Here is a 55,233-nt window from a genome sequence, read left to right as displayed (position 1 = left end):
GCTCTCCCCACCGAGGTCAAGCTGGAACTGACCGTCGGCGGCCGACGGCTCGAAGTCACCCGGCGCCCCGCGCAGCCCCGCCCCAAGAAGAAGGGCAGCGGCTTCACGACGGAGAAGGCCCAGAGCTGGCTGCGGGAGTACGATCCCGACGACGGCTGGCGGCCGCTGAGCCGCTCGCACCAGGAGATCGGCGAGGAGATCACCCAGCTCATCGGCATGAGCCGGGACCAGTTCTGCCAGGTGGTCCTCCTGCCGCAGGGCGACTTCGCCCGCTTCCTGCGCGCGGATGCCGAGGCGCGCGGCAAACTGCTCGGCAGGCTCTTCGACACCCGCCGTTTCGCCGCCGTGGAGGAGCGCCTCGCCGAGCTGCGCCGTACCGCCGAAGCAGAGGTCAGGGCCGGGGACGAGCGCATCCTCGCGATCGCCCAGCGGATCGCCCAGGCCGCCGGGCCGGCCGCGCGCGAATCGCCGCTGCCGGACATCCAGCCCGGCGAACCGGGGCTCGCCGACGGCGTGCTGGAGTGGGCCGCGGTGGCCCGCAGCAGTGCCCGGGAACGGCTCGACATCGCCGCGTCCGTACTGTCCATGGCCGAAGGCAGGCAGTCGGCCGCCCGACGGGCCCTCGACGGCGAACGCGAACGTGCCGCGCTCCAGCAGCGGTACGAGGAGACGCAGCGCCGTGCCGCCGTACTCGAAGCCGGCCGCCCCGACCACGACCGGCACCGTGAACGGCTCGCGCGGGCCCGCAAGGCGGACCTCGTCGCTCCGGCACTGGAGCTGCGCGACGAGGCCGAGCGCGCATACCGCGCGGCCCGTGAGGCCCGTGACAGCGCCCGTGCGCTGCTGCCCGAAACCCTGGCCGATGCCGGTGCCGGACAACTGGCGGAACGGGAGCGAAGGCTCCGGCAGGAGCTGGGCGGTCTCGACGCGGCGAAGCGCGCGGAGCGGCGCAGTGCGCAGATCGACGCCGAGCGGGCCGGGCTGGAGCGTCAGGCCCGGGCCGACGACGAGCTGATCCACGAAGCGAAAAGCTGGCTGGCCGGGTGGGAAGCCACCCGGCACGAACTGCGGCTGCGCATCGAGGAGGCCCAGGAGGCCGCGACCCGCGCCGAACAGCTCGCCGGCCGACTGGAGCCGGCCTGCGCACGGCTGGAAGCGGCCCGCCGCCGCGACGCGCTCGCCCTCCGGGTGTCGGCCGCCGCCGAGCGGCTGGCCGCGGCCCGTGAACAGGCCTCGGGCGCCCGCGAGTCGTGGCTGGAGCTGCGCGAACGGCGGCTGCGCGACATCGCCGCCGAGCTGGCCGCCGAACTGGTCGAGGGCGAGGACTGCAAGGTGTGCGGCTCCGCCGACCACCCCAGGCCCGCCCGCGCGGGAGACGGGCATGTCGACCGGGCCACCGAGGAGCGCGCTCTCGACGCCTACCGGCGGGCCGAGGAGGCGCGCAACGAGGCGGACCGGGAGCTCGGGGTCGTACGCGAGAAACACCTGGCGGCCCGCGCCGCCGCACAGTCGGTGGTGCCGCAGCAGAGGGACGGCGCCGGTGTGGCTGTACCGGCCGTGTCCGGGCGCGCGGCCGGGGGCCTCGGTGCCGCGTCGGTCGTGCCGGCCTCTGCGGGTGGCGACGCCGGCGCCGGGCCGGCTGTGCCTGCACCGGTCGCCGGGGGTGCCGCGACCGAGCCGTCCGAGCCGGGTGCCGGGCCCGAGGCGATCGCCGCCGATGCGGCCCGCGCCGTGCGGTCCCGTCCCGGTTCCGTCGCCGAGCCCGCGGCCGATCCCACCGTCGCCGAGCTTGCCGCGCTCGCCGAGAGGCTGACGCGCGAGCACGCCGAGGCGCACCGGGCGGCTGCCGGTACGCACGCGGCGCGCGAGGCACTCGCGGCCTCCGAGCGGGAACAGGCCGAGCGCCTGGAGGGCCGGCAGCTGGCCGAGCGCCGGGCCGCGGCCCGTACCTCCCTGCGGGAAGGGCTGGACCGTGAACAAGCTGTGCTGGAAGCCGAGTTGGCGACCGCACGAGGAGAGTCCGCAAGCGTGGCCGGGCGCGCCGAGCTGCTGGAGCGCCGGGTCGGTCTGCTCGCCGCGGCCGCCGAGGCGGTGCGCGAGGAGGAGATGGCCGCACAGCGCCGCAAGGACGCCGACGGCCGACTCGCGGACGCCGCGTTCCGGGCCGGGTTCGATACTCCGCGGGCCGCGGCGGCGACCCTCCTCACCGACGCCGAACAGCGCGGTCTCCAGCGCCTGATCGACACCTGGCAGTCCGAGGCGGCCGCCGTCGCCGACCGTCTCGCCGAGACCGCGACCCGAGCCGCCGCCGACGGCCCGCCGGCCGCGGTGGACGCCGCGCAGGCCGCGTACGACACCGCCGAACGACTGCTGCGGGACGCCTCCGCGGCTCTTGCCGCCGCACGCGAGCGCTGCGCCGAGCTCGGCCGGCTGTCGCGCGGCGTCACGGACGAGGTACGCGGGCTCGGGCCGCTGCGCGAGGAGTACGACCGGGTGGCACGGCTGGCCGGGCTCACCGCGGGCACCTCCGCGGACAACGAACGCAAGATGCGGCTGGAGGCCTATGTGCTCGCCGCCCGGCTCGAACAGGTCGCCGCCGCGGCCACCGCACGGCTGCAGCGCATGTCGTCCGGCCGTTACACGCTGGTCCATTCCGACGCCCGCACCGGAGGCCGCAGAGCAGGTCTCGGCCTGCATGTCGTCGACGCCTGGACCGGCCGCGAACGCGATACGGCGACGCTCTCGGGCGGCGAGACGTTCTTCGCCTCGCTCGCCCTCGCGCTCGGCCTCGCCGATGTCGTCACGGACGAGGCCGGCGGCGTACGGCTGGACACCCTCTTCATCGACGAGGGCTTCGGCAGCCTGGACGACCAGACCCTCGACGAGGTGCTCGACGTGCTGGACTCGCTGCGCGAACGGGACCGCAGCGTCGGCATCGTCAGCCATGTAGCCGACCTGCGCCGCCGTATCCCGGTACAGCTGGAAGTGGTGAAGGAGCGGCACGGATCGGCGGTACGGCACCGCATCGCGGGCGCGGTCGGCGGCTGACGGTGCGCCCGGGGGAGCGGTGAGGAGCGGACGACGCTCGTGGTCACGGAGCCGAGAGTGCCGATCTTCCCCGAGACCGTCTCCAGGTGACTCATCGAGCGGACGGTCACCTTCAGTACGAAGCCGTCGTCACCGGTGACGGGACGGGCCTCGACGGTCTCAGGAGTCGGTCGAGCAGATCGTGGAACGGCTTGTAGGTGCCGCTCGGGTGGCGCAGCCGTACGAGAGCGGGAATAGGCAGCCCCGGCCGATGTCGCCGCCGCGCTCGCGGCCGACGGCGACTCCGGCTTCGTACTCCTCGACTCGCGTTCCGCCGGACCAGGGGGCCGGGGCCGTGTCCCCGGCGCGGTCCACCTGCCGACCGCCCACCTTCCCGAGCAGGCTCGGAGCCTTTTCGATCCGGCCGTCCCCGTGATCACGTACTGCTGGGGACCCGGCTGCAACGGCGGAGCGCGTGCCGGGCTCGCCCTCACCGAACTCGGCCATCAGGTAACGGAGTTGCTCGGCGGTTTCGAGTACTGGGTGTGTGAGGGTTTCGCGTGCGAGACCCGGAAGGGGCGCGACCGGCGCGACGCCGATCCGCTCACCGCACCGGTCGGCTCCGGCGACTGCGGCTGCTGACCGGCCGCGCCCGACGAGTGCCCCGCCCCCGGCCGCTCCCGCCGACGCGTTCCCCGGGGAGTGCCGAAGCAGGCGGGGAAGCGAGAGGAACGGAGCGGAGGCGGGGGACGGGTCAGAGCCTGGACAGTTCATCCACGAGGTCGTCGAGACCGAGCGGCCCCTGCGACAGCGCGGCCATGTGCCAGGCCTTGGCGTCGAACGCGTCGCCGTGCGCCCTGCGGGCGTTCTCCCGGCCGAGCAGCCAGGCGCGTTCGCCCAGCTTGTATCCGATCGCCTGCCCCGGCATCGAGAGATAGCGGGTGAGTTCGCTCTCCACGAAATCGGCCGGGCGGCCGCTGTGGTTGCCGAAGAACTCCTGGGCCAGGTCGGGGGTCCACCGCTCGCCGGGGTGGAACGGGGAGTCCGCCGGAATCTCCATCTCCGCGTGCATGCCGATGTCCACGATCACCCGGCAGGCCCGCATCATCTGCGCGTCCAGATAGCCGAGGCGGCGCTCGGCGTCCGGCAGGAAGCCCAGCTCGTCCATGAGCCGCTCCGCGTACAGCGCCCAGCCCTCGGCATTGGCGCTGACACCGCCGATCGACGCCTGGTAGCGGGAGAGGCTGTCGGCGACATGCGTCCACTGAGCGATCTGCAGATGGTGGCCGGGCACGCCCTCGTGGTACCAGGTGGAGACCAGGTCGTACACCGGGAAGCGGGTCTCGCCCATGGTGGGCAGCCAGGTGCGGCCGGGGCGGGAGAAGTCCTCGGACGGGCCCGTGTAGTACGGGGCGGCGGCGCCGCCGGGCGGGGCGATGTGGGACTCCACCTTCCGTACCCGTTCGGCGAGTTCGAAGTGGGTACCGTCGAGCGCCTCGATCGCCTCGTCCATCAGGCTCTGCAGCCAGGCCCGGACCTCGTCGACCCCTTCGATGTGCTTGCCGTGCACATCGAGATGGGCGAGCGCCTCCCAGGGACCGGCGCCGGGCAGGACCTTCTCGGCCTCGGTCCTCATCTCGGCGAGCAGCCGGTGGTACTCGGACCAGCCGTACGCGTACGCCTCGTCGAGGTCGAGATCTGTGCCGTTGAAGTAGCGTGACCAGCGCGCGTACCGCTCACGGCCGACCGTGTCCGGTGCGCCCTCGACCGCAGGGGCGTACACCTCGCGCATCCAGTCGCGCAGCGCCACGACCGACTCCGTGGCCCGGCGTGCGCCGTCGTCCAGCTCGGTACGCAAAGACGCCGGGCCGCCGGCCACGAAGTCCGGGAAGAAACCCGTCTCGCCGTCGCCGGCCCACTCGTCGAGCTGGCCGATGAAGGTCGCGGTGGCGCGCGGGCCGCCGTACAGCTTGCGCTCCAGGCCGAGCGCGAGTGACTTGCGGTAGCCCTCCAGTGCGGCGGGAACCGCGCGCAGCCGGTCCACGACCGCCGCCCAGTCCTCGTCGGTCTCGGTCGGCGTCACCGTGAACACCTCACGGATGCTGTGCGCCGGTGAGGAGAGGTTGGAGACCGTGCGCAGCCCTTCGTCGGCCTCGTGGACGGCGAGTTCCGCGGTGAGACGCTCGCGCAGAAGGCGGCCGCAACGGCGCTCGGCATCGCTGTCCGCGCCGGGCAGCCGTTCGGAGGCATCGAGCTTCGCCAGGGTGGTGCGGGCGAGTTCGGCGAGGGCTTCCTGCCCTGCCGGAGAGAAGTCGGGAAGGCGGCGCGAGCTCTCCGCGACACCCAGGTAGGTGCCCGAGATCGGGTCGAGCTCGATGAATGCGTCGACGTAGGCGTCGGCGACCTGGCGGGGCAGTGCGCTGCTGGGAATGTCTGACATGCGGACATCCTCGTACGGCGGAGGCCTCCGCGTCACCACCATGGGGTTTCCAGTGCCCCGCCGGACCTTCGGTCTCAGTGGTCCGCCCCGGCCGGTCCGGCGGTCGGCGGCAGCAGGGGGCCGCACTCCCACTGCTGGAATATCAGCCGGGTCTCGACCCGGGCCACTTCACGGCGCGAGGTGAATTCGTCCAGCACCAGGCGTTGCAGATCCGCGGTGCCGGTGACCGCGACATGGACCAGGTAGTCGTCGGGCCCGGTCAGATGGAAGAGCGCGCGGGATTCGGGGAGCGTCCTGATGCGTTCGACGAACGGGCCGATGAGCTCCCTGCGGTGCGGACGGACCTGTACGGAGAGCAGCGCCTCCAGGCCGCGACCGAGCTTTGCCGGGTCCAGACGCAGCTGCTGGCCGAGGATGACGCCGGAGCGGCGCAGCCTGGTCACCCGGTCCAGGCAGGTCGACGGTGCGACACCGACCTCGGCGGCCAGTTCGCGGTAGGTGGTCCGGGCATCGTTCTGCAGCAGTCGCAGAATGTGCAGGTCCACCGGGTCGAGAACGACTGAGTCGGCCATCCGCCGAACGTAGCACGGGAGATGGCCGCAACAACCTGGTGTTTGTTCAGAGTGCTGTCATGGACACCGAAGCCTTGATGGCGACCTCGACGACAACCCGGACCAGGGCACTGGCCACCGAAGCCGTGCACGCGGGCCGCGACGATCTCGCGGCGCTCGGCCTGCACGCGCCGCCGATCGATCTGTCCACCACGTACCCCTCGTACGACTCCAGGGGCGAGGCCGAGCGGATCGACACCTTCGCCGCCACCGGCGCCAAGCTCGACGGGCCTCCCGTCTACGCGCGTCTGGACAATCCGACGACGGCCCGCTTCGAGACCGCCCTCGCCCGGCTCGAAGGGGCGGAGAGCGCGGTGTCGTTCGCCAGCGGAATGGCGGCGCTCACCGCCGTCCTGCTGGTCCGGGCGAGCATGGGGCTGCGCCATGTGGTCGCCGTCCGTCCGCTCTACGGCTGCAGCGATCATCTTCTCGGCGCCGGTCTGCTCGGCACCGAGGTGACGTGGACCGACCCGGCGGGCATCGCGGAGGCGATCCGCCCGGACACGGGCCTGGTGATGGTGGAGACGCCCGCCAACCCGACGCTCGCCGAGGTCGACATCCGCGCGATCGCGCACTCCTGCGGTTCCGTGCCCCTGCTCGTCGACAACACGTTCGCCACACCCGTCCTCCAGCGTCCCCTTGAGCACGGCGCGCGGATCGTGCTGCACAGCGCCACCAAGTACCTCGGCGGGCATGGCGATGTGATGGGCGGAGTCGTCGCCTGCGACGAGGAGTTCGCGGCCGGCCTGCGGCAGGTGCGTTTCGCCACCGGCGGGGTGCTGCACCCGATGGCCGGATACCTGCTGCTGCGCGGGCTCGCCACGCTCCCGGTCCGGGTACGGGCGGCCTCCGCGAGCGCCGCCGAACTCTCCCGCAGACTGACGGCCGATCCGCGTATCGCCCGGGTCCACTACCCGAAGCTGGGCGGGGCGATGGTCTCGTTCGAGGTGTACGGGGATCCGCACCGGGTGATTTCGGCCGTACGCCTCATCACGCCCGCGGTCAGTCTCGGCAGTGTGGACACCCTGATCCAGCATCCGGCCTCCATCAGCCACCGCATTGTGGACGAGGGAGACCGGCAGGCGTCCGGCGTGGGGGACCGGCTGCTGCGGATGTCGGTCGGTCTGGAGGACGTCGAGGACCTGTGGGCCGATCTGTGCCAGGCGCTGAGCTCACAGGAGGCCGGCGACCGCACGGAAGCCGATCCGCACGGCGTCGTTCATCGGCAGGTCAGCGGCCGGCCTGCTCGTACGGCGGCAGTGAACGGACCGGCGTCGCATCCAGCCGGGCGGTGATGACCAGCGTGCCCTCCTCGATCTGGTAGTCCAGCGGCAGGGACAGCGCGCGCATGGCCGCGACCATGCCGGTGTTGGACGCCTGGGTGACGGCGTAGACGTTCTCACAGCCTGCCTCGATGGCGAGCGCCACCAGACGGCCGAGGAGTTCGGAGCCGATCCCGCGGCGCTGCCACTCGTCCTCGACGAGGAGGGCGACCTCCGTCTCGTCGCCGTCCCAGAGGAGGTGGCCGAGGGCGACCACCTGGCCGGAGGCCGTCTGCACCGCCAGAGTGCGGCCGAAGCGGGGACTCAGCAGGTGGTCCAGGTAACGGTCGGCGTCCTGGACCGGGCCGTGGTACCGCAGCCGCAACGTCTGCTCGGAGCAGCGGTCGTGCATGGCGCGGGCCGCTACGAGGTCGCTGCGGTCCGCGCGGCGCACGGTGATCTCGTTGCCCTCGGGGAGCGTGAGTACCTGCTCGCTGCGCGGGACGCGGGGGCCGAGCCGGGCGTCGAGTTCGACCAGGGCGCGGGCACGGGCGAACTCGGTCGGCGTGAACGGAAGGCAGGGCCGCTCGATGGTGAGGGCGCCCCCCGAGGGGTCGCGCAGCCGCATCACCGTCTCCTCCAGCACGCCTTCGACCGGGGTGGTCACACCGGTTGAGCGGCCGGTGATCGAGACGGCGGGCAGCGAGTGGATGGTGCAGCGGCCCAGCAACTGGCGCAGCGCGAGGGGGAGTTCGGCCGCGTCCAGGGCCGTGCGCGTGGCCAGGCCCAGGACGCGGGTCGGGGTGTCCACCAGGTCGTGCGCGTCGGCCCGTTCGATCCAGGTCGAGCCACCTCCCGCTGCGGAGACCGCCCGGCTCAGCTGCTGAGCCTGGAGCGGGGCGGGTGCACGCAACAGGAACTCGTCGACCGTGCCCTGCGCCAGCGGGTGCGTCTGCAGGGTCAGGATGTCGACCCGGTGCCGGGCGAGCGCACCGCACAGCGCGGCCAGACTGCCCGGGATGTCCCGGACGGTGGTACGCATCCGCCACAAGACCGTGTCCTCGGGGGACAGGGCCGGGCCCGCGGCGGTGGGCGCGGTCATGAGCGGGGGTGCGGCGGTGCGGCCGCTGCGGGTGTTGTCGAACGGGGCCGTGCTGTCGGTGCTGCCGGTATCGGAGACCGGGTCGGAGCCGGTCGGCGGCGGGGCGTGGCTGTGCCGCCGCGCCCACCAGGTGTGGAACGCGGCTGTCACGGCCAGCGCCACGGCCGAGGCGATCAGGAGATACGGTCCGTTCGGCTGGTGCCCGATCAGGTTGGCGATCGCGTCGGCCACCGCGACGGCGGTGAACAGCGCGGCCAGTTCGATCACGTCACGACGCCAGTGGTGGGAGCGGCGGGCAGTCTTGGCGGATGTCGCATCAGTCATGTCCTCACTGTGACCGAGTGGTGTTGCCTGATCGCGAACGCCCTGTGACTGATGGGTTAAGTATGGATCTAGCCCCCTATCGCCGGTTTTGGCGGATTATTGCCTTGATCGATTGCGGTGCGCAGGAGTACAGCAATCTCCTTCCGGTCCGGAGCCCAGGCGGCAGCAGGACGGCTCAGGGCCGGGCCGGGCCGGAAGCGCGGGCGCACGCTCCGGCCGGTTGCCACCCGGCCGGGCGGTGCCTGCCTTGCCCTGCCCGCCCGGCCCTGCCCGGCCCTGCCCGGTGGCAACCGTCGGTCCGGGAAGAGCCGCCGCGGGTCGCATCGCGATGCCCTCGGCCGTCACCGAGGCCCCGGAACCTGCTCCCAGGCCGTCTTCAGGCGCACCGCTTGACGGACCAGCTGCGAGGAGCCGCCCCGCGCGGCCGTTTCGGCGAGCCCGGGTATCGGCTCGGCACCCATCGGGCCACAGCGCTCCACGCACTCGGCGGCCACGGAGAGCAGGTCACTCAGCCCGCGAGGCCCCTTCTCGCGCGCCAGCAGCCCGGGCAGAACCCCCATCAGTACGTAGAGCACCGTCCGGTACGCGCCGGTGGCGGCAGCCGTACGGGCGGATTCCGCGAGCCGACTGGGCTTCACCAGGCTGTGTTCGAGAAGGACCGCCAACTCCTCGCCCAGCAACGCCGCGTCCAACCGATGCTGGGCCGCGAGTGCCAGCAGCGCGTCCACCGCCGACAGCCGGTCCTCCGGATACCGGGCTCCCATCGCATACGCCACGGCCAAGTGGGTGGCTTCGGCGGCCGGCCCGCCGAGTTCGACGAGCGCGGTCAGCGGCTCGGCCGTGCCCCGGACCTCATCGACCGCGCAGCTCGCGAGGTTCGACAGCAGCCATGCCGCCAGCGTCTCGCCGTCCTGGGGCAGCGTGGCGAGCCAGGGCCATGGGCTCTCGCCCCAGTGGTAGCAGGGTCGGCGCGGGACGTGCGGACGGCCCAGCCAGTGGAAGGAACGAGGAAACTCCTGCTCGACGAGGGGGCGTTCCCCGGTGGCCATCAGGACCCGCCGTGACCATGCGGTCGGTTGCGGCGCCCAGCCACCGGACGAGGACCGCTCCTCGTCCAGATCGAACCGGTATACGGGCGCGAGCGGCTCGTCGGTCCGCAGCCAGGCGGCCAGCCGGTCACCCTCCGGGGTGCCGAGCAGGTCGGCCGCCGCGGCTGCCTCGTGCTGACCGTCGCGGCGTACGCGCAGCAGGGCCTGGGCGAAGTCGGCTTCTCCGGGCCGGATCCCGAGCCGTTGGTACGTACGCAGCCGATCGACGAGCACGGCAGGGTCGAGCGAGCCGGTGTGCCAGGTCGGGATGGCCAACAGGAACGGCAGGCCGCCACTCAGCACGGCGTCGGCGGCCTCCCACAACCGGGCCCTCATCACCCCGGCGAGCGCGGCATGGACGCAGGTCCCGGTGCCGGTCCGGGCGGCGCGCCCCTCCCGCACGGCCTGGACCGGAATCCGCCCGAGCAGGACGGCCACGACGAGCTCGATGCCCGCGTCCGAGGCGAGCCGCCGCTCGACCCGGGACAGTTGGCCGTCGTCGAGCCACCACTGGCCCGCCAGTGCCTCACGCAGCGCTTCGGCCAACGCCGACCGGTCGGTGCGAGCATGGCGGACCAGCCCGTCCAACGCCCGCTCGAAGGCGTTGATCTCCTGCGGTGCGGACCTCGCCAGGACCACCACCTCCTCGACGAGCTCCGACAGCGTCTGAGGTGCCGGGTCCAGGCGCCGCGGCTCCTGGGCGGGCGGCAGCAGTTCCCCGTACGGCTCCACCGCCGACTGCTCGTCCAGGAGGTCGCCGAACACCTCGGCCGCCGCCGTACGGTGCACCGGACTCAACAGCGCCGCGGGCAGGGCAAGTTCCTCCCGCACCGGATCAACGGCGGCGGGCAGGTACCGGGCCACCAGCTTGAGCGCCCGCTCCTGAATGCCGATGTCCTCGTGCCCGAAGGCCTCCGCGACGGCGGGCAGCAGCTCGCCGGCCGTCGACGGCTCGCGGCGCAGAGCCCTGCCGATCAGCACGAGTTGCGCCCGGACCAGCTTCTTCTCCGTGCGGAACAGCACCGACCCCGAGACATCCGCCAGGGCCCGTGCGGTCAGCTCGCCGCGCTCGTCCAGCCGGCCGAGCACCTCCTGGGCGTGGCCGGCGACGGTGGAGATTCCGTCCGCGGCCATTCCCACCCAGTCGGCGACCCGATCGGCCTCCTCCTGCGCGGTCGGCGCGAGCCGGCGCAACACGGCCAGGAAGAACCGGAGGTCGGCGGGCTTCCCACCGCGCAGCAGCCGGGTCACACAACTGTCGAGGAGCACCGGCCGCTCCACCAGGCCCTCCGCCGCGAGGACGGCCAGCGCACTCGGCCAGTGATCGGGATCGTCCGGTTCACCGCACCAGGCCACGGACGACGGCAGCTCCGTCAGCTCGAAGAGCCGCGGCACCAGAACCCCCAGGTGCCGGTCGGTACGGAGGATGTCGATCAACGGTGCCGGATTCTTCCGCTGCCACTGGGACGTCTCCGCCCAGCCCCGCACGAAGCCCTCCGTGGTGGGTACGGGGCACTGAGCGATCTCCACCAGCCCGGAGACGACCTCGTAGGTGATCTCCGCCGTGGCGGGCCGGGCCGCCAGCCGGTGCGCGACGTCACCGAGCCAGGCGGGGGGACGGTCCGCCAGCGCTTCGAGGAGCAGCGGGTACGGAGACCGTGTCCAGCCCAGCAGATCCCGGCCGCCGATCCAGGTGGCACAGCCCGCGGCACCCGTGTGACAGCCCGCCCCGGCGATCAGCAGGGCCTTGCGGATCCTGTCCTGCTTGTGCCAGTGCCAGTCCCGTGCCTCCTTGCGGAGTGCCTTCAGATCCACCAGCGCCGACCGGCGCTGGGACTGATCCAGCCGGGCGAGCAGGGCGGGCACGTCCCGCTCGCGCCCCGCCCGTACGGCGGTGAGCAGCTCCGTCATCGCACACCCCCGGCGACCGGCGCGCCACGACGGACCATCCGGACGGCCAGAGCGTGTTTGCACGGGCCCCGGCGCCCGCGGTAGTCGACCCACCATTGGCAGGTGCAGCTCAGCGTTCCGTTCTTCTCCCGCACCTGGTAGCGACGCTCTCCCGAGGCTACGGTCACGGTGTCCCCGTCGAGTGCGACGGCACCCGAGCCGGCCAGCCGGCGTGCCGCGACCAGACGCGGATTGTGCCGCTCGGCCCGGTCGGCGTCGTACGGCAGCTCGCGGTGGAAGTAGGAGGCGTCCGCGAGGTCGTAGCCGACCCGGCCCGCCGTCCCCAGCCGGGTGAGGGCCGCTCGTACCCGCTCCACCGGCAGCCCCGACTGCTCGGCGAGACCGGCGGGTTCGATCCGCGGCTCCCACGCCAGCAGCACGGACACCAACTCGGCGTCGGCCGCGGCATCGTCGGTGGCCAGGGCTTCGAGCACCCCGCCCTCGCCGGAGAACCCGCGCGAGGCATCGGGCGACAGTGCCAGTGTGAGCCGCATGCCCGGCAGTACCACCTCCCAGGCGCTTGCGGTCGCCGCACCGTCGGCCACCGGCCCGTACACCCGCAGGGACGTCGCATGACGCAGCACCCGCTGCAGTGCCACAAGCCGCTCGGGCCCCGGCAGACACACCGCACCCGCCACCGGCCGTGTCGTCGGCCGCAGTGTCTTTCCGGTGGGGACCACCCACCGCGCGCCCCGCGAGGCGTTCCCCGACGAGCGGGGCAGCGAACGCAGGAACCGTACGGCCTCCGGGGCCGGCAGCTCGGCCCGCAGGTCGAATCCGGCGGACACCACCTGCGCCTCGGCGAAACCGCGGAGCCACCGGTCGGGCAAGGGCACCTTCTTCTCCACGACCGGGCCGTCCAGCGTGGTGACGGCCATCTCGTCCGGACCCACCCGCAGGTGCAGAGGATCGTCCCCCGCTATCCGCGAAAGTGCCTCCCGCAGCGGATTGTTGACATCCACATTTGTCGTGCCGTGACCCGTCTCCGTGCCGTCCAGGCCGTCCCGCAACACATCGAGACGCGCGTACACACCGCAGCATCCGGAGAACGACTCGAAACGCAACCGGTCTCCGTTGCCCGTCACCACCGGGTCGAGCGACGCGGGCAGGGTGCGCTGGTAGTAGCGCGCGGATGCCACGTCCGCCACGGCCAGCAGGCCGCGGGCGGCGATCCTCGGCGATGTGAGGAAACCGGAGAAGAACCGCGGATGGGGCTCGGTACCCCGGGGCGTGAGGCCGCCGGAAGTCTCCAGGCCGAGGAGCTGACCGGCCTGGGAGGCCTCCAGGGCGGACGGGCGTGAGTAGGCCAATGCCTGAACGGATCGGGTCATGCAAGAACCGTAGGACCCAGCACTGACAATCGGCCCCGGACCACCGCCCGGGGCCTCGGCACGGCCGGCCGGTTCACTGTCCTACGCACCCCGGCTGCAACACCTTGCTGAACAGCACCGAGCCGCCCTGCGCCCGCAGCCGCACGGTCAACTCGCCGCTGTGGCCGTCGATCTCGACCTCGCCGAAGAACTGCGGAGTCTCCATCGGCGACACGTTCGCGCGGTCGGGCGCCCGCACGAAGACCCGGTCGGGACCGAACGTCGCGTCAAGTGCGTTGGCCGGGAACTGACCGGCGGCCAGCGGTCCCGAGACGAACTCCCAGAACGGTGCGAAATCCTTGAACGCGGCACGTTCGGGCTCGTAGTGCTGTGCCGATGTGTAGTGCACATCGGCAGTCAGCCAGACGGTGCCGGTGATTCGCCGGTGCTTGATGTACCGGAGCAGCTCCGCGATCTGGAGCTCCCGGCCGAGCGGTGCTCCGGGATCGCCCTGTGCGACCGCCTCGAAGTCCGTCGCACCGTCCGTGACCACCAGTCCGAGCGGCATGTCCGCGGCAATCACCTTCCACACCGCGCGGGACCGCGACAGCTCGTGCTTGAGCCAGCCGAGCTGCTCGGCGCCCAGGATGCCGGTGGTGTCGTCGGGCTGCCGGCCCGGGGAGTTGGCGTTGCGGAAGGACCGCATGTCCAGGACGAACACATCGAGCAGCGGACCGTGCCGCACCACGCGGTGCATCCGGCCCTCGCCGGAGGAGGCATGCAGGGTGGACACCGGGAAGTACTCGCGGAACGCCCGCGTCGAACGGGCCGCCAGCACATCGATGTTCTTCTCGGTGTAGCGGGGGTCGTCGAGGATCTGCCCGGGATACCAGTTGTTGCGTACCTCGTGGTCGTCCCACTGAACGATCGAAGGCACCTGGGCGTTGAACCGCCGGACGTTCTCGTCGAGGAGGTTGTAGCGGAAGTTCCCGCGGTACTCGGCAAGGGTCTCGGCGACCTTCGACTTCTCCTTGGTGGTGATGTTGCGCCAGACACGTCCGTCGGGCAGGTTCACGCTCGGCTCGATCACCCCGTCCGCGTAGATGTTGTCGCCGCTGCAGAGAAAGAAGTCCGGGTCCAGACGGCGCATCTCCTCGTACACCGCGTAACCGCCGATGTCCGGGTTGATGCCCCAGCCCTGGCCCGCGATGTCGCCGGACCACAGGAAACGCACCCCGTCCCGGCGCCGTGCCGGCGCGGTCCGGAAGGTGCCGTACACCGGCTCGCCGGTGCGACGGGGGTCCGCGGGGTCGGCGAGTGCGACCCGGTAGTGCACCTGCTCACCCGGCGGCAGACCGTAGAGCGGTGTGGTCCCGGTGAAGTCCGTTCCGGGACCGACCAGCGGTCCGTGCCATGTGCGGGCCCGCCGGAAGGACTCCGTCGCCGATGTCTCCACGACCATCCGGGCCGGACGGTCCGAACGGACCCAGACCAGCGCCGACGACGCGGTGACATCGCCCACCTGCACGCCCCACGCGGCGCGCGGCCGGCCGGACAGGGCGAAGGCGGGGGCCGCGGCGCCCACCACGGGGAGCGTGAGTGCGGCCGATGCGGCGAGGGAGCCGCGCAGCACACCACGGCGATCGAGGGACGGAATACGCGGACGGTACGACATCGGGACGCCTCCGGGGCAGTGGGGCAGCGGACGAACGGCCGGCCGGCCGCTCCCCACCCTTGTGGCCGTCGACGGCGCGCACACCAACCTCAGGTGAACACCCGGCCCCGGCCCTCACCGATGTCCGGTGTCCGGCCCCTTCGCGTCCCGTTGAGCCGCCGCCAGCAACCGCACACCCTCCGCGATGTCCGAGGGAGACAGGTGCGCGTAGCCGAGCACCAGGCTCACCGTCCGGTCGGCGGAGGGCGCGGTTCCGAAGTCGCTCAGTGGCCGCAGAGCCATTCCGGCCTCGGCCGCGCGCGCCATGAACACCGGCTCGGGACCGTACCTTTCGGGCAGCCGGGCGATGATGTGCAGACCGGCGGCGATCCCGCTCACCTCGGTGCCGGGGAAGTGCTCCGCCAACGCCGCGGTCAGCGTGTCACGGCGCTCGCGATAGGCGCGCTGGCAGCGGCGCAGCTGCCGGTCGTAGCCGCCACGGACGATGAAATCGGCGAGGACCGCCTGATCGACGGCCGGATTGCCCAGATCCATCGTGCGTTTGCGAGCGATGATCTCGTCGGTCAGGGTCGCCGGTGCGAGCAGCCAGCCCAGCCGTAGTCCCGGGGCCAGCGACTTGCTCACCGAACCGGTGTATGCGACATGTTCGGGATCGAGGCCCTGCAGCGAGCCGACGGGCGCGCGGTCGTAGCGGAAGTCGCCGTCGTAGTCGTCCTCCACGATCAGCCCGTTTGTGGCGCGCGCCCAGTCCAGGAGCCTGCTGCGGCGGGCGGCGGTGTAGGCGATTCCGGTGGGGAACTGGTGCGCCGGAGTGGTCACGACGGCACGGACACCCGAGTGTCCGAGCAGCCCCACATCCAGACCCTGGCCGTCGAGCGGCAGCCCGACGGTGGCGATTCCGGCCGATGCGAACAGCGCGGCGTGCTCGGGGCTGCCGGGATCCTCGACGCCGACCGTCCGCATCCCCCGTCCGTGCAGAACGAACCCGAGCAGGGTCGTCGCCTGTGCCACGCCGGAGCACACCACCAGGCGCTCCGGATCGGCGACCACGCCCCGGCGTCTGGTCAGCAGGGCGGCCAGGGCTTCCCGAAGTTCCGGCAGCCCCCGTGGGTCGGGATAGCCGAGTGCGCTGTGCGGCAGCCGGCCGAGCACCGAACGGTACGTGGCGGTCCACGCGCTGCGGGGAAACAACGACAGATCGGGTGTACCGGGACGGAAGTCCACCCGTGCGCCCGGCGCGCGAGGAGCGAGATCGCGCGCCCCGGGGGCGGCGGCCCGAACCGCCCCGCTCACCCATGTGCCCGCACTCCGCCCGCTGCGCAGATACCCCTCGGCGGTGAGCTGTTCGTACGCCTCGGTGACCAGCCCCCGGGACACCCGCAGATCGGCGGCGAGCGCACGGCTGGACGGCAGCCTCGTGGCCGGAGCGAGACGGCCGGAGCGTACGGCCTCCCGCAGCGCCGACTGGAGGGCGCGACCGCGCCGACGCGCCGGAGCGGCGGCAGCCGGAAGCAGCAACTCCCAGGCAGCGGAATCGAATTCTCCGTTCTCCGCGCGGCCCGATGGCGGATTGGTCCCCGAAGACGTCATGAAAGTGGACCTTAAACCGGACCGCACGGCTGCCTAGCGTCGGCTCCATGAACGTCACTTCTCTGCGCGGGGCGCTCCTCGCGGCCTTCGCCTGCGTCCTCGTGGGCGCCTCCTTCACCGCCAACAGCGTCCTCGGCCACTATCCGTACGCGGGCGGGCAGGCGCTGCGCTACAGCCTGGCGGCGTTGTTGCTCCTGCCGCTCCTGGTCCGCGACGGACAGCCCCGCCCCACCACCAGGCTGCGCGCCCTCACCCGGCGCGAGTGGGGACGGCTCGCGCTGCTGGCCGCCGTCGGCATGGTCGGCTTCAATCTGGCCGTCCTCGGCGCGGAACGCTCCGCGGAACCCGCTGTTCCGGGAGTGTTCGTCGGCTGTGCCCCCATCCTCGTCGCCGTTCTCGTGCCACTGCTGGACGGCCGTCGCCCGGCGCCCGCGGTCCTGTGCGCGGCCGGTCTCGTCGCTGCCGGGGCCTTCACCGTCCAGGGGTGGGGCCGTACCGACCTGGCGGGCATCCTCTGCTCGGCCGGCGCGCTGGCGGGCGAGGTCGGCTTCGCCGTTCTCGCCGTACCGGTACTGCGCCCGCTGGGACCGAAGCTGTTGTCCGCCACGGTCTGCGGCATCGCCGCCGCGGAGTCCGTGCTGCTCGGTGTGCTGCTCGACGGCGGGGACGTACTGCGGACGCCGACACCCGGCGAGGCCATCGCACTGCTCTGGCAGGCGGCCGTGGTCACCGTCGTCGGTTTCGTCTGCTGGTACATGGGCATGCAGCGCATCGGCGCCGAACGCGCCACACTCTTCTCCGGCTTGATTCCGGTCTCCGCCGCACTCACCGCGCCGCTCGTCGGCACGGGTTCGTACGGAATCCCGCAGGCCGGCGGCAGCCTGCTGGTCGGACTGGGCGTGGCGCTCGGTTCCGGCGTCCTGCTCCGGCGAGGAGCGGAGCCGGGCGCCGGTTCAGCGGCTGGTGTCGAGAATGACGCGCGCCACGAGGGCGGGATCGTCGTTCATCGGAACATGACCGCAACCGGGCAGCCGCACCAACCGGGCCCCGGGAATGGCGTACTTGGCCCTGATTCCCTGACGGCGCAGCAACAGCCGGTCGCGGCTGCCCCAGGCGACGGTCACCGGCATCCCCGGCACATCGTCGGTGAACGCGACACTCCGCCCGACGGCAAGCGTCGGGTGGAAACCGGTCGCCTCGCGCAGGGCGACGGTCTCCGCGACGACGGCATCGGGTGAACGGCGGCCGGGCCGGGCGTAGATGGTGCTGGTCAGGGCCGCACGCCCGGCCGCGCTGCGCGCAAGCTGTTCGATCACCGGCATCGGCAACGACAGCGCACCCCGTCGCATCGCACGCAGTGTCCCGAACGCATAGCGACGCTCGCCCTCCGTCCAGAAACCGGCGGGCGACAGCGCCGTCACCGATCGCACGAGCTTCTCCCGGCCCAGCTCCAGCGCCAGCAGCCCGCCAAGGGAATTGCCCCCCACGTGCGGACGGTCCAGGCCGAGCTTCTCGCAGAACGCACCGAGCACCGGGACCACGCTCGCCAGGTCGTACGGAACCCCCTCGGGCAGGGCCGGGGAGCTACCGAAACCGGGAAGGTCCACGGCGACCACGTCCCGTTCCAGGGCCAGGACGGACAGCACCGGATCCCAGGCCTGGCGGTGGTGGCCGATGCCGTGGAGCAGGAGCAGCGGTTCGCCGCGGCCGGTCCGTTCATACGCCATGGACACGGTCCGGAGGCCTCGCGGTGAGTTGACGCTGAACGAGACCGTGGTTGCCATGGCGATACTCCCGGGGCGATCCGGCATGAACGGACCATGCCTGAAGGTGACTTAGACGTCTCGTCAATAACAATTACCGCTCGGTAGCTTGCAGTTCAAGAGGGCCGGGCGATTCGCGCTGGACAGGGTGCGGCGGGTCGGCTGGGATGAGGGGGTGGCAGCCGACACCGCGACCGACGTCTTCGAGGAGCACCGCCCCGTGCTCACCGGCGTGGCCTATCGCATGCTGGGCAGGATCGCCGACGCCGAGGACGTCGTGCAGGAGGCATGGCTGCGCTGGTCGTCGGCATCGCGTGAGGACGTGAGGGAGGCGCGCGCCTTTCTCGTGAGGATCACCACCCGTCTCGCCATCGACCGACTGCGGCAGGCGCAGTCGAGGCGCGAGGCGTACGTCGGGCCGTGGCTGCCGGAGCCCCTGGTCACCGACTTCGGGCCGACCGCGCCCGACACCGCCGATCAGGCCGTTCTCGTCGAATCGGTGTCGGTCGCCGTGCTTGTCGTCCTCGAATCGCTGTCCCCTCTGGAACGGGCCGTCTTCGTCCTGCGCGAGGCCTTCGGTTTCCCGTATGCGGAGATCGCCACCTCCCTGGACCGGTCCGAGGCTGCGGTGCGCCAGCTCGCGGGGCGCGCGCGGCGCCATGTCGAGGAGCGCAAACCGCGTTACGACGTCGATCCGGCCCACCGCCGTGATCTCACGGAACGGTTCCTCGCCGCGGCGGCGGGCGGCGACATCGACGAACTGCTGGCCCTCCTCGCACCCGATGTGCGGCTCATCGGTGACAGCGGTGGAAAGTCCAAGGCGCCGCTGAGGGTCATCGAAAGCGCCGGCAAGGTCGGCCGTTTCCTCTTGGCCGTCACCCACGATCGGGCCCCGGACCTCGACATCCGCTTCCTGGAGCTCAACGGCGGGCCGGGCCTGCTGGTGCTCTCGGACGGCCGGCCCGACTCCGTCTTTCAGTTGGACGTCAAAGACGGGCTCATTCAATGCGTATATATCGTGCGCAACCCGGACAAGCTCACCAGTTTATCCACAGGCTGACCGCGCCGCGGGCGTCTCGGCACGCTCTCCCGCGGCGCAGGCGCTTCCGGCCATCCCGGAACCCCCGCTCGAAGCCCCGCGGTCCGACCGGCGGTTTCCGGGCACCGCCGCGGGGCTTGTGCTGCGGGCGGCTCACGGCACCACGAACGTCCTGTGAACGCTCTGCGGCAGAGCCCCGTTTCGCTGTGTGACCAAGGAGGATTGGTCTTGACCAAGGGGGTGTCCCGTCCTATGGTCTCAACGTTAAGACAGGAACCTTTAATAAATAACGTCGCGGAAAAGCCGCTGGGCGATTGCGGAGGACAGGGTGGGGACCACGCAGCTGGAAACGGTGCAGGAGCCGAAGTACTGGCACCTCAAGACCGTGCTCAGTGAGGCACTCGACTCGGACTTTGCGGTGGGCGAGATCCTGCCCAACGAGCGCGAACTCGCCGCCCGGTTCGGAGTTGCCCGGGCGACGCTCCGGCAGGCTCTGGAACAGCTCGAACTCGAAGGCAGGCTGCAGCGCCGCCGTGGCGTCGGGACCACCGTCGCCCCGCCGCGCGTCGGGGTCGCCGTCTCCTCGGCACAGCGCGACTGGGCCGGCGGCGGTGCGGGCGAGGCATGGCAGCCCGTGGACTGCACGACAGCGGTCGCACCGGCGTCAGTGGCGGCCATGCTCGACGTGGAGAGCGACGAACCGGTGCACATCGTCCGCCGGATCCGGGTCACCCACGGACAGGCGGTCGCGGCAGAACTCCTGTACGTCCCGTCGTCGTCCGTGCCCGAACTCTCCGCGATCGACGCCCCGTCCGGCCCTGCCCGGGCCCGCGGTGTCCTGCGCGAACTGCACCGCCTCGGCCTCGACGGTCAGGACCGTTCGGTGGAGCTCGGCTCGGCGCGTGTGGACGACGCCAAGGAACTGGACCGGCTTCCCGGCGCTCCCGTTCTCGTCGTCACCACCCGCTACCTCGTGGCGGGAGGCACCGCTGCGCTCTCCGTCGCCACGTATCGGGCCGACACCTGCCGGCTCACCTTCGGTGACTCGGGTGACCTGGAGATAAGCCATCACGGCCAGGAGCGTCAGGCCTCCTGAGCACGACCGGTCCCATCCGCCCGAGACGTTCGCATACGGCCCGCCGCACTCAGCGGCGGGCCGTCACCGTTGCCTCCACGGCGAAGAGCTGCTCCTCGACATGGTCGAGGGCGAGCCGCAGGGCGCCCGTGGCCACCGCCGCCTCGCCGAGCAGCGACAGCGTGACCCGCGGCGGTCGAAGACAGTAGCGGGCCAGCTCACGGCGGAGCGGGTCCAGCACACCGTCCAGCCCCGCGGCCCAACCGCCGATCACCACCAGCTCCGGGTCCAGGGCCAGCACCAGCGCCGCGACATCGTGCACCAGACGCTGAATGAACCGCTCGACGGCAGCCTGGGCGCGGACATCGCCGTGCCGTGCCTCTGCGAACACGGCGGCGACCGCAGGCTCGTCCAACGGGTCCAACGGCGTGCCCGTCGTCGACAGAAGCTTCTCCGGTGTCGCCTCGCGACCGAGGAGATGGAGCGCGCCGATCTCTCCCGCCGCACCGCCGAAACCGCGGTGCAGCCTTCCGCCGATCAGCGAGCCGGCGCCTGGGCTCAGCCCGGCCAGCACGAACACGATGTCGTCCGTCTCGGTGGCCGCGCCCTTCCAGTGCTCCGCGACCGCCGCGGCATTGGCGTCGTTCTCCACGAGGACGGGGCAGCGGAAGGAGCGTCTCAGCCGCTCGCCCAGCGCCAGACCCGTCCAGTCCGGCAGTGCGGTGCCCAGCCGAACGGTCCCATCGGCCTCCACGATGCCCGGGCTGCCGACCCCGACCGCACGCAGACTGCTCCGGGCCACCCCGGTCCGCCGCAGAACATCGGCGACCACGGCCCTGACCTTGTCGAGCCGGTCGTCCGCGCAGGCCGCCTCCGACACCTCGCGTGAGCCCGCCCCGATGATCCGCCCGTCGAGTCCCGACAGCAGAGCGGAGATCCGATGCGGGCCGATCTCGATGCCGAGCAGATGCCCGGCCTCGGCGCGGAACCGGAACCGGCGCGCAGGCCGCCCTTGCCGTCGGGCCCCGGCGCCGTCGGGCACCGACTCGACGACCAGCCCGGCCTCGAAGAGCCCTTCCACGACGCCCTCGACGGTGGGCCGGGACAGACCCGTGATCCGGGTCAGGTCCGTGAGGGTGGGGGAGTCGGCGCCTCGGAGGGCGTGCAGGACCACTGCGGAATTGATCCGTCGCAGCAGCGACGGATCCCCACCGGTCAGCCGGCCCACGGTGTGTCCTTCCAGCTCGTGCGCATGTCAGGCGGATCGTACTCGCTGCTCGGGTGCGGGGCGACCGTGGGCCGGAACGGATATCCGGAGGCGGCGGTCCTCAGCTCGGAGCGACGAACCCGGACTCGTACGCCGCGATCACCGCTTGGGTGCGATCCCTCGCACCCAACTTGGCCAGTACGGCGCTGACATGGGTCTTCACCGTCTCGACACCGACCACGAGCTTGGCGGCGATCTCCGCGTTCGACAGACCACGGGCCATCAGGCGGAGCACCGCAGCCTCACGCTCGGTCAGCGATGCCCGGTCCATGGCCGCCCGCGCCTTGCTCGTGCCGTACTCGGCGGCGAGTTGCCGGACCGCCGCCGGGAACAGCAACGACTCGCCCTCTGCGATCAGGCGCACCGCATGCACGATCTCGGAGGGCCGGGCACGCTTGAGGAGGAAACCGTCCGCTCCGGCGCGCAGCGCCTCGTACACGTACTCGTCGTTCTCGAATGTGGTGACCACCAGGATCTTCGGTGGCTCCGGCACGGTCCGCAGCACCACCCGCGTCGCCTCGATGCCATCCATCAGAGGCATCCTGACGTCCATGGCCACCACGTCGGGACGCAGCTGATGCAGCAGCGGGATGACTGCGGCGCCGTCACCGGCCTCGCCCACCACCTCGATGTCGGGCTGGGCCTCAAGGACCGCACGCAGCCCCGCGCGGACGAGGGGTTCGTCATCGACCAGAAGAACGGTAACCGGCATCAGGTCAGCCTAGGCCGTTCAACGGAAGACTTGCGTGCACCCTCCATTCGCCGTCGCGCGGACCGGTCTTGGCCTTTCCGCCCAGCAGCGCGGCCCGCTCGCGGATGCCTCGCAGCCCGCTCCCACCGCCCGGCGTACCCATGGAATCAGAGAGTGGATTGGTCACCTCCATCTCCAGCCGGCCGTTCGTGATGCTGATCCGCACCCGGACGGGAACCGCGCCGGAGTGACGGAGCACATTGGTGAGGGACTCCTGAAGGATGCGGTACCCCTCGCGGGAGACCGCACCCGGAACCTGCTCCAGCGGACCGGAAAGGTCCGCATCGATCTTCGCCCCCGAACCACGAGCGGAGTCCAGAAGCCGGTCCGCTTCTGCGAGCGTCGGCTGCTGTCCCACCGGAGTCCCCGACTCGCGCAGAACCCGCAGAACCCGCTCCAGATCGTCGAGCGCCTCCCTGCCGGTCTCCTCGATCGCGGCAAGCGCTCGCTCCGTGAACTCCGGGTCCCGAGCAGCCCGTGCCGCCCCCGCCTGCACGACCGCGACCGTCAACGCGTGCCCGATGGAGTCATGCAGCTCCCGTGCGATGCGGTTGCGCTCCAGCAACTGCTCGGTGCGCTCCTCCAGAGCGGTCAGCCGTTGCACCGGCGAGGGGCCGAGGAGCCGGCGCGCGATGGCGGTGACCAGCTCGCCGCTTGCCACGACCATGGCCAGCAGCACCAGGACGGGCAGAGGTGCGAGCAGGGCGTACCACCAGTGCGGCGCCACTCCGTGGACCAGCCATTCGCCGCTCGGGCCTGCGCCCGCTGAGCTGAGGACGAGGTCGACCGCGGTCGCCAGCAGCCATACCGTTGCGAACCCCATGGCGGCGGCGAGCAGTAGCCGTATCTCCAGCCACAGTACTGTGCGCCAGCGATCTGCCCAGGTGGCCGCAGTGGTTGCGGAGATCGCGGCCTCGGGTCTGCCCCGCTCCGCAGGCGTGAGCAGGAGTTGTGCCTGGACGCCCTCGGCCAGCCGCATGCCGGGCAACAACCCCACGGGCACGGCGAAGACCATGGGAGCCCACGGCGCGTCCGTGGAGATGAAGAACCACACGCTGCAGACCGCCCCCGGGATGAGGAGATGCAACCACCGGGAGTAGGTGGCAGAGGTGGCCAGCGGGCGGAGAAGACGGAACATGCTGCCATCGTGTCAGCCCGCACGAGCCCGGCGGCTCCCCCGAGCGAGGGAGATGATCCCCACCCCCGGGGGAGGTCAGGCGCCCTCGGGAGCCGCCAGCCTGAGGACATGACCAGCATCGACGTCCATGAGCTCACAAAGGAATACGGCACAACCCGCGCCGTGGACAGCCTCACGTTCAGCGTGCGCCCCGGCCGCGTCACCGGCTTTCTCGGCCCCAACGGTGCCGGTAAGTCCACCACCATGCGTCTCGTTCTCGGCCTGGACCGGCCCACCGGCGGCACGGCCACGATCGGCGGGCAGCCCTACGCCACACTCGCAGATCCGCTGCACCGGGTGGGCGCTCTGCTCGACGCCCAGGCCGCGCACGGTTCGCGTACTGCGCGGAACCACCTGCTGGCTCTCGCGGTCAGCAATGGCATGGGGCCTCGGAGAGTGGACGAAGTCCTGGAGGAAGCAGGCCTCGGTCAGGTCGGCGGAGCGCGCATCAAGACGTTCTCGCTCGGCATGCGGCAGCGGCTGGGCATAGCGGCCGCGCTGCTCGGAGACCCGGAGATCGTGATGCTCGACGAACCGTCGAACGGACTGGATCCTGAAGGCATCATCTGGATCCGTGAGCTGATGAAACGGCTCGCCCGAGAGGGCCGCACGGTCCTGGTCTCCAGCCATCTCATGAACGAGACGTCCTCGTTCGCCGACCACCTGGTGGTTCTGGGCCGGGGGCGGCTCCTTGCGGACCTGCCGATGCAGGACTTCCTGGACTCCCGCAGCCGGCCCCGGGTGCGGGTGCGCACGACCGAGCCCACTCGGATGCACGATGTCCTGACCCGTAAGGGGTATGCGCCTGTGCGGAGTGACGACGGGCGTTGGGTCGTAGAGGGTGCCAAGGCCGGGGAGATCGGTGCGATGGCCGCCGCCGAAGGCATTGCCGTCCTTGAACTCATGGACGAACAGGCCACGTTGGAACAGGCATACCTCGACCTCACCGCAGGCGCGATGGATTTCGCGTCCGCGGCGGCCTCGTCCACCAACCAGTAGAAGGAAGCCTGACCATGTCCACCACAGCAGTGTTGCGGTCCGAGTGGATCAAGATCAGATCGGTGCGGTCCGTCATCGGATCCCTGGCAGCGGTCCTTCTCGTGACGCTCGCCGTCACAGTGCTCGCATTCGCCACCGTCGACCAGGCCGAGGCCGCCAACGCCGACACAGAGCGGCTCTTCGGTGCCTTCTACGCATTGAACTTCGGCCAGATCGCGGCGATCAGCTTCGGGGCAACCGCGATCTCGACCGAGTATCTCAACGGCGCCCTGCGGATATCGCTTGCCGCGGTGCCGCGCCGCAGCGTCTTCTACGCGGCCAAGATGGCCCTCGTCGGAGCGCCGGCTCTTGCCGTCGGTCTTGTCAGCAGCTTCAGCGCCTTTCTGGTGGGGCAGACGTTCATGGGCAAGTACGCGATCGGCCTGGGAGAGCCGGGCGCCCTGCGAGCAGCCTTCGGTGGCGGGATCTATCTCGCCCTGATGGCTCTGTTCGCGGCCGGATTGACGGTACTGCTGCGCAGCGCTGTGGCCGTGCTCAGCCTCCTCATTCCGTTCGTTCTCATCGTCTCCTTCGTGGTCGGAGACGTCGCAGACGGGGCGGCGCAGTACCTGCCGGACCGGGCGGGGCAGCTGGTGCTTCACCAGAACCCCACCGGCAGCCTGGGGCCGTGGAGCGGACTCGCGGTGACCGCCGCGTGGGCCGCGGCCGCACTGGTGGCAGGCTGGTGGGCGATCCGGCGCAGAGACGCGTAATCGGCCGCCACACGTCAGACGCCACCCCCCAGACGCCACACGCCATGTTGACGTCGATGTTCATGACCGAGTGCGGGTGGGTTGGCATCGGGCTCCGCATGGAAGAGGGGCACCCGGCTACGAGCTGATCGTTGTGCCGGGTGCGACGCCGCTGCCGCAGCCACGGCCATGTGGCATCGGTATCGAGCTGTGGGGAAGTGTCGAAGCCGTCAGGCTTCTTCGGTGGCGAGGGGGTCGTGCTCGACGGAGGCGCGGAGGCGCCCGTACTCCTCCGCCATCGTCTGAGCCGTCCAGTGGGCGTTCAGGCCACTGGGGTTGGGCAGGGCCCAGACACGGGCGCCGCCTATCGTGTGGTCCTGTGGGCCGATCCGGGCAGTCCGTCTGCCGAACGCCGTGCGGTAAGCGGTGACCCCCACGACAGCCAGCCACTGGGGTTGCAGTTGCTCGACCTTGGCTGCGAGGAGCTGTCCGCCTTCCCGGAACTCCTCGGTGGACAGCTCGTCCGCCCGTGCGGTGGCCCGGGCCACCACATTGGTGATGCCGAGGCCGTATCGCAGCAGTTCGGTCTGCTCCGCCGGCTTCAGCTGCCGAGGGGTGAAGCCCGACCGATGGAGCACCGGCCAGAAGCGGTTGCCGGGGTGGGCGAAGTGGTGGCCCGTTGCCCCCGTCATCAGGCTCGGGTTGATCCCGCAGAACAGCACGCGCAGGCCGCCCGCGACCACATCGGGAACGGTGCGGTCGCGGGCGGCCCTGAGCTCTTCGGGTGTCATCCGGCTGGGGTGGTGGCCGTCAGAGGATGGAGCCCGGCGCGTACCCGGCGGCCTCGGGGTGCTGCTTGGTGATGTCCTCGATGCGCGAGACCAGCGCGGCGACCTGGTCGCCCGCCGCCCCCGTGAAGGAGAGCTTGTCGGCCATCAGCGCGTCCAGCTGTGCGCGGTCCAGCGGGATGCGGTCGTCGGCGGCCAGCTTGTCGAGCAGTTCGTTGCGCTCGGCGCCCTGCTCGCGCATGGCCAGGGCCGACGCGACCGCGTTCTCCTTGATCGCCTCATGGGCGACCTCACGACCGACACCGGCGCGCACCGCGCCCATCAAGACCTTGGTCGTGGCAAGGAACGGCAGATAGCGGTCGAGCTCACGGGCCACAACGGCCGGGAACGCCCCGAACTCGTCGAGCACCGTCAGGAAGGTCTCCAGCAGGCCGTCGAATGCGAAGAACGCATCCGGGAGCGCCACGCGGCGGACCACGGAGCAGGACACGTCGCCCTCGTTCCACTGGTCGCCCGCCAGTTCGCCGGTCATCGACGCGTAGCCGCGCAGGATCACCATCAGACCGTTGACGCGCTCGCAGGAGCGGGTGTTCATCTTGTGAGGCATCGCGGACGAGCCGACCTGGCCCGGCTTGAAGCCCTCGGTCACCAGCTCGTGCCCGGCCATCAGACGGATCGTCTTTGCGACCGACGAGGGCGCCGCCGCCAGTTGTACGAGCGCGGTCACCACGTCGTAGTCGAGCGAGCGGGGGTAGACCTGGCCGACCGATGTGAAGGCATGGGCGAAACCGAGGTGCGCTGCGATGCGCTGCTCGAGGTCCGCGAGCTTTCCGGCGTCGCCGCCCAGCAGGTCGAGCATGTCCTGGGCCGTGCCCACGGGGCCCTTGATACCCCGTAGCGGATACCGGTCCAGCAGGTCTTCCAGTCGCCCGTAGGCCACCAGGAGCTCGTCCGCCGCGGTCGCGAAACGCTTGCCGAGCGTGGTCGCCTGGGCGGCGACGTTGTGGGAGCGGCCGGCCATGACCAGCTCGCGGTACTCGCCCGCCAGCTTGCCGAGCCGGGCCAGGACCGCGACCGTGCGGTCACGCATCAGCTCCAGGGAGAGCCGGATCTGAAGCTGTTCGACGTTCTCGGTGAGGTCCCGGGAGGTCATTCCCTTGTGGACCTGCTCGTGGCCGGCAAGGGCGTTGAACTCCTCGATCCGGGCCTTGACGTCGTGGCGGGTCACCTTCTCGCGCTCGGCGATCGAGGCCAGGTCCACCTGGTCGATGACACGTTCGTAGTCGGCGAGGGCGGCGTCCGGCACCTCGATCCCGAGGTCCTTCTGAGCGCGCAGCACCGCCAGCCACAGCCGGCGCTCCAGTTTCACCTTCTGCTCGGGGGACCAGAGGACGGCCAGCTCCGTGGAGGCGTAGCGGCCGGCCAGGACATTGGGGATGCGAGGCTTCGCAGACACAGCAGTCACGTGTCCAGAGCTTACCTGTCGTCTTCAGCGGTCGTGAGCGTCCACAAAGTCCACAAGGTTCAGGTCAGAGGCTCCTGGACCACCGTCTCACACACAGCGTGAGACACGCGTGAGACGAACCGGCCCCGGGCCGGTGATTCCAGCGCCGCCGGGGCCTTGAGACGAAACCCTTCCGATCAAGCAAGGGAGCCGACCCATGCGAGACCGTAGCCTGAGCGTCGAGCTGGGCGGCCTCCTTGCGGCTGCCCTCGAAGCGCTGGCCAGGCCCGCGCCGGCCACAAGAAGACGTCCGCCCGCATTCCGACCGCGTCGTGCACGCTCGGGTCGCCCCGCACCAGGTTCAGCAAGGCGCTTCGGTCGGTCTGCGGACTGCCTGCGGGCCCGTCGTGCCGGGCACCCCTCCCGTGTGCTGCCACTGGGGTACTGCGGGGAAGGAGCCGGTAGGCCGATGAGTGCGCCGGGCACCGTAGCGGTGCCGACCTTTCGCCACGAACCCACAGGGCCATCCCCTCGCGTCAACGTCCTGTGCGCCGGACTCCGGCAGCTGCCGCGGACTCAGTCCCGAGCCTCGCGGAACCGCTTCACCACCTCGCCCGCGCTCACCGCCAGGACCCCCATGGCCGCCAGGGTGTAGAAGAACTGCGGGGCCTGCCAGCCACCGTTGGCGTCGGACAGAAAGGCCGGGTTGAACAGCTCCTGCCGATGCAGGACCCACGCGAGCGGCAGCGCGAAGGCTGCCTCGGCGCCGCTGCTCCATGCCGCCAGCGAACGCGTCCACACCCGCACCGCCCGGATCGTGTCGAGTGTCACGAGGCCGACGAGCCCGGCCAGGATCGGCCAGATCCATCCCGACCACAGGCTCGGGTCGAGTACGTCGAGGCGTGTGCCGCCGTCGGTCCGGTACGGCTGCGCGGTGTGCTGCCAGACGATCAGGGCGATCAGCAGCGCGTGCCACACCACCCGGGCGTAGGCCGCCGCGCCACGCTTCCGCGGCACGTCGCGGTCGGGCAGGTCGTCGGGCGTCCAGGCTCCGCCGACCGCGCCGGGCCGCTTGCCGGACCGCTCGATCAGGGCGAACACCACGGTGAGCCAGGCAATCATCTGGGCGCCGACGGTGAGCACCGCCCCGACGGCCCCGCCGATCACCTCGCCGACCCCCTGGCCGTCCAGGACGTCGAGCACCGCGCTCATGGCGGTGACCACCGGCAGCACGGTGGAGAGCAGGACCGTGAGGAGTCGTACGTACGTCGGGTAGAGCTCGGGCCCGATCAGTGCGAGCGGCCGGCCCGCGTACCGGGCGGCGAGCCGGATCGGGTCGCCCATCTCGGTGAGCACCCCGCGCTCGGCGGTCGCCGGGTCGGCCGGGCCGCGGGCCTCGACGGTGTCGGCGATCGTGGCGCGCAGCTCGTCGGCCACGTCGCCGCGCTGGTCGGTCGGGATGCGCCGGACGACCTCCACCACGTATCGGTCGGTCAGCGTGCCGGTGCCGGACGCATGCAACTTGCTCAACGGTCCCCCTTGGTCAGTCGCGATATCGAGGCGCCGAGGTTCTGCCATTCGCGCAGCAGTCCGGTGCGAACCCGGGCGCCCTCGGGGCTGACCCGGTAGAACTTGCGCGGTCTGGACTCGTCGGTGTTCCACTCACTGATGAGCAACCCCTGCTTCTCCAGGCGGCGCAGCAGCGGATAGAGGGTGTTGCCGTCGACGGCGATCCCGGCATCACCGAGCGTTTCCACGAGCGCGTAGCCGTACCGCGGCTCCTCCAGGAGTGCCAGGCAGGCCAAGACGACCGTGCCGCGGGGTAGCTCCTGGGCCTGGCTGAGGACCAGTTCAGCGGTGCCCACGCGTGGCACAACACTGTGTGGCACACATTAATGTCACGCCACGGTATTGAGGTGCTCTGGAGATTGAGAGGCTCTGGAGACCGACCCTGTGGCTTCGCCGCGAACCCACGGGCCCACCCCCTGGCATCAGGGCATCGGACGCTGGGGTTCTCGCTGAGAACCCTCCAGATGTCGTGAACGCGCGGGGAAACTAGGGGACTCGGGGGGTGATGCTGGTGATCTCGCGTATTCAACTGTCGCCAGTTCTCGGGCGAAACGGGGACGGCCGTGACGGTGCGTGCTCTCCCAGGGGGTTCCGGTGGCGAGGGTGGACCTGTCCCGAGCCTGTTGCGGCCGGTGCCGCCGTGCCCCGCTCGGCGGCTTGTCCGCTCTCGGTCCTCAGCTGCTGATCTTCTCGGCAACGCTGCACGAGATCGGGTTCCGCCGGGGTTGGGAACATCGGCCACAGCCGCTCCGCCAGAGGACGGTCGGCGACGCTATCGTTGCTCCGCATGACCCACACCGAGATCGAGATCACAGCGGAGTTGGTTCGGGACCTGCTGCGTGACCAGCACCCCGACCTGGCCGATCACCCCGTGAAGCTCGGCGCGCGTGGTTGGGACAACCAGCTGTGGCGGCTCGGCGACGACCTCGCCGTCCGGCTGCCCTGGGCGACGCAGTCTGCGGACGCGCTGCTCCGCAAGGAGCACGCCTGGCTGCCCGCCCTCGCCCCGCACCTTCCGCTGCCGATCCCTGTCCCGCAGCGCCTCGGTGAGCCCTCCGAGCGGTTTCCGCGGCCCTGGATCGTCACCACCTGGGTGCCGGGCGAGCCCGCAGACCGCGCCCCCGCCACACGCACCGCGGAGGCGGCCGACACCTTGGCCGCCTTCCTGACGGCTCTTCACCGCCCCGCCCCCGATGGGGCGCCCGTCGGCCGAGGCCGCGGGGGGCCACTGGCCGACCATGCCGAGGGGTTCGCCAAGCAGCTCGCCTCGGTCACCGAGCTGGGGCTGATCCCCGACCCGGACGCCGTCCGCGCGGTCTGGGAAGACGCCGCCGCCGCGCCCGACTGGGCGGGCCCGGCACTGTGGCTCCATGGCGACCTGCATCCGGCCAACGTTCTCACCGCGGACGGCACCTTCTGCGGCGTGATCGACTTCGGTGACCTCTTCGCAGGCGATCCGGCCTGCGACCTCGCCGCCCCTTGGGTACTGCTGCCGGACGGCGCCGCCGACCGCTTCTATGGGGCCTACCAGCCGACCCCGGACGACGCGACCTTGCGTCGCGCACGCGGCTGGGCGGTGCTGCGCGCCCTCGCCTGCATCTTCATCGGAGATGCCGGCGTCCACGGCCGCCCCGGCGGCAAGCCCACCTGGGGCCCACCCGCCCACGCCACGCTGCGACGCCTCGTCGCAACGGCCCGCTGAACGAACGCACCGAGCAGGTCGCCGGAGCAAGGCGGGCCTTGATGCTCCTGGTCGGCTCCCGTACTAGCTCCTCGTGGAACCCAGCCGGTTGGCGACCGTTGGTGACCTCCGGCGGCGTAGCGGCTTCGCTCGTTGTGGGAGAGCGGGGCTGTCCGGCGGGCCTGCGGGGGCGGCAGCCGGAAGCGCCGGGGGAGTGTGGTGGTCGGGCACCACAGCAGGTCCGGTGGTCGGGCACCACCGCAGGAAGGGCGGGGCGGTGTTCCGGTTGTGCTCGTCGTGTTCGACGTGCCAGCGGTCAATGTCGTCCTTGCGGCATGGGGTGAGGGTCAGGTCGTGATCGATGAGCCGGTTGAGGATGGGAGCCGGTCACGTTGAAGACGGCGTCGGCGTCGCGGTAGAAGATGCCGATCAGGGCAGAGGCGTAGGGCGATTCGGCATTGACGCAGATCAGACCATTTCCGGCGGGCCTGTCGTCGATGTCCCGGACGAGATCACCTGGCCGCGCACCGCGGCCTCCTCTCTGCCCGAGCCGACCCCCGCCCCCTGACCCGGCGCACGCAGCATCGGGAGCGCCCACCACTGTCTTCTTCGTGCAGCCCGGCCCTCGTACGGCATGCGCTGGTCCCGGTGAACAGTGCGAGTTCACCGGGCATCGGGCCGCCTGCCCGCGTACGGTGGGCCCGCCCCCGCGCCCCGTCCGCCGTGGTGAGGACGGGTGCGAGTAATGGGGACAGCTACGGCATGGGAGGAAGAACGGCATGACGGAGGCCACTGCGAGCGAGCTGAACGAGCGGGTGCTGGGACGCAGGTGGACGGTGCGCCTGGACGCTGCTGGTCGTGGCAGTGCGGCGGTGCGCGTCTCGTGCAGCCGCCCCTCCTGCGCCGAGCAGCGTCTGCCGTCCGCGTCCGCCGGCCGTGCGGCCGCAGTCGCCCACCTCAAGGCCCACCTGCGGGCCGCTCCCGAGCCTCGGGCCGAGGTGTACTGCGCGTGCCGGGCCGAAAGCTGCCGCATGCACATCCGTCCCGCCGACCGGCAGACGCATGCCCAGCCCTGGCGGTGCGGCGGGGCGGTCGTCCTGGCCGTGGTCACCGACCGGGAAGGACGCTGGTGGCAGGCCCTGGAGTGCTGTTCACGCTGTGCGGCCGCCGCGCCCGGTGCACAGGTTGTCGCTACTGCTCGGGCCGCTTCCGGCCCGCCGGCCGGTACCCCGGATACCGCCGACCGCCCGTCGACCGCTCCTGCCGGCGCGCCCCAGTTCTCCGACCGTCCCCCGCCCGCGGCCGGCCCGCGGGAAGTACCGGTCCCCCGCTCCGCGCCGACGCGGCGCCGCCATCCGCACGGGAAGATCGCGCAGCGGGTCATCCCCCACGATCTGCAGCCCGTTGTCCTGCGGGACGAACTCGTCGAGCTCGGTGAGCTCTTCCGTTCCTACCAGCAGCGCACCGAACCCGACCTGGCGCTGCTCGCCGATCTCCAGGAACGAAAGGCACGCGCTTTCACCACCTGGGCCAATGTCAACGGCGACGTCAATCTGCGGCTTGAGGCCCGGCGCGCCGAGCAGGCCGCCACCGCCGCCCGCTTTCAGCACCAGCAGCGCACCGGTTGCAGTACAGACAGCGATGGGCCGGCGGTGCCCCGGCTGCTGACCATGCCGACGCAATGGGAACACGCACGCTCCGTCCTCGCTCACGTGGCCGACCACAGTCCGCTGCCCGGCCTGGAGGCACGGCTGCTGGTGGTGATGCTGACCCTGCGTACCGCGCACACCGGCGCCGGCAACCTCGTCGGGCAGGACGTCACCGCGCTGGGTCTGGTTGATCCGGAGGACCTGGTCGAGAAACTGACCGGCTGCGGCTGGCTGTGCATCCCCGGCACCGTCGGTGACCTGCTCGCCTCCCGTCCCGAGAACCCCACCCCGGTCACCGTCCCGTCGCTGGTGGCCCGGGGGGACGGGACGGGCCCGTTCACGTTCGGCAAGAAGATGCGGCCCAAGCTCAGCGGGTGGGCCCAGAGAGCCGTCTCGGACAAGAAGCTCCGCAAGACCAAGGCCACCGCAGGTGCCCGGCTGCTCGCCCTGACGCTGGCCACCCGGACCAGCGCCCCCGGACGGCTCGGCCCCGGTGGAAGGGGCGTCCCCCTGGACTCGCTCGCCGCCTGGTGCCCGGTGGGTCCCGGTGAGCTGCAGCACCTGGTCGACCAGCTGACCGCAGCGGACTGGCTCGCCGAAGCCGCCGTCACTGACACCCACCTTATTGGGCAGCTGACCGAACGCGTCCTGCCGTTCACCTGTCCCCTTCCCTAGCCGGACCAGGCCGGTCGGGCCGGTCGGGCCGACCGGCGAAACGCGGACACAGCATCGTCGGTCAGCCGGTCAGCCGGTCAGCCGTCAGCGGTCAGCCCGCTCAGCTCGGGCGCGGCGCGGCGCAGCAGCCTCGCCCGCCGCGGCCTGACTGCGGCGCAGAATGCGGGCCGTCCCGATCGGGACCCGGGCGTTGTCCGGGTCCGGAGCGGTCTCGGTCTCGGGTGTGCGGCGGCTGAGCTCGCGCGGTTCTGCCACTCCACTGCCTGTGCGATGGCCGGGTCCGCCCGGCGCGACAGTGCGGCCTGGCAGTGCCCGGCGACGGCCGCGGTGAGGATGTCGTCCCACCGTGCGCGCAACCAGCGGCCGAATTCGGAAGTTGTGCCGGCATGGCATGGCATGGCATGCCATGGAAAGCGAAGACTTCCTCGAAGCGCTGCGTGGTCGCTGAAGCTGCCCGGCGGGCAGCAGCTGCAAAGCGCATCGACCCTGCCCGCCGCGGACGCCCCGCCCTCACCGACCCACTCGTCACCTTCGCGAACATCCCAGGGGGAGAGGCACAGGCTTCCATCCACTTCCTGCATGCCCAGGGCCGCCACCGGTCGGCTGCCTCCGAGTTGCGAAGCCGGGTTTCCTCCACCCGAGGGTGGCCTTACGCGCTCGAACCGGTTGAAGGCCGTATGCCGTCCTCACGCCCTCACAACCGGCCTGCGCTGTTCTGGTCGGACATCACCCCCTACGTCACCTTCCGGCTCGACACGGACAAGCGGCTCGACCTCGCCCTGTCGGCTTCTGTGCAGCGCCCGCGCGGGGCGGCGGAGGCCGCCGCCCCGGCGACGGGACGAGTCAGCGCCGGGCTGTGGGGGCCGGGGCGGCACCCGCCGGGCGTGTGTCGGCCCGGCCGCGGACGGCGGACAGGAGCGCGGCGAGGGCCATGATGCCCGTCATGGCGTAGAAGGTCGTGCTCAATCCGTCGGTGAAGGCAGTGGCGTCCGGCCCGTGCAGGCTGGTGGTGCCGACGAAGATGGCGAAGGCCGTGCTGCGGGGGATGGAGTGTGCTGCGACCAGGATGGCGGTGGTGAAGGAGAACACCATGCCGATGCTTGCGGACGTCCTGAGCACGCCGGAGGCGATTCCCAGGCGCTCGGGCGGGGCTGCCTTCATCACCGCGGAGCTGTTGGCCGCGTAGAAGAGGCCGCCACCGATCATGATCACCGCGTTGCCGATCGCGGGCAGCCAGAGCGAGCTGGTCGTGGTCATCTGGGCGAAGACGACGAGTGCAATGACCGAGATGCCCAGCCCGGCGGTCGCCGGGATCGCTGGGCCGAGCCGGTCGGCGACTTGCCCCGCGTACGGGCTCACAGCCGCGCCGAGCACGTAGCCGGGGACCATCAGCATGGACGCGGTGATCGGGCTCAGCCCCCGTGGACCCTGCAAATACATGATCACCAGGAAGAGCACTGCGAAGCTCCCGAGGCCCTGCAAGAGCGAGGCCAGCAGTGCGGGCGTCACCCTCGGAATGCGGAACAGCGACAGGTCCAGGGTCGGTTCCTTGTGCCGCAGCTCGATGAACACGAACACCACCAGCAGCACCAGGCCCCCGGCCAGGTAGGCCAGGTGAGTTGCGTTCAGAGGCTCGGCGGCCAGACCGGTCATGGCCCACAGCACGCCGAACAGGCCCAGCCCCAGGGTGATCATGCCCAGCGTGTCGAACCGCCGGCGGTTCCGCTTGCTGCGGTCTTGCAGTACCCGCGCGGCCAGGACCAGCGCGGTCAGGCCGATCGGCAGGTTGATCCAGAAGATCCAGCGCCAGGAGACGTAGGTCACGATGACGCCGCCGAGCAGTACGCCGAGCACGGAACCCAGCGAGAAACCGAGGGCGTTGAAACCGTAGGCGCGGCCGCGTTCCTCGGGCGGGTAGAGCTCGGAGACGATCGCGCCGCTGTTGGCGGCGATCAGCGCGGCACCGAGCCCTTGTACGACGCGGAATCCGATGATGGCCGGCGCGTTCCAGGCCAGCGCGCACAGCACCGAACCAAGCACGAAGATGACGAAACCCGCCTCGTACATGCGCACCCGGCCGAACATGTCGCCGAGTCGGCCCAGTTGCGTGGCCAGCACGGTGACGACCAGGAGGTAGCTCACGACCACCCATGTGACCGAGGCCAGCGAGACGTTCAAGTCCTCTTGGATGGCGGGCAGTGCGAGGACCACGATCGTGCTGTCGACCGCCGAGATGAGCACGCCGATCATTACTACGAGCATGCCGAGCCCGCGCCGTGGAGGGCTGTGCGCCTCCGGGACGCGGCCGGGCGCCGCCGCGTCACTCACCATCGCTGCCCCCGAGCCCTTCGGTAAGACCCGCTCGTCACTCATGCGCTTCCCTCCTTCCCCGGCTGGTCCTGGGGAGCCTGAAGGCTCCACAGCCGCCCGTCCGGGTCGCGCACGGTCATCAACCGGGTCCCGAAGTGCGTGTCCTCGAACCGAGTGACCACCTCGACGGCAGGGTCAGGGCGAAACGCGTCCGCGTCGGCCACCCTCAGCACCAGCTGCATCTGCGGCTGCCGATCTGCGGGCACCTCGGCGATGAACAGCGAGGGGCCATCGCCATTGCGCAGCTGGCCGGAGCTGTGGTCCGTCTCGAACTCCAGCTCAAATCCCAGCGCCTGGAAGAACCGCGCCGCCTTGCCCCAGTTGTGGGTCTCCATGAACACGGCCTCGATACCTTCGGTCGCCATCTCAGACCTCCTCCTCATTCGATCGCTCTGGTTCTTGCCGGGTGTCGTCGAGGTAGGCGCGCAGCGCCTCGGCAACCAGTGCCGACAGCGACAGCTCCTTCTCGATGGCACGATGCTTGACCTGCTTGATCAGTCCGATCGGCAGGTACACGTTGAACTGCTTCACATCATCGTCTCCCACGGCAAGCATGCTAGCAAACTAAATCACTAGGATGCTGACCGTGATTTCGGCCAACGGCTCTACGACGAGCGGGAGAAGACCGTCCGGCAGATCGCCGACTTGCTCGGCGTGCCGCGGTCGACGGTGTACGGCCACCTCGACAAGGCCGGGGCCGTGCCCCGCCGGGCGGCGAAACCGTGTCCGACCCGTCGCGGACATCCCGCCCGGGCCGGCTGTACGTGCCCCTTCTGCTGAGCCTCGTGGGCTTACGGACCGCTGAGGTCTGCGGTATGCGCTGGACGGACGTCGATCTGAAGCTGTCGACCCTCGAGACGGCCGGTACCCGGACCGTGGTCGGGAACAAGACCGTTCCGGAGGAGGACGCCAAGACATTGGCGGGTGAGCGCGTCCTGCCGTTGCCGGCAAGGCCGCAGAGGCCCTCAAGACGTTCCGCGCGCGGCAGGCTCGCGAGAGGCTCGGCGCGGGCGGGGGCCGTACGGACTCCGGGTACGTGGCGGTGGACGGGCTGGGCGAGCCGTTGGACACACGGCACCTCCGCGAGCACGCCTACCGGCTCGTGCGTGAGCTGGAGATGCGAGGGGTGCGACTCTGCGGCGCGCGGCACTCGTGCCTCGGCTGCCTCGCCGTGAACGGTGTGCGGGACGTCGTCCTCGCCACCTGGGCGTTGCTACCTGGGAGGGGCACCCGAACGCGGCCTTCACGAGGGCCAGGTACGTCCACGTGGAAGTCGACACCTGCGGGCGGCCGCGGCTGCGGCTGCGGTTGCGTGGGACGCCCCCACGGGGCCGTGCCGACCGGTGGTGAGAATCTGTGAGGGGTGATCAGTAGTTGATCTACCGGAAGCGCTCTGACCCGGGTCTATCTGTTCTTGTGCAGACGCGTGCAGAACAGCGTCGAGACTCTGCTGGCGGTGTGTCGGGGCCGGCGCCGTGGTCCGGTCTGCGGGTTGCTACGAGAGCGGAGGCGCGTCCACCCGGCGCCACGTGGCCACCGGGCCGGGGTCGCGGGCGTCCTCGGGGGTGACCCAGAACGCCCTGCTCAGTTCCGCGCTGTACTGGGCGCCCGTCCGCCCGTCGCCGGACGAGCGGCCGGTCAGACGGCGGCCGATCCATGGCAGCAGATGGCGGCGGGCGAAGCGGAGGTCGTCGACGCGTCGTATCGCCCACCTCGGGGGCACGGCGGTCGGGAGCGGCGTGCGCCAGTCGCTCTCCTGCGGCAGCCCCAGCGTCTGCCAGACCGCCTCGGCAACCCTGTGGTGCCCGTCGGCCGTCAGATGGAGCCGGTCGACGTCCCACAGCCGGGGATCGCCCAGGGCCGGCGCTCCGTAAAGGTCGACGACCAGCGCACCGTGGCGGGCAGCCAACTCGTCGATCAAGGAGAACAACTCCTCCATCCGCGGGCGGAAGCGTTCCATCACCGGGCCGTTGCGGCCGGGGCTGCGCATGAGCACAAGCTGTCTGCACGACGGAGCGAGACGTTCCACGGCCTCTTCGAGCCGTCCCCGGACCATGCCCATGTCGCACTTGGGTCGCAGCGTGTCGTTGAGACCGCCGACGAGCGTGATGACATCCGGCCGCATGGCGGCCGCCACGTCGACCTGTTCGTCGACGATCTGGCCGATCAGCTTGCCCCGTACAGCGAGATTCGCGTAGCGGAACCCCGGCGCACGGACCGCGAGCCGTCCGGCGAGGACATCGGCCCAGCCCCGGTACGAGCCGTCGGACAGCAGGTCCGACATGCCCTCGGTGAACGAGTCGCCGACCGCGACAAGGCTGGTGTAGGAGGCATTCATTTCCATGGCGATGCGATCGTATCGCGGTGAGGGCCGCCCCCTTCCGGCGAAGTCCGGGAGCGGCGGCCCTTCCGCGAGAGGGAGCGCGGCATGCCCCCGCGCCGCGCCCCCGAAGCCTGTCAGGCATGCCTGCGGCTGGATCGTCACCGCCCGCCGCGCCCCCGGCGGCCCCGCTCATCGATCAGCGCGGCTGCGGCCGGCCCACCAGTTCCCGCAGCACGTCCTCCATCGTGACCATGCCGGCCAGTCGGCCGTCCTCGTCCAGCACCGCCGCCAAGTGCGTACGGCTGCGCCGCAGCGCGGTCAGTACGTCGTCGAGCGGTGTGGCGGCCCGCACCCGGGCGATCGGCCGCATCGCAGTGACGGGGAACGGCACATCGCGCGGTGCGGCGTCCAGGGCGTCCTTCACATGGAGATAGCCCAGGATCCGCTCCTCGCTGTCCATCACCGGAAAGCGCGAGAAACCGGTCTCGTAGGAGAGCTGTTCCAATTGCTCCGGCGTCGTTCCGATCCTGGCGTACACCACCCGCTCCACCGGCATCACCACATCCCGCACCGGGCGTCGGCCCAGCTCAAGGGCGTGGTGCAGCCGCTGGGCGGCGCGGTCGTCGACCAGCCCCGCGTCCCCGGCGTCCTTCACCAGCCGGGCCAGTTCGTCGTCGGAGAACGTGGCGGACACCTCGTCCTTCGTCTCGACCCGCAGGAGTTTCAACAGCGTGTTGGCGAAGGTGTTGACCGTGAAGATCACCGGGCGCAATGTCCTGGCGAGGGTCACCAGTGGCGGCCCGAGCAGCAGAGCCGCCCGCACCGGTTCGGCGAGGGCGATGTTCTTCGGCACCATTTCGCCCAGCAGCATGTGCAGGTACGTCGCCAGGGACAGTGCGATCACGAACGAGATCGGGTGGATCAGTCCCTGCGGCACACCCACCGCGTCGAAGGCGGGCTCCAGCAGGTGCGCGATGGCCGGTTCGGCGACGATGCCGAGGACCAGGGTGCAGAGGGTGATGCCCAGCTGCGCCGCCGCGAGCAGCGCCGATACGTGTTCGAGGCCCCAGACGACGCTCCGCGCCCGCCGGTTCCCGGCCTCGGCCTCGGGCTCGATCTGGCTGCGGCGTACGGAGATCAACGCGAACTCCGCGCCGACGAAGAAGGCGTTGACGACCAGGGTCATCGCTCCGATGAAGAGCTGGACGGCGATCATCGTGCGTCCTCCGTCAGCTCGTCGCAGTCGTCGGGCAGCGGCGCATGCAGCAGGGCCCGCGCGGCACGGCGCCCGGAGGCGTCCACCACATCGACCCGCCAGCCGGCCAGCTCGAACGAATCACCCACGGCAGGTATGCGGCCGACCTCGGTGGCGACGAGTCCGGCGAGCGTCTCGTACGGTCCGTCCGGCACCCGCAGTCCGATCCTCTTCAGCTGGTCGATGCGGGCGGCGCCGTCGGCCGACCACAGGGTCCGTCCGTCGGCGTCCTCGCCGGCCGGCGCCAGGTCCGTCGTCTCGTGCGGGTCGTGCTCGTCGCGCACCTCGCCGACCACCTCCTCGACGATGTCCTCCAGAGTCACGACCCCGGCCGTGCCGCCGTACTCGTCGATGACGACGGCCATGGCGAGCTTCCCGGACAGCCGGTCCAGGAGCCGGTCCACGGTGAGGGTCTCCGGTACGAGCAGGGGCTCGCGCAGCATCTCCGAGACGCGTGTACGGGGCCGCTGCTCGGCCGGGACGGCCAGCACGTCCTTGATGTGCGCCACACCGACGACGGTGTCGAGGCTGCCCCGGTAGACGGGGAAGCGGGACAGGCCGGTCGCCCGGGTGGCGTTCGCCACGTCCTCGGCGGTCGCCTGCACCTCCAGCGCGGTGACCTGCACCCGCGGTGTCATGACGTTCTCCGCCGTGAGTTCCGCCAGGTTGAGCGTGCGGACGAACAGCTCCGCGGTGTCCGCCTCCAGCGCACCCGCCTTCGCCGAGTGCCGGGCCAGCGCCACCAGCTCCTGCGGGCTGCGCGCGGAGGCCAGCTCCTCGGCGGGCTCCAGGCCGAAACGGCGCACGATCCGGTTCGCGGTGTTGTTGAGGTGGCTGATGAACGGCCGGAACACGGCGGTGAAGGCCCGCTGCGGGGTCGCCACGACCTTCGCCATGGCGAGCGGGGACGAGATGGCCCAGTTCTTCGGGACGAGCTCGCCGACGACCATCAGGAACACGGTGGACAGGGCGGTTCCCAGGACCAGGGCCACCGAGGACGCCACGCCCGGTGACAGGCCCACGGCCTCCACCGGACCGCGGATCAGCTTCGCGATGGACGGTTCGGAGAGCATGCCGACCACCAGGTTGGTGACGGTGATGCCGAGCTGTGCGCCGGAGAGCTGGAAGGTGAGGCTGCGTACGGCCTTCATGGCGCTCGCCGCGCCGCGCTCACCCCGTTCCACAGCCCGTTGGAGCTGCCCGCGCTCGACGGTCGTCAGGGAGAATTCGGCTGCGACAAAGGCCCCGCAGGCGAGCGAGAGCAGCACTGCCACGAGCAGCAGAAGCACTTCGGTCATCGGTTCACCTCCGTCCCATGATCGGGCAGGGGCGGGAGGATCGCTCGATGTCGGAGCTGTCGACTACTGGGAGGCTCGCCCATGGGCGGACGCTCACACCTTTCGGAAGGATCGGTCAGGAGTCACCCATCGTAAAGGATCGGCAAAGACGGCTGCTCTTCCAGTCGGTCTCGGTCTCGCACTCACTCCGCGAGAGGTTTCACCCAACGGCTCCACTGCGGCTCGGGCCCATAGCCCGCGGCGCGCCAGGCGTGCTGCGCCGCGTGATTGCGGTCGAGCACCATCGCGTCGCCCCGCCGCCCGCCCAGCCGCACGAATCGTTCCTCCGCGGCGGCGAGGAGTGCGCTGCCGACACCTCGGCGCCGCCGGTCGGGATGGACCGCGAGCCGGTACAGGTGGCACCGCCAGCCGTCGAAACCGGCGATCACCGTTCCGGCGAGTACGCCGGCGGACTCGGCGAGGATCAGTGCCTCCGGATCACGGGCGACGAGCCGCTCGACCCCGTCCCGGTCGTCGCTGATGCTGGTTCCCTCGGCCGCCGCCTTCCAGAAGGCGAGGACGGCGTCGAGGTCGGCCGGTGTCGCGGTCCGTACGACGAGGCCGGGCATGTCCGCATCTAGATCGTTCATGCGGGGGATCCCATCACCGGGACCTCGGGAGCGTCGAACGGATTCCGCCATGTGGTCACCGGCGGCCGGTATGGCGCGGACCGACCGGTGTACGGGGCACCACGAGGCTCCTCTTGCCGGTGCTAGCACACCCGCGCTAGCGTGTTGATGTGCCCAAGACTCAGCTGAACGTGAGAGTGGACGAGGCCACCGCCGAGGCCGCGCGACAGCGCGCGCTGCAGAGGGGGATGAGCGTGAACCGCTACATAGAGGAACTCGTGAAGCAGGATGCGGGAGAGGTCGGACATACCTTTGTCGAAGCCGCGGCCGATTTCATGAAGCAGTACGAGTCGGTGTTCGCCGAGGAGTTCGGCCCGGAGCGCAAAGGCACGCGTTGAACCTCCAGATAGACCTTTCCTGGCTGCTCATGGTGGCCGAGCACAAGACCCCCGGCGATCCGCAGGTCGTCGACTGGGGTGCGCTCGTGGCCGCGGTGGCCCGTCATGAGGCCGAGATCTTCGGCAGCCCTGTTTACAGCGACCCGCATTCCAGGGCCGCGGCCCTCTTGCAGTTGCTGCTCCATGTTCCCGCGCTCGAACACTCCAACGCCATGTTCTCCTCCGCTGTCGCCTACGGCTATCTCGTCGCCTCCGGGCTGAAGGTCATCACTTCGCCCGAGCAGGTGCGCGACCTGGCCCGGCTGGTGAAGGAGGGCAAGGCGGACGTCCGGGCCATCGCCGACGAGCTGCGCCAGTGGAGCCTGTGACGTCTCCGGGTGCGCGGGACGCCTCCGATATGTGGGACATCTCCGAGGCCCTCGGTGCGTGGGACGCCTTCGGTACGGGAGCGCCTCCGGTGCGCGGTGGTGGACCGACGCGTCAGCCCACCGCGGTCGGTCGCCGCGCCACGCCCAGCACGCAGTCGGACGTGGGCAGCCGGACGCCCCGGTCCGGCATCCTGACCCGGCGGTAGGCCTCGACCGTCAACCCGGCCCTCTCGATGGCGGCCAGGGTGTCGCGCGCCGTGTGGCACCCGCCGGCCAGCAGCGGCCAGACCGTACGGTCCAGTACCCGCTGGGTGGCTGCCATGGCCCGGTCGTCGGCCCGCACGTGCTCGAAGAATCGCAGCTCACCGCCCGGCCGCAACACGCGCACGATCTCCGTGAGCGATCGCTCCGCGCTCCGTACGGTGCACAGCACCAGCGAGGTGACCGCCCCGTCGAACGCCTCGCTCTTCACCGGCAGGGCCTCCGCCGTGCCCGGCACCACATCCACCGGAATTCCGGCCCGCAGCGCCGACCGCACCGCCAACTGCCGCAGGGTGCGCTCGGGTTCGATCGCCACCACCTCCGATACCTCGGGCGGGTAGTGCGCGAAGTTCAGACCGTTGCCGGCGCCGATGTCGATGATCCGGCCGGACAGCCCGGACAACAGCTCCGCGCGCACCGCGGCCAGTCCCGCCCCGGTCTCCGCGGCCACGCTCATCCGGGCGTAGAACCTGGCGAAGGCCGGGTGGTGCACCGTGTCCTCCGGGATTCTCGTGCTGCGAAGACGCATGGCGGACCTCCTCGACACGGTGCTCGACCCGCAAGGTACGGCACTTTCGATTCTCCCCCGTCACGCACGGCTCGGCCGCTCGTCCGGGGGCCGGTTCCCGCCCAGTTCCGCCGCCAGCCAACTCCCGGCCCGCGCGCGGAAGTCGGCCGGCCCGAGCGCCCCTGCGCCGGCCGGCACCGCACCCAGCAGCGGAGCACCCGCCGCCACCGGAAGGTCCGCCATGTTGCAGCGCGCCGCGAGGTCCGGCTCGGCGGGCATGCTGCCCACCACCACACCGAGGCACTCCAGCCCCCGGGCCCGCAGGGCCTCAGAGGTCAGCGCGGTGACATTGAGCGTGCCCAGTTCCGCCTGCGTCACGACCAGAACCGGTGCGGCCAGCAGCCGGGCCGCATCGGCGAGGGTCGCGCCCTCGTCGTCGAACCGCACGAGCAGTCCGCCCGCACCCTCGATCAGCACCAGATCGTGTTCGGCTGCCAGCTTCCCGGCCGCCTCGGCGATCTCGTACGGGCGTACCGGCGGAAGACCGGCCCTGCGGGCAGCCGTGGCCGGGGCCAACGGCTCGGGGAACCGGGCCAGTTCGACCGCGGTCACATGGCCGCCCGCCAGCCGTACGACCTCGGCGGCATCCCCGGGCTCGCCGGGGGCCAGCCCTGTCTGCGCGGGCTTCAGCACCGCGACGCGGCGATCCCGGCACGCCGCCGCCACGGCCGCCGTCACGATCGTCTTGCCGATCTCCGTGCCGGTACCCGACACCACCAGAACCGTCATCTCAGCCCTCCCGCGCTGCCGCGCAGACGGCGCGGCAGATCCGCGCCACATCGTCGTCATCGGTCACATACGGCGGCATCGTGTAGACGAGATCGCGGAACGGCCGCAGCCACACGCCCTCCCGTACCGCCGCCCGGGTCGCCGCCGTCATGTCCACCTCGTGATCGAGCTGTACGACGCCGATCGCGCCCAGCACCCGCACATCCCGTACCCCGGGCAGCTCCGCCGCCGGGGCGAGACCTTTCCGCAGCCCCGTACCGATGCGCCGGACCTCCTGCTCCCAGTCCTGGCCGAGCAGCAGGTCGATGGAGGCACAGGCCACCGCGGAGGCGAGCGGATTGCCCATGAACGTCGGTCCGTGTGCCAGCACCGGCACCTCGCCGCGCGAGATGCCCTCCGCCACCCGAGAGGTGCACAGCGTCGCCGCCATTGTCAGGTAGCCGCCGGTCAGCGCCTTGCCCACGCACATGACATCGGGCGAGACCCCCGTGTGCCCGGCGGCGAACAGCTTCCCCGTGCGGCCGAACCCCGTGGCGATCTCGTCGAACACCAGCAGCACGTCATGCGCGTCGCACGCCTCGCGCAGCACCCGCAGATAGGCGGGGGAGTGGAATCGCATCCCGCCCGCACCCTGCACCACCGGCTCCACGATCACCGCGGCCAGCTGCTCGGCGTGCTCCGCGATCAGTTCCCGCAGATGGCGTGCGTACGCGGCGTCCGGCTCCGCCTCGAAACCTGCCGGTGGCTCGTCCGCGAAGATCTGCCGGGGCAGTACGCCCGACCACAGCTCGTGCATGCCGCCCTCGGGGTCGCACACCGACATCGGCTGCCAGGTGTCCCCGTGGTAGCCGCCGCGCCAGGTCAGCAGCCGCTGCTTGGCCGGCCGCCCGGCCGAGCGCCAGTACTGCAGACACATCTTCACCGCGACCTCGACCGACACCGAACCCGAGTCGGCGAGGAAGACGTGCCGCAGCGGCTCCGGGGTGATCTCGATCAGCCGGGCGGCCAGCCGCACGGCGGGCTCATGGGTGAGCCCGCCGAACATCACATGACTCATCCGGTCCAGCTGGCCGCGTGCCGCCTCGTTGAGCACCGGGTGGTTGTAGCCGTGCACCGCCGACCACCACGACGACATGCCGTCGACCAGCTCGTGCTGTCCATGGGCCGGTTCGGCGAGCCGGAGCCGCACCCCGGACGCGGACTCCACGACCAGCGGCTCCTGACGCCCCGGCATCGGGCCGTAGGGATGCCAGACGTGGGCCCGGTCCAGGGCCCGCAGCTCGGCCGGGGCGAGGGCCTCAGGCATTGGGGGCGAGATCCGTGCCCGCGCCGCGACGGCGCACCGCGACCAGATCCGTGCGTGCTGCCGGAACCTCGCCGGGTTCGGCCACGGCGTTCCCGGGCGCGTCGCCGCACGGCGCGCACCCGCCGTCGTGCGAACCGCAGCCGGCACCCGCCTGCGTCCGGTGTGCGGGCAGCGTCGTCGTCCCCGCTCCCTCCACCTCGAAACCGGCGTCCGCGATCATGTCCAGATCCGCCTGCCCCGCCTGCCCCTCACTGGTCAGGTAGTCGCCCAGGAAGATCGAGTTGACCAGGTGCAGGGCGAGCGGCTGCATCGAGCGCAGATGCACCTCGCGTCCGCCCGCGAGCCGGACCTCCACATCCGGGCAGACGAACCGGACCATGGCCAGAATGCGCAGGCACCGCTGCGGGGTGAGGTTCCACTCCTTGGCCAGCGGGGTTCCCTCGAACGGGATCAGGAAGTTCACCGGTACCGAGTCGGGGTCCAGCTCCCGCAGCGAGAAGACGACATCGACCAGATCGGCGTCGCTCTCGCCCATCCCGGCGATCAGCCCGGAGCACGCCGAGAGCCCGGCGGCCTGCGCCTGCTGCACGGTCTCCACCCGGTCCGCGTAGGTGTGGGTGGTGGTGATGTCCCCGTACGTCCCCTCGGACGTGTTGAGGTTGTGGTTGTACGCGTCGGCGCCCGCCGAACGCAGCCGGTCGGCCTGTCCGTCGGAGAGCAGACCCAGACAGGCGCACACCTCCACGCCTTCGTTCTGCTCCTTGATCGCCTCGATGGTCTCCGACACCCGGTCGACATCACGGTCCGTCGGACCGCGACCGCTCGCCACCAGGCACACCCGCTTGGCGCCACCCGCCACCCCGGCCGCGGCGGCCTTCGACGCCTCATCCGGTTTCAGCCAGGTGTACTTGAGGATCCCGGCCTTCGAGCCGAGCCGCTGCGAGCAGTACGAGCAGTCCTCGGGACAGAGCCCGGACTTGAGATTGACCAGGTAGTTCAGTTTCACGCGCCGCCCGAACCACTGACGGCGCACCTTCCCGGCCGCGGCCACCACGTCGAGCAGGTCGTCGTCCGAGGTCGCCAGTACGGCGAGTGCTTCTTCACGGGTCGGCAGCTCGCGCCGCAGCCCCTTGTCCACCAGCGTGTTCAGGAGGTCCATGGCGTTGATCCTGGCCTACGGCACGGCCCGTAGCCAAGGAGGAACCGGACAACAGAGCCCGTCTGGGGTGTGTGCATTGCCACACCATGACCTGCTGCGCCCCCGGCTAGGGTCTGTGAGCTGCCTACAAAAGGGACCGCTCATGCCCTTCGCCCCGTTCGACTGGATCGACGACGAGGCGCGCCGCCGCGCGGACGCCGGACTCGTCCGTGCACTGCGCCCCCGGCCCGCCGAATCCGCACTTCTGGACCTCGCGAGCAACGACTATCTGGGTCTGACCCGGCACCCCGAGGTCATCGCCGCCGCCGCCGAGGCCGCGCACCGATGGGGCGCGGGTGCGACCGGGTCGCGGCTCGTCACCGGCTCCACCGCACTGCACGCCGAACTCGAACACGAGCTGGCCGATTTCTGCGGGTTCGAAGCGGCCCTGGTCCTGTCGTCGGGCTACGCGGCCAACCTCGCCGCCCTCACCGCGCTGACCGGCCGCGGCTCGCTGATCGTCTCCGACGCCGGCAACCACGCCTCGATCGTGGACGGCTGCCGACTCTCCCGGGCCGAGACCGCCGTGGTACCGCATGCCGATCCCGACGCCGTACGCAAGGCCCTGCGGACGCACGAGGGCCGCGCGCTGGCGGTCACCGACTCGGTCTTCTCGGTGGACGGCGACGCCGCCCCGCTGCCCGAACTGGCCGACGCCTGCCGGACGGAGGGCGCCGCGCTGCTCGTCGACGACGCGCACGGCCTCGGTGTGCTGGGGAAGGGCGGCCGGGGCGCGCTCGCGGCCGCCGGTCTCGCGGGCGGCGACGGCATCGTCACGACGCTCACCCTCTCCAAGTCCCTGGGCAGCCAGGGCGGAGCGGTACTCGGTCCGGCCCGGGTCGTCGAACACCTGGTCAACGCGGCCCGTACGTTCATCTTCGACACGGGCCTCGCGCCGGCCGCCGCGGGCGCCGCGCTGGGCAGCCTGCGGCTGCTCCGTCGTGAGCCGGAACGTGCCGACCGGGCCCGCGGGGTCGCCACCGCGCTGTACGAGCGGCTGACCGCGGCCGGTCTGACCGCCGTACGCCCCGACGCGGCCGTGGTCTCGGTGCGGGCGCCTTCGGCGGACGCGGCGGTGCGCTGGGCGGCCGACTGCCGTACGGCGGGAGTCGTGGTGGGGTGCTTCCGGCCGCCGTCGGTGCCGGACGGTGTCTCCAGGCTCCGGCTGACCGCGCGAGCCGATCTGACCGAGGAACAGATCGCCGAAGCGGTGGCGATCGTGCGGCGGACCGCTCCCGTCAGCAGCTGACCGGACCCCGGTGAAGGCCGGAGACGAACGATGTCCAGGCCGCCGCGGAGAACCGCAGCGGTGGCCTGGACACATCCTTGGAGTCCCGCACGGCCAGCCGTCCGCCACCGAACGGCGCGGCCTCCACGCAGTTGTTCATACCTGTGCTGCGGCTGCTGCGCCGCCACCGTAACTCGTGCTGTGCGAGGCAATCCGACATGACGCCCCCTCGGGCAGTCCGGGGTCACTGACCGTCGCGGTCGATCGCGGCGATGAGCTCCAACGAGTGCTGCGGCGACAGCGCGTGTGACTGCATCGTGCGGAAGGCCGAGCTGTACGCCTCAAGGTCTTCTTTCCGCTCCAGGTAGAGGCTACTCGTCAAATGGTCGAGAACTACCACGTCCAGATCAGAAGTGTTCGGAAATGAGAAGATAACGAAAGGGCCGGTGAGGCCGGTGTATCCACCGACCGAGAACGGCAGCAACTGAAGCTGCACGTGAGGCAGTTGAGCCACGCGAGTCAGATGGCGCAGCTGGTTTCGCATCACCCGGCACCCGCCGACCTGACGTCGTAGCACCGCCTCGTCGAGCACCGCGCTCAGCCGCAGCGGCGGATCGGTCCGCAGCACCCCCTGCCGGGCGAGCCGTACCTCCACCAGGGAGTCCAGCTGGCGGGCGGGCAGCCCGTCGAGTGACGCCCGGGTCACCGCACGGGCGTAGTCCGCCGTCTGCAGGAGCCCTGGAACCACCGAGGTCTCCAGGGTCCGCGCGGTACGCGCCTGGGACTCCAGGCTGATGAAGTCGCGGTACTGGGGCGGAATCAGACCGCGATAGGCATGCCACCAGCCGGTGCCGCCACCACCCGCCGAACCCGCCAGCGCCTCCAGGAGCGTGCGCAGTTGCGGGTCGTCCACGCCGTACACGTCCAGCAGCCGTGCCACATCGGCCGGCCGCACTCCACTGACACCCGTCTCGATCCGGCTGACCTTCGACTGGTGCCAGCCGATTATCCGCGCGGCGTCCCGGCTGGTCAGTCCCGACGCATGGCGCAGACTCCGGAGCTCCTCCCCGAGCTTGCGGCGCCGTACCGCAGGGCCATGGTGCATCCGCGGCCTCCCTCCCTCTTCTGCCGAGCGGACAGTGTGGCCTCCGCATGCGGCCTTGTGCGGCAGGTTCACCGCATTGAGCGACAGATATATGCATATCTTGGTGGATCGCCGTCACAGGGGGCAGCATCAGTGGCAATCTGGCGCGAAGCGCAACCCGGACCGAACGTGGGTCGGTCCGGGTGGGAAAGGGGCGGCTCGCCATGGCAGACCACCAAGAAGCAAGCGTCACCCTGCCGAGCGAGCCGGTCTCGGTCGCGGCGGCCCGCAGATATGTGGACCGGGTGCTCACCGAATGGGGCCTGGCCGCCGGTACCGAGTTCGCCGACAGCATCCGGCTCATCGTCTCGGAGCTCGCGACCAACGCCGTCCAGCACACCTTCGGGCAGTCGCCCACCTTCACCGTGGAGCTGAGGCTGGAGCGGGAGGAGGAGTTGCGTCTCGGGGTGACGGACAGTCACCCGCGTCGGCCGCGGCGACTGCCTGCCGCCGTTCAGCAGGACAACGGGCGAGGTTTGGTGATCGTCCGCTGTCTGGCCAAGGAATGCGGCGGCCGACTCGCCGTCACCCCCACCGCCGACGGCGGCAAGACGGTCTGGATCGAGCTCCCGTGGAACCTTCCCGTACAGAACTGACCGGCTTTTGCCCGCGACGTTCTCCGCGGTCGGCCGACGGCCGCGGCACGTTCGCCGACCGCACTCCCCGGGCAGCGCGCTAGGTTTGCGGATCGATCCCTGCCCGACGGCTGTTGGAGTTCCACAGTGACCGAAGTTGTGCTGTTTCACCATGCTCAGGGCCTCACCCCGGGCGTGACGGCCTTTGCCGACGCATTGCGCACCGAAGGGCATACCGTCCATACGCCCGACCTGTACGAAGGCCGCACCTTCGACACCCTGGACGGGGGACTGGCGCATCTGGAACAGATCGGCGTCGACAAAATACTCGATCGCGGCGTGCTGGCGGTGGCCGACTCACCGGCCGAGCTGGTCTACATCGGGTTCTCCCTCGGCGTGCTGCCGGCGCAGAAGCTGGCCCAGACGCGGCCCGGCGCCCGCGGTGCCGTATTCGCCCACTCGTGCGTGCCGAGTTCCTGCTTCGGAACGTGGCCGTCGCAGGTCCCGGTCCGCATCCACGCCATGGAGGAGGACCGTCTCTTCACCACCGAGGGCGACGCGGACGCCGCCCGCGCACTCGTCGACGAGGCTCCCGATGCCGAATTGTTCCTCTACCCCGGTGACCAGCACCTGTTCGTGGACAACTCGCTGCCGGCCCACGACGCCGAGGCTGCCGCGCTGATGCTCGACCGCACGCTGACGTTCCTCCGCTCGCGGTGAGCCGAGTCCGGTGCCCGCGACCGCCGGTCTCGGGGCCGACGCCGATCGGGCCCCGGGCGGCGATCCGCCCCCGCGAGGATCCCGCCCGTCGCCGCGCGGCGACGGCCGAACGGCCCGAGCGGGGTCGGGCCCGCGGGCGACGGCCCGGCGGGGGCGCCGGCCGCCGGACGGGGCGGTGGGATGCCGCGCGCTCCCGACCGCGTGATCATCCGCCCTCGCCGCCCGGTCGCCGGGCCGACGCCGCCCGTCCGAACCCACTGCGCAACAGCGCCTGAAGCGTCGCCGCGGCGGCGCTCGCCCGGTCACCGCGGTGCACCACCGAGATGGTCCGCCGGAACGAGGCGGGTTCGAGCCGTCGTACGGACAGCGGCGTCGGAGACATCGCGGCGACCATCTCCGGGACGACCGCCATCCCGATGCCCGCGCTGACCAGCGCGCAGACCAGCGCGTAGCCGGGCGACTCGCAGACCACGGCGGGTGTCGCCCCTGCCCGGGCCAACGCCTGTTCCACCCCGCGACGCGGCGGATGCGTCGGCGCGCTGCTGATCAGCGGCCGCCCCGCGAGCTCCGTCACCGGCAGCCGCCCGGTGCCTTCGGCCAGCATCTGCCCCACCTCCGTGATCAGGACCAGTTCCTCGACCAGCAGCGGCTCGGCGAATACGCCGGAGGGCCAGGCGGCCGGGGGCGCCGGCTCGTACACGTGGGTCAGCGCGAGGTCGACCTCGCCGGCGGCCACCGCGGCGACGCCGTCCGGTGGCTCGTACTCGGTGACCGCCAGTTCCACGTCCGGGTGGGCGCGACGGAAGGCGCTCAGGACCGGTGGCAGCAGATGGATGCCCGCGGTGGTGAAGGTACCGACCCGGAGGCGTCCGCCGGAGAGCCCGGACAGCCGGGCCAGCTCGTGGCGGGCCCGGTCCATCTCGTCGAGGATCCGCCGGGCGCGCCCGGCCAGCAGCTCACCCGCCGCGGTGAGGCGTGCCCCCCGGTGGTGGCGCACCAGCAGCGCGGCGCCGGCCTCCCGCTCCAGCTTGGCGAGCTGCTGGGAGAGGGCGGGCGCGGTGTAGCCGAGGCGGGCGGCGGCCCGGGTGATCGATCCGGCCTCGGCGACCGCCACCAGCGCCGCGAGCCGTGTGGGGTCGTACATTAAGCGTTCCTTTTGGCAGACCTAGAAGATTGCAAGTACACGCTAAAGGCTCCGCTGGTCCAGGGTGGACCCATGGACGCACAACTGATCGCCTTCACCGGGGTCGCCGCGGGCATGGTCGCGCTGCCGGGCGCGGACTTCACCGTCGTCGTACGCAACGCGCTCGCCTCCCGGTCGGCGGGGGTGGCGACCGCGCTGGGCGTTGCCGGGGGACTCCTCGTGCACACCGCGCTGGCCGTCGCCGGGCTCGCCGCGGTGCTTGTGGCGGTGCCCGTCCTGTTCCGCACCGTCCAGCTGCTCGGCGGGGCCTACGTCCTCTACCTGGGCATCGGCGCCCTGTACGCGGCACGGCGCCGCACCACCACGGACACGGGTGGGACCGCGGACGAACCGGCCGGCCGGGGATCCGCACGCGCGCTGCGTCAGGGGTTCCTCACCAATGCCCTCAATCCCAAGGCGCCGGTGCTCTTCCTGAGCCTGCTGCCGCAGTTCGTTCCCGACGGGCAGCCGCCGCTCCCGAGGACCTTGCTGCTCGCGGTGATCGTCGTGCTGCTCGCCCTGGTCTGGTTCCCCGCCGTGGCGCTTCTGGTGGACCGGATGGGCCGGTGGCTGCGCCGGCCGCGTACCGCCCGCGCCATCGAGGGCGGCAGCGGCGCGGCGCTCACCGCGTTGGGGCTGGTGCTGGTGTCGGGTCCCCTGGTGCACTGAGGCCCCTCCGTGCCGAGGTCCCGCTGCGAGAAGGGGCGGACCGGCGCCGGAGGCCGGGCTCGTCCGGCGGATCACTGCCGGGTCGCGCCCCGGTCCGCGGTCCGCCGGACAGGTGTCAGCGGACCCGCCCGTAGTAGACGCGCTTCGTCCAGATCTTCTCCAGCCGGACCACCGCGCCGGTCCTCGGCGAGTGCCAGATCTTGTTGTGACCGGCGTAGATCCCGACGTGGTAGACGCTGCGGCCGGAATGGAAGAAGACCAGATCGCCGCGTTGCCTGTGCGAGGCCGAGATGTGGCGGGTCTTGTTGTACTGCTGCTGGGCCGTGCGGGGGAGCTTCTTGCCCGCCTTCTTGAATGCATAGGACGTCAGGCCCGAGCAGTCGAAGCGGTTGGGGCCGGTGGCCCCCCAGCTGTACGGCGAACCCTTTTTGGAAGCGGCGACCTTGAGCGCCTTCATCGACAGAGTCGCTGCCTGGGCTTCCGGAGCGGCGCCCGGGGCGAGCATGGTGCCGCCGACGGCGGCCAGAGTCAGAACCGAGGCCGTGCCGGCCCGGGCGAGCAGAGACGGGACATGAACCTGCGCAGTCATGCGCAACCCTTCGTCAGCCGCCTGTGAAGGATGACCTGTCGGGTTCGGGCTGGCGAAGTTGCCCGGCCGCGCTCGGCGGCTTCACCCCGAGGGCCGACCGTTGATCCGGTCGACCCGTTGTGCTCGGGTCCTCCACTCCTGCCGATCCACTTCTGTCGACCAGTCATCCGGGCGGCGGCAGGACTCGGCGTCCGCCCGGACCGCCCCGCCGCGGTGGCGGGGGCTTGTCGTCCCAGGGATCTTGACTCACCGACTGCCGGATTTCCGAGGGGAAACGGCGATTTGTGAGGCTCCTCACGACTGACCCGTTCGGGTGGAGCCGATGCTTTCGGGGGGCCTGGCGGTCACTCGGACCGGTCCCGCACCAGGGGCGGAATCAAGGATTCCGCCCACTGCCCATCCGAAAAACGCAAGTGGAGACATCCCCCGTGAGGGGGACTTTCTACGCCGAAAGAGCGAGGAATTCCGATGTGGCCACCGGGCGTGTCGCGAAGGGGAGTTGGCTGCCTCCTCGGGCGGGGTGAGGGGAGTTGGGCGGGCGGTGCCGGGGCCCGGTGACGAACCGGCAGATCAACTCGCCGGTGCGGGGGGTACGGTGACGCGCCCGGCCCGCCGTTCCCCGTCCAGTACCCGCAGCGCCCGTGCCAGGGTGGCGGCGTGGATCCGCGCCTCGCCGCGCTCGTGCATCAACACGAGGGCGTCCCGCAGCGCGCCCGCCCGTGAGGCCAGTGCCTGTGCGGCCCGCAGGGCGCTGTAGGTGTCGCTGCCGTGGGCCGGGTTGATCCGGCCCAGTTGGTCGAGGACTTCGAGATAGCGGTCGATGAACTCCCCCTCGGCGCGTGTCAGTGCGGGGAGCGGCGGCAACTCTGGCGGCTGCATCGGGCGTTCACCGCGTACCGTGCGGCGGGAGCGACGACTTCCGGCTCTCCGTGATGTGGTCCACCAGGCCGTAGGCCTTGGCGCCCGGGGCATCGAGGATGAGATCGCGCTCGATGTCGGCGGCGATCCGCTCGGCGTCGCGGCCGGTATGACGGGTCAGCAGTGTGATGAGCATCTCGCGGACCCGTTCCCATTCCCGTGCCTCGATCTCCAGATCGGACGGCTGGCCCTGCACCGGCTCGGTGAGTGCGGGCTGCTGCACGACGACCCGGGCGCCGGGCAGTGCGTGCCGCCTGCCGGGGGCGCCCGCCGCGAGCAGTACCGACGCGCAGGAACCTGCCTGGCCGAGGCAGTAGGTCTCCACCTCGCAGGTGAGGTACTCCATCGTGTCGTAGATCGCGGACATGGCCCCGAACGAGCCGCCGGGGGAGTTGATGTAGAGGGAGATGGGCCGGTCCGGGGCGGCGTATTCCAGGTACATGAACTGGGCGATCAGATCGTTGGCCGCGGTGTCGTCGACCGGGGTGCCGAGGAAGACGATCCGTTCGGCGAGCAGCTTGGAGTACGGGTCGAGGGTGCGGGTCCCGTTGCTCGTGCGCTCGGTGAACTCGGGCAGCACGTGGCGGGCGGCGGGGCGGAACAGCATGGATGATGCCTTTCCTCAGGGATCTGTACGGGGTTCGCGCAGGCGAGGTCTGCGCAAGCCTCTGTAAAAAATGTACAGGACGTACAGAAGGTTATGATGAGGGAACATCCCAGTGATCCACTGAAAGGCCCAGGCCAGAGGCTGTTTTGCTGTTCGCCGAGGGCGGATATCTCACAATCTGTCACGACGTCTTGATCATCAGGCTGCTTCGCCCTCACTGAAACCGAGTAGAGAAGTGAGGTGGTCCGAAGCGACGAGCCGGACCTTCCGCAGCTCCACCTTCCGCTGCAAGGAGTACGCGGCCTCACGCAGGTGGCGAGTCGTGAGCGGCTGGCCGAGGTGGTCGACGAACATGTAGCCAGAGCGCTGATGGAGCGCGCCCATCGACATCTGCTCTACCTCTTGCGTCACCTGATGGGCGAGCATCGCCTGCTTCACCGGTAGCGGCAGCGGCAGTGTGCGTTCGCCCGCCTCGGTTTTGGTGTCCTTCTCCAGCACCCGGGCGTTGCCGATCATCGTCCTGGTGTTGGCGATGACCAGCGTTTCGGCGTCGAAGTCGATGTCCTCTCAGCGCAGTCCGGCGACCTCAGCGGGACACAGGCCCATGAGGCTGAATATCAGCGGGGCAAACAGGCATTCGTTCTTGATGCCGAGAAGGAAGTCCTTGGCCTCGACGACGTTCCACGGGGCGGGACGCTTGTTGGTGCGCTTGTCCTCCTTGCGGGCGCGGCGAGGGATCTTCACGTACTCGGCGACGTTGACATGCACCAATTTCCGCACGACGGCCCGACCGCGGGCCTCTTTCAGGCGACTGAGCACCCCTTGGGCCGTCGAGGGGCGCAGTCCTGTGCCGGCTTGGCCGCCGCGCCTGCGGGCGCCGAAGAGTAGCCAGGCGACCATGGACTCGACGTGTTCCTCCGTCAGTTCCTGCAGGCGCATCTAGCCGAGGTAGGAATGCACGTGGACCAAAGCGTTCTTGTACCCCTGGACCGTGCTCTCCTCCAGGTCCTCGGCCTTCTTGGCCAGCCAGATGTCGAGCCACTCGGGCAGCGTGATCTTGCTCGGCACGACGAACATGCCCGTCGCCCGCTGATTGCGGATGCGGGCGATCTCGTCACGCACCTCTGTGGCGGTGTCCATCGTGACGGTGCGCTGCTTGCGCTTGCCTTGGGCGCCATGGTCCATGTCGACGACGGCGCGGTAACGGACCTTGCCGCTCTACGACGTGACCTTCTTGATCTGCGGCATGTACCCCCCATAACTGGCCTACTTCAGCAGGCTTCCTGAAGTGCCTACGGTAAGCCGCGATTCCTCCTGCCCGGGAGGCGTTCCGCCTGGCCGGGCCGGCACGGCCATGCTCCCGTCATAGATCAGTGAGAGAGCGCGTGAGATGACGAAGCCCCGTCAGCACGCTCCGGCGAAGCTTCGTCGCGCAACGGGCTACGACGTCGTGTGGCATTCGGCACGGGCAGCGTTGTACTCCGGCTCTCCGCTATCAAGCACGCGTAGCAAGGACGCGGTGACGACGCGAGTCGAGCGGCCAATCCTGAGTACCCGGCACGGGAACTCGCCCCGATGAACCAGTGCGTAGCCCTTCGCCCGGGAAAGCCCAACGCCTTCGACGCGTCCGCGACGCTTCCCGTTCCGCCCCACATGGCTCGAATGCGTGCGGAGTTGTACTGCGATTCCGGCAGCTCGGGAGTTTCTTTGTGCAATAGGATTCTCCAGGTCATTTTGGGTCCGCATTCAACGAGTCTGACTAAGAGCACGTGTGGCTGACCTGCGGTTTTATGGTGGAAGTAACTGCATCGGCATCGATTTCGGGACCTCGTTCGGAGATTCTTGACGTTGGGATGACGCTTGCTCCGAGGTTCTGGCCGAGCCGCATGGCTCTGTTCGCTGGGGCGATCACGAGGTGATTTGGGTATCTC

49 protein-coding genes, 4 pseudogenes and 1 riboswitch (1 of these 54 only partly in view) are annotated in these 55,233 nt (G+C 70.8%); of the genes and pseudogenes, 17 read left to right on the top strand and 36 right to left on the bottom strand.

What is annotated here, in order from left to right:
• Window positions 1-3,048: the 3' portion of an AAA family ATPase gene (locus ACIOMQ_RS37965; protein ID WP_402192342.1), read on the top strand. The gene continues 222 nt to the left of window position 1, outside the view; 3,048 of the gene's 3,270 nt are visible here — the last part of the coding sequence; its start codon lies beyond the left edge, outside the window; the stop codon is at window positions 3,046-3,048.
• On the opposite strand, the pseudogene ACIOMQ_RS37960 reads toward ACIOMQ_RS37965, so the two are convergent.
• Window positions 2,939-3,298: pseudogene (locus tag ACIOMQ_RS37960) on the bottom strand (Lrp/AsnC ligand binding domain-containing protein); the annotation flags it as partial. The gene ACIOMQ_RS37965 and the pseudogene ACIOMQ_RS37960 sit on opposite strands and share 110 nt — an antisense overlap.
• On the opposite strand from ACIOMQ_RS37960, the pseudogene ACIOMQ_RS37955 reads away from it, so the two are divergent.
• Window positions 3,295-3,669, top strand: a pseudogene (locus ACIOMQ_RS37955) (rhodanese-like domain-containing protein); the annotation flags it as partial. The pseudogenes ACIOMQ_RS37960 and ACIOMQ_RS37955 sit on opposite strands and share 4 nt — an antisense overlap.
• 112 nt (window positions 3,670-3,781) lie before the next feature.
• Here the strand turns inward: ACIOMQ_RS37955 and ACIOMQ_RS37950 are convergent.
• Both ACIOMQ_RS37950 and ACIOMQ_RS37945 read right to left on the bottom strand, forming a co-directional pair.
• Window positions 3,782-5,467 (bottom strand): DUF885 domain-containing protein, encoded by a 1,686-nt coding sequence (locus ACIOMQ_RS37950; RefSeq protein WP_402192340.1) that lies wholly within the window; start codon window positions 5,465-5,467, stop codon window positions 3,782-3,784.
• Between the two features lie 74 nt (window positions 5,468-5,541).
• A complete protein-coding gene (locus ACIOMQ_RS37945; protein WP_362211131.1) occupies window positions 5,542-6,039 on the bottom strand; it encodes an Lrp/AsnC family transcriptional regulator in 498 nt (165 codons plus the stop codon).
• Window positions 6,040-6,098: 59 nt separating this feature from the next.
• Here ACIOMQ_RS37945 and ACIOMQ_RS37940 point away from each other — a divergent pair, with 59 nt between their 5' ends.
• The gene (locus tag ACIOMQ_RS37940) at window positions 6,099-7,373 is read left to right on the top strand and encodes a trans-sulfuration enzyme family protein (RefSeq protein ID WP_401758546.1); all 1,275 of its coding nucleotides are present in this window, start codon (window positions 6,099-6,101) and stop codon (window positions 7,371-7,373) included.
• Here the strand turns inward: ACIOMQ_RS37940 and ACIOMQ_RS37935 are convergent.
• From ACIOMQ_RS37935 to ACIOMQ_RS37915, 5 genes are all read right to left on the bottom strand, one after another.
• Complete coding sequence (locus tag ACIOMQ_RS37935; protein WP_402128980.1) at window positions 7,309-8,766, bottom strand: GNAT family N-acetyltransferase; 1,458 nt, start codon at window positions 8,764-8,766, stop codon at window positions 7,309-7,311. The two genes, ACIOMQ_RS37940 and ACIOMQ_RS37935, sit on opposite strands and share 65 nt — an antisense overlap.
• A gap of 341 nt (window positions 8,767-9,107) precedes the next feature.
• Window positions 9,108-11,765: a DUF6493 family protein gene (locus tag ACIOMQ_RS37930; protein WP_402192336.1), complete on the bottom strand. Its 2,658-nt coding sequence runs from the start codon at window positions 11,763-11,765 to the stop codon at window positions 9,108-9,110.
• The gene (locus ACIOMQ_RS37925) at window positions 11,762-13,135 is read right to left on the bottom strand and encodes an SWIM zinc finger family protein (protein WP_402192334.1); all 1,374 of its coding nucleotides are present in this window, start codon (window positions 13,133-13,135) and stop codon (window positions 11,762-11,764) included. The genes ACIOMQ_RS37930 and ACIOMQ_RS37925 overlap by 4 nt, the downstream gene beginning before the upstream one ends.
• Window positions 13,136-13,208: 73 nt before the next feature.
• Window positions 13,209-14,789, bottom strand: a complete 1,581-nt coding sequence (locus ACIOMQ_RS37920; protein WP_362211146.1) for an alkaline phosphatase D family protein — start codon at window positions 14,787-14,789, stop codon at window positions 13,209-13,211.
• Window positions 14,790-14,903: 114 nt separating this feature from the next.
• The gene (locus tag ACIOMQ_RS37915; protein ID WP_402192332.1) at window positions 14,904-16,379 is read right to left on the bottom strand and encodes a PLP-dependent aminotransferase family protein; all 1,476 of its coding nucleotides are present in this window, start codon (window positions 16,377-16,379) and stop codon (window positions 14,904-14,906) included.
• 47 nt (window positions 16,380-16,426) lie between these two features.
• Here ACIOMQ_RS37915 and ACIOMQ_RS37910 point away from each other — a divergent pair.
• Window positions 16,427-17,275 (top strand): annotated as a pseudogene (locus tag ACIOMQ_RS37910) (DMT family transporter); the annotation flags it as partial.
• Window positions 17,276-17,332: 57 nt separating this feature from the next.
• Here the strand turns inward: ACIOMQ_RS37910 and ACIOMQ_RS37905 are convergent.
• A complete protein-coding gene (locus ACIOMQ_RS37905) occupies window positions 17,333-18,163 on the bottom strand; it encodes an alpha/beta fold hydrolase (RefSeq protein WP_362211152.1) in 831 nt (276 codons plus the stop codon).
• 154 nt (window positions 18,164-18,317) lie between these two features.
• Between ACIOMQ_RS37905 and ACIOMQ_RS37900 the strand changes: the two genes are divergently transcribed.
• Window positions 18,318-19,202, top strand: a complete 885-nt coding sequence (locus ACIOMQ_RS37900) for an RNA polymerase sigma-70 factor (protein WP_402192330.1) — start codon at window positions 18,318-18,320, stop codon at window positions 19,200-19,202.
• A 307-nt stretch (window positions 19,203-19,509) separates the two neighbouring features.
• Window positions 19,510-20,277, top strand: a complete 768-nt coding sequence (locus tag ACIOMQ_RS37895) for a GntR family transcriptional regulator (RefSeq protein ID WP_362211157.1) — start codon at window positions 19,510-19,512, stop codon at window positions 20,275-20,277.
• 49 nt (window positions 20,278-20,326) lie between these two features.
• On the opposite strand, the gene ACIOMQ_RS37890 is transcribed toward ACIOMQ_RS37895, so the two are convergent.
• The 3 genes from ACIOMQ_RS37890 to ACIOMQ_RS37880 form a co-directional block, all read right to left on the bottom strand.
• Complete coding sequence (locus tag ACIOMQ_RS37890) at window positions 20,327-21,484, bottom strand: ROK family transcriptional regulator (RefSeq protein WP_362211160.1); 1,158 nt, start codon at window positions 21,482-21,484, stop codon at window positions 20,327-20,329.
• A gap of 100 nt (window positions 21,485-21,584) precedes the next feature.
• Window positions 21,585-22,235 carry a response regulator transcription factor gene (locus ACIOMQ_RS37885; protein ID WP_362211163.1) on the bottom strand — a complete coding sequence of 217 codons (651 nt, stop codon included), beginning with the start codon at window positions 22,233-22,235 and terminating at the stop codon, window positions 21,585-21,587.
• 4 nt (window positions 22,236-22,239) lie between these two features.
• Window positions 22,240-23,412: a histidine kinase gene (locus tag ACIOMQ_RS37880; RefSeq protein ID WP_362211166.1), complete on the bottom strand. Its 1,173-nt coding sequence runs from the start codon at window positions 23,410-23,412 to the stop codon at window positions 22,240-22,242.
• A gap of 108 nt (window positions 23,413-23,520) precedes the next feature.
• On the opposite strand from ACIOMQ_RS37880, the gene ACIOMQ_RS37875 reads away from it, so the two are divergent.
• Both ACIOMQ_RS37875 and ACIOMQ_RS37870 read left to right on the top strand, forming a co-directional pair.
• Window positions 23,521-24,450: an ATP-binding cassette domain-containing protein gene (locus ACIOMQ_RS37875; protein WP_362211169.1), complete on the top strand. Its 930-nt coding sequence runs from the start codon at window positions 23,521-23,523 to the stop codon at window positions 24,448-24,450.
• Window positions 24,451-24,464: 14 nt separating this feature from the next.
• Window positions 24,465-25,202, top strand: a complete 738-nt coding sequence (locus tag ACIOMQ_RS37870; protein ID WP_401266760.1) for an ABC transporter permease — start codon at window positions 24,465-24,467, stop codon at window positions 25,200-25,202.
• Window positions 25,203-25,411: 209 nt separating this feature from the next.
• Here ACIOMQ_RS37870 and mug read toward each other — a convergent pair whose 3' ends face one another.
• The 4 genes from mug to ACIOMQ_RS37850 all read right to left on the bottom strand — a co-directional run bounded on the left by mug (window position 25,412) and on the right by ACIOMQ_RS37850 (window position 29,278).
• Window positions 25,412-25,972: a G/U mismatch-specific DNA glycosylase gene (gene mug, locus ACIOMQ_RS37865; RefSeq protein ID WP_402192326.1), complete on the bottom strand. Its 561-nt coding sequence runs from the start codon at window positions 25,970-25,972 to the stop codon at window positions 25,412-25,414.
• A 19-nt stretch (window positions 25,973-25,991) separates the two neighbouring features.
• The gene (gene purB / locus ACIOMQ_RS37860) at window positions 25,992-27,434 is read right to left on the bottom strand and encodes an adenylosuccinate lyase (RefSeq protein ID WP_362211178.1); all 1,443 of its coding nucleotides are present in this window, start codon (window positions 27,432-27,434) and stop codon (window positions 25,992-25,994) included.
• Between the two features lie 555 nt (window positions 27,435-27,989).
• Window positions 27,990-28,943: a hypothetical protein gene (locus tag ACIOMQ_RS37855; RefSeq protein WP_402192324.1), complete on the bottom strand. Its 954-nt coding sequence runs from the start codon at window positions 28,941-28,943 to the stop codon at window positions 27,990-27,992.
• Entirely contained in the window at window positions 28,940-29,278 is a 339-nt protein-coding gene (locus tag ACIOMQ_RS37850; RefSeq protein ID WP_402192322.1) for a PadR family transcriptional regulator, read from the bottom strand. The genes ACIOMQ_RS37855 and ACIOMQ_RS37850 overlap by 4 nt, the downstream gene beginning before the upstream one ends.
• Before the next feature lie 491 nt (window positions 29,279-29,769).
• Between ACIOMQ_RS37850 and ACIOMQ_RS37845 the strand changes: the two genes are divergently transcribed.
• Window positions 29,770-30,684, top strand: a complete 915-nt coding sequence (locus ACIOMQ_RS37845) for an aminoglycoside phosphotransferase family protein (protein ID WP_402192320.1) — start codon at window positions 29,770-29,772, stop codon at window positions 30,682-30,684.
• A 758-nt stretch (window positions 30,685-31,442) separates the two neighbouring features.
• The gene (locus ACIOMQ_RS37840) at window positions 31,443-32,987 is read left to right on the top strand and encodes a hypothetical protein (RefSeq protein ID WP_402192317.1); all 1,545 of its coding nucleotides are present in this window, start codon (window positions 31,443-31,445) and stop codon (window positions 32,985-32,987) included.
• Between the two features lie 843 nt (window positions 32,988-33,830).
• Here the strand turns inward: ACIOMQ_RS37840 and ACIOMQ_RS37835 are convergent.
• From ACIOMQ_RS37835 to ACIOMQ_RS37825, 3 genes are read right to left on the bottom strand one after another with little or no spacing between them, the layout of a single operon-like run.
• Complete coding sequence (locus ACIOMQ_RS37835) at window positions 33,831-35,360, bottom strand: MFS transporter (RefSeq protein ID WP_401266778.1); 1,530 nt, start codon at window positions 35,358-35,360, stop codon at window positions 33,831-33,833.
• The gene (locus tag ACIOMQ_RS37830; RefSeq protein ID WP_362209973.1) at window positions 35,357-35,722 is read right to left on the bottom strand and encodes a VOC family protein; all 366 of its coding nucleotides are present in this window, start codon (window positions 35,720-35,722) and stop codon (window positions 35,357-35,359) included. The genes ACIOMQ_RS37835 and ACIOMQ_RS37830 overlap by 4 nt, the downstream gene beginning before the upstream one ends.
• Before the next feature lies 1 nt (window position 35,723).
• Complete coding sequence (locus ACIOMQ_RS37825; RefSeq protein ID WP_362209976.1) at window positions 35,724-35,903, bottom strand: CopG family transcriptional regulator; 180 nt, start codon at window positions 35,901-35,903, stop codon at window positions 35,724-35,726.
• A gap of 63 nt (window positions 35,904-35,966) precedes the next feature.
• Between ACIOMQ_RS37825 and ACIOMQ_RS37820 the strand changes: the two are divergent.
• A pseudogene (locus ACIOMQ_RS37820) lies at window positions 35,967-36,137 on the top strand (ArsR family transcriptional regulator); the annotation flags it as partial.
• Window positions 36,138-36,852: 715 nt separating this feature from the next.
• Here the strand turns inward: ACIOMQ_RS37820 and ACIOMQ_RS37815 are convergent.
• From ACIOMQ_RS37815 to ACIOMQ_RS37800, 4 genes are all read right to left on the bottom strand, one after another.
• A complete protein-coding gene (locus ACIOMQ_RS37815) occupies window positions 36,853-37,701 on the bottom strand; it encodes an SGNH/GDSL hydrolase family protein (RefSeq protein ID WP_362209979.1) in 849 nt (282 codons plus the stop codon).
• A gap of 175 nt (window positions 37,702-37,876) precedes the next feature.
• Window positions 37,877-38,896 (bottom strand): hemolysin family protein, encoded by a 1,020-nt coding sequence (locus ACIOMQ_RS37810; protein ID WP_362209982.1) that lies wholly within the window; start codon window positions 38,894-38,896, stop codon window positions 37,877-37,879.
• Entirely contained in the window at window positions 38,893-40,233 is a 1,341-nt protein-coding gene (locus ACIOMQ_RS37805) for a hemolysin family protein (protein ID WP_362209985.1), read from the bottom strand. The genes ACIOMQ_RS37810 and ACIOMQ_RS37805 overlap by 4 nt, the downstream gene beginning before the upstream one ends.
• 182 nt (window positions 40,234-40,415) lie before the next feature.
• On the bottom strand, window positions 40,416-40,841 hold the full coding sequence (locus ACIOMQ_RS37800) for a GNAT family N-acetyltransferase (protein ID WP_401267155.1): 426 nt from the start codon (window positions 40,839-40,841) through the stop codon (window positions 40,416-40,418).
• A gap of 170 nt (window positions 40,842-41,011) precedes the next feature.
• On the opposite strand from ACIOMQ_RS37800, the gene ACIOMQ_RS37795 reads away from it, so the two are divergent.
• Together ACIOMQ_RS37795 and ACIOMQ_RS37790 are read left to right on the top strand one after the other, a co-directional pair.
• Window positions 41,012-41,239 carry a hypothetical protein gene (locus ACIOMQ_RS37795; RefSeq protein WP_030921856.1) on the top strand — a complete coding sequence of 76 codons (228 nt, stop codon included), beginning with the start codon at window positions 41,012-41,014 and terminating at the stop codon, window positions 41,237-41,239.
• Complete coding sequence (locus ACIOMQ_RS37790; protein WP_093551070.1) at window positions 41,236-41,607, top strand: fic family toxin-antitoxin system, toxin component; 372 nt, start codon at window positions 41,236-41,238, stop codon at window positions 41,605-41,607. The genes ACIOMQ_RS37795 and ACIOMQ_RS37790 overlap by 4 nt, the downstream gene beginning before the upstream one ends.
• A gap of 112 nt (window positions 41,608-41,719) precedes the next feature.
• Here the strand turns inward: ACIOMQ_RS37790 and ACIOMQ_RS37785 are convergent, their stop codons facing one another.
• The 4 genes from ACIOMQ_RS37785 to bioB are packed head-to-tail and all read right to left on the bottom strand — an operon-like array spanning window position 41,720 to window position 45,630.
• On the bottom strand, window positions 41,720-42,397 hold the full coding sequence (locus tag ACIOMQ_RS37785) for a class I SAM-dependent methyltransferase (protein ID WP_402192314.1): 678 nt from the start codon (window positions 42,395-42,397) through the stop codon (window positions 41,720-41,722).
• 60 nt (window positions 42,398-42,457) lie between these two features.
• Complete coding sequence (gene bioD / locus ACIOMQ_RS37780; RefSeq protein WP_401266791.1) at window positions 42,458-43,165, bottom strand: dethiobiotin synthase; 708 nt, start codon at window positions 43,163-43,165, stop codon at window positions 42,458-42,460.
• A gap of 1 nt (window position 43,166) precedes the next feature.
• A complete protein-coding gene (locus ACIOMQ_RS37775) occupies window positions 43,167-44,471 on the bottom strand; it encodes an adenosylmethionine--8-amino-7-oxononanoate transaminase (RefSeq protein ID WP_402192312.1) in 1,305 nt (434 codons plus the stop codon).
• Entirely contained in the window at window positions 44,464-45,630 is a 1,167-nt protein-coding gene (gene bioB, locus ACIOMQ_RS37770) for a biotin synthase BioB (RefSeq protein ID WP_362209998.1), read from the bottom strand. Before bioB ends, ACIOMQ_RS37775 begins: the two co-directional genes overlap by 8 nt.
• Window positions 45,631-45,772: 142 nt before the next feature.
• Here bioB and ACIOMQ_RS37765 point away from each other — a divergent pair, with 142 nt between their 5' ends.
• A complete protein-coding gene (locus ACIOMQ_RS37765; RefSeq protein ID WP_362210001.1) occupies window positions 45,773-46,918 on the top strand; it encodes an 8-amino-7-oxononanoate synthase in 1,146 nt (381 codons plus the stop codon).
• Here ACIOMQ_RS37765 and ACIOMQ_RS37760 read toward each other — a convergent pair.
• On the bottom strand, window positions 46,908-47,117 hold the full coding sequence (locus ACIOMQ_RS37760; protein ID WP_362210004.1) for a DUF397 domain-containing protein: 210 nt from the start codon (window positions 47,115-47,117) through the stop codon (window positions 46,908-46,910). The genes ACIOMQ_RS37765 and ACIOMQ_RS37760 overlap by 11 nt on opposite strands.
• A gap of 24 nt (window positions 47,118-47,141) precedes the next feature.
• Window positions 47,142-48,002: a helix-turn-helix transcriptional regulator gene (locus ACIOMQ_RS37755; protein ID WP_362210007.1), complete on the bottom strand. Its 861-nt coding sequence runs from the start codon at window positions 48,000-48,002 to the stop codon at window positions 47,142-47,144.
• A gap of 203 nt (window positions 48,003-48,205) precedes the next feature.
• Here ACIOMQ_RS37755 and ACIOMQ_RS37750 point away from each other — a divergent pair, with 203 nt between their 5' ends.
• Both ACIOMQ_RS37750 and ACIOMQ_RS37745 read left to right on the top strand, forming a co-directional pair.
• Window positions 48,206-48,637 carry an ATP-binding protein gene (locus ACIOMQ_RS37750; protein ID WP_401942987.1) on the top strand — a complete coding sequence of 144 codons (432 nt, stop codon included), beginning with the start codon at window positions 48,206-48,208 and terminating at the stop codon, window positions 48,635-48,637.
• A gap of 126 nt (window positions 48,638-48,763) precedes the next feature.
• Entirely contained in the window at window positions 48,764-49,336 is a 573-nt protein-coding gene (locus tag ACIOMQ_RS37745; protein WP_401988716.1) for a dienelactone hydrolase family protein, read from the top strand.
• A 205-nt stretch (window positions 49,337-49,541) separates the two neighbouring features.
• Here the strand turns inward: ACIOMQ_RS37745 and ACIOMQ_RS37740 are convergent, their stop codons facing one another.
• Window positions 49,542-50,480 carry a LysR family transcriptional regulator gene (locus tag ACIOMQ_RS37740; RefSeq protein WP_362210016.1) on the bottom strand — a complete coding sequence of 313 codons (939 nt, stop codon included), beginning with the start codon at window positions 50,478-50,480 and terminating at the stop codon, window positions 49,542-49,544.
• Between the two features lie 72 nt (window positions 50,481-50,552).
• Here ACIOMQ_RS37740 and ACIOMQ_RS37735 point away from each other — a divergent pair, with 72 nt between their 5' ends.
• Window positions 50,553-51,188 (top strand): LysE family translocator, encoded by a 636-nt coding sequence (locus tag ACIOMQ_RS37735; RefSeq protein WP_362210019.1) that lies wholly within the window; start codon window positions 50,553-50,555, stop codon window positions 51,186-51,188.
• Between the two features lie 115 nt (window positions 51,189-51,303).
• On the opposite strand, the gene ACIOMQ_RS37730 is transcribed toward ACIOMQ_RS37735, so the two are convergent.
• The 6 genes from ACIOMQ_RS37730 to ACIOMQ_RS37705 all read right to left on the bottom strand — a co-directional run bounded on the left by ACIOMQ_RS37730 (window position 51,304) and on the right by ACIOMQ_RS37705 (window position 54,487).
• Entirely contained in the window at window positions 51,304-51,777 is a 474-nt protein-coding gene (locus ACIOMQ_RS37730) for a C40 family peptidase (RefSeq protein WP_362210022.1), read from the bottom strand.
• Between the two features lie 3 nt (window positions 51,778-51,780).
• Window positions 51,781-51,967: riboswitch (cyclic di-AMP (ydaO/yuaA leader) on the bottom strand.
• 380 nt (window positions 51,968-52,347) lie between these two features.
• Window positions 52,348-52,656, bottom strand: a complete 309-nt coding sequence (locus tag ACIOMQ_RS37725; RefSeq protein ID WP_362210025.1) for a hypothetical protein — start codon at window positions 52,654-52,656, stop codon at window positions 52,348-52,350.
• A gap of 7 nt (window positions 52,657-52,663) precedes the next feature.
• Window positions 52,664-53,299: an ATP-dependent Clp protease proteolytic subunit gene (locus ACIOMQ_RS37720; protein WP_362210083.1), complete on the bottom strand. Its 636-nt coding sequence runs from the start codon at window positions 53,297-53,299 to the stop codon at window positions 52,664-52,666.
• Between the two features lie 201 nt (window positions 53,300-53,500).
• Window positions 53,501-53,818, bottom strand: a complete 318-nt coding sequence (locus ACIOMQ_RS37715) for a hypothetical protein (RefSeq protein WP_401266810.1) — start codon at window positions 53,816-53,818, stop codon at window positions 53,501-53,503.
• Window positions 53,819-53,869: 51 nt separating this feature from the next.
• On the bottom strand, window positions 53,870-54,241 hold the full coding sequence (locus ACIOMQ_RS37710) for a hypothetical protein (protein ID WP_402192307.1): 372 nt from the start codon (window positions 54,239-54,241) through the stop codon (window positions 53,870-53,872).
• The gene (locus tag ACIOMQ_RS37705; protein ID WP_401758498.1) at window positions 54,242-54,487 is read right to left on the bottom strand and encodes a hypothetical protein; all 246 of its coding nucleotides are present in this window, start codon (window positions 54,485-54,487) and stop codon (window positions 54,242-54,244) included. It lies immediately after the preceding gene.
• Window positions 54,488-55,233: the final 746 nt, after the last annotated feature.

The sequence above is a fragment of the Streptomyces sp. NPDC087845 genome (assembly GCF_044742755.1).
Classification (GTDB): Bacteria; Actinomycetota; Actinomycetes; order Streptomycetales; family Streptomycetaceae; genus Streptomyces.
Note: the sequence above shows the minus strand (reverse complement) of the source record. Positions and strands in the feature narration are given on the sequence as shown.

What these genes read in the sequence shown, in the direction of transcription:
- ACIOMQ_RS37950 (WP_402192340.1), bottom strand. Translation starts at nt 5,467, where the DNA reads ATGTCAGACATTCCCAGCAGCGCACTGCCCCGCCAGGTCGCCGACGCC.
- ACIOMQ_RS37945 (WP_362211131.1), bottom strand. Translation starts at nt 6,039, where the DNA reads ATGGCCGACTCAGTCGTTCTCGACCCGGTGGACCTGCACATTCTGCGA.
- ACIOMQ_RS37940 (WP_401758546.1), top strand. Translation starts at nt 6,099, where the DNA reads ATGGACACCGAAGCCTTGATGGCGACCTCGACGACAACCCGGACCAGG.
- ACIOMQ_RS37935 (WP_402128980.1), bottom strand. Translation starts at nt 8,766, where the DNA reads ATGACTGATGCGACATCCGCCAAGACTGCCCGCCGCTCCCACCACTGG.
- ACIOMQ_RS37930 (WP_402192336.1), bottom strand. Translation starts at nt 11,765, where the DNA reads ATGACGGAGCTGCTCACCGCCGTACGGGCGGGGCGCGAGCGGGACGTG.
- ACIOMQ_RS37925 (WP_402192334.1), bottom strand. Translation starts at nt 13,135, where the DNA reads ATGACCCGATCCGTTCAGGCATTGGCCTACTCACGCCCGTCCGCCCTG.
- ACIOMQ_RS37920 (WP_362211146.1), bottom strand. Translation starts at nt 14,789, where the DNA reads ATGTCGTACCGTCCGCGTATTCCGTCCCTCGATCGCCGTGGTGTGCTG.
- ACIOMQ_RS37915 (WP_402192332.1), bottom strand. Translation starts at nt 16,379, where the DNA reads ATGACGTCTTCGGGGACCAATCCGCCATCGGGCCGCGCGGAGAACGGA.
- ACIOMQ_RS37905 (WP_362211152.1), bottom strand. Translation starts at nt 18,163, where the DNA reads ATGGCAACCACGGTCTCGTTCAGCGTCAACTCACCGCGAGGCCTCCGG.
- ACIOMQ_RS37885 (WP_362211163.1), bottom strand. Translation starts at nt 22,235, where the DNA reads ATGCCGGTTACCGTTCTTCTGGTCGATGACGAACCCCTCGTCCGCGCG.
- ACIOMQ_RS37880 (WP_362211166.1), bottom strand. Translation starts at nt 23,412, where the DNA reads ATGTTCCGTCTTCTCCGCCCGCTGGCCACCTCTGCCACCTACTCCCGG.
- ACIOMQ_RS37875 (WP_362211169.1), top strand. Translation starts at nt 23,521, where the DNA reads ATGACCAGCATCGACGTCCATGAGCTCACAAAGGAATACGGCACAACC.
- ACIOMQ_RS37870 (WP_401266760.1), top strand. Translation starts at nt 24,465, where the DNA reads ATGTCCACCACAGCAGTGTTGCGGTCCGAGTGGATCAAGATCAGATCG.
- mug (WP_402192326.1), bottom strand. Translation starts at nt 25,972, where the DNA reads ATGACACCCGAAGAGCTCAGGGCCGCCCGCGACCGCACCGTTCCCGAT.
- ACIOMQ_RS37845 (WP_402192320.1), top strand. Translation starts at nt 29,770, where the DNA reads ATGACCCACACCGAGATCGAGATCACAGCGGAGTTGGTTCGGGACCTG.
- ACIOMQ_RS37840 (WP_402192317.1), top strand. Translation starts at nt 31,443, where the DNA reads ATGACGGAGGCCACTGCGAGCGAGCTGAACGAGCGGGTGCTGGGACGC.
- ACIOMQ_RS37835 (WP_401266778.1), bottom strand. Translation starts at nt 35,360, where the DNA reads ATGAGTGACGAGCGGGTCTTACCGAAGGGCTCGGGGGCAGCGATGGTG.
- ACIOMQ_RS37830 (WP_362209973.1), bottom strand. Translation starts at nt 35,722, where the DNA reads ATGGCGACCGAAGGTATCGAGGCCGTGTTCATGGAGACCCACAACTGG.
- ACIOMQ_RS37815 (WP_362209979.1), bottom strand. Translation starts at nt 37,701, where the DNA reads ATGGAAATGAATGCCTCCTACACCAGCCTTGTCGCGGTCGGCGACTCG.
- ACIOMQ_RS37810 (WP_362209982.1), bottom strand. Translation starts at nt 38,896, where the DNA reads ATGATCGCCGTCCAGCTCTTCATCGGAGCGATGACCCTGGTCGTCAAC.
- ACIOMQ_RS37805 (WP_362209985.1), bottom strand. Translation starts at nt 40,233, where the DNA reads ATGACCGAAGTGCTTCTGCTGCTCGTGGCAGTGCTGCTCTCGCTCGCC.
- ACIOMQ_RS37800 (WP_401267155.1), bottom strand. Translation starts at nt 40,841, where the DNA reads ATGCCCGGCCTCGTCGTACGGACCGCGACACCGGCCGACCTCGACGCC.
- ACIOMQ_RS37785 (WP_402192314.1), bottom strand. Translation starts at nt 42,397, where the DNA reads ATGCGTCTTCGCAGCACGAGAATCCCGGAGGACACGGTGCACCACCCG.
- bioD (WP_401266791.1), bottom strand. Translation starts at nt 43,165, where the DNA reads ATGACGGTTCTGGTGGTGTCGGGTACCGGCACGGAGATCGGCAAGACG.
- ACIOMQ_RS37775 (WP_402192312.1), bottom strand. Translation starts at nt 44,471, where the DNA reads ATGCCTGAGGCCCTCGCCCCGGCCGAGCTGCGGGCCCTGGACCGGGCC.
- bioB (WP_362209998.1), bottom strand. Translation starts at nt 45,630, where the DNA reads ATGGACCTCCTGAACACGCTGGTGGACAAGGGGCTGCGGCGCGAGCTG.
- ACIOMQ_RS37765 (WP_362210001.1), top strand. Translation starts at nt 45,773, where the DNA reads ATGCCCTTCGCCCCGTTCGACTGGATCGACGACGAGGCGCGCCGCCGC.
- ACIOMQ_RS37760 (WP_362210004.1), bottom strand. Translation starts at nt 47,117, where the DNA reads ATGTCGGATTGCCTCGCACAGCACGAGTTACGGTGGCGGCGCAGCAGC.
- ACIOMQ_RS37755 (WP_362210007.1), bottom strand. Translation starts at nt 48,002, where the DNA reads ATGCACCATGGCCCTGCGGTACGGCGCCGCAAGCTCGGGGAGGAGCTC.
- ACIOMQ_RS37750 (WP_401942987.1), top strand. Translation starts at nt 48,206, where the DNA reads ATGGCAGACCACCAAGAAGCAAGCGTCACCCTGCCGAGCGAGCCGGTC.
- ACIOMQ_RS37740 (WP_362210016.1), bottom strand. Translation starts at nt 50,480, where the DNA reads ATGTACGACCCCACACGGCTCGCGGCGCTGGTGGCGGTCGCCGAGGCC.
- ACIOMQ_RS37735 (WP_362210019.1), top strand. Translation starts at nt 50,553, where the DNA reads ATGGACGCACAACTGATCGCCTTCACCGGGGTCGCCGCGGGCATGGTC.
- ACIOMQ_RS37730 (WP_362210022.1), bottom strand. Translation starts at nt 51,777, where the DNA reads ATGACTGCGCAGGTTCATGTCCCGTCTCTGCTCGCCCGGGCCGGCACG.
- ACIOMQ_RS37725 (WP_362210025.1), bottom strand. Translation starts at nt 52,656, where the DNA reads ATGCAGCCGCCAGAGTTGCCGCCGCTCCCCGCACTGACACGCGCCGAG.
- ACIOMQ_RS37715 (WP_401266810.1), bottom strand. Translation starts at nt 53,818, where the DNA reads ATGATCGGCAACGCCCGGGTGCTGGAGAAGGACACCAAAACCGAGGCG.
- ACIOMQ_RS37710 (WP_402192307.1), bottom strand. Translation starts at nt 54,241, where the DNA reads ATGCGCCTGCAGGAACTGACGGAGGAACACGTCGAGTCCATGGTCGCC.
- ACIOMQ_RS37705 (WP_401758498.1), bottom strand. Translation starts at nt 54,487, where the DNA reads ATGGACCATGGCGCCCAAGGCAAGCGCAAGCAGCGCACCGTCACGATG.